Origin of the sequence: Stenotrophomonas sp. NPDC077461 (assembly GCF_049545475.1) — a bacterium.
Taxonomy (GTDB): domain Bacteria; phylum Pseudomonadota; class Gammaproteobacteria; order Xanthomonadales; family Xanthomonadaceae; genus Stenotrophomonas; species Stenotrophomonas nematodicola.
On the sequence record NZ_JBMWDO010000006.1, the window covers coordinates 142780 to 200143 of the forward strand.

Annotated in this window: 44 protein-coding genes and 1 pseudogene (1 of these 45 cut by a window edge); 20 read left to right on the forward strand and 25 right to left on the reverse strand. The window is 68.2% G+C overall.

Annotated features, from left to right (window positions below; translation table 11 throughout):
- Positions 1-393, reverse strand: partial view of a DesA family fatty acid desaturase gene (locus ACPEH8_RS12370; protein WP_136005718.1) — the 5' portion only. It extends 810 nt beyond the left edge of the window; the window shows 393 of its 1203 coding nt (coding positions 1-393); it begins with the start codon at positions 391-393; its stop codon lies beyond the left edge, outside the window.
- Positions 394-541: 148 nt separating this feature from the next.
- Between ACPEH8_RS12370 and ACPEH8_RS12375 the strand changes: the two genes are divergently transcribed.
- On the forward strand, positions 542-1372 hold the full coding sequence (locus tag ACPEH8_RS12375; RefSeq protein ID WP_423666900.1) for an ABC transporter ATP-binding protein: 831 nt from the start codon (positions 542-544) through the stop codon (positions 1370-1372).
- 59 nt (positions 1373-1431) lie between these two features.
- On the opposite strand, the gene ACPEH8_RS12380 is transcribed toward ACPEH8_RS12375, so the two are convergent.
- Positions 1432-2640, reverse strand: a complete 1209-nt coding sequence (locus ACPEH8_RS12380) for a DUF4785 domain-containing protein (protein ID WP_312710781.1) — start codon at positions 2638-2640, stop codon at positions 1432-1434.
- A gap of 10 nt (positions 2641-2650) precedes the next feature.
- Positions 2651-3512 (reverse strand): annotated as a pseudogene (locus ACPEH8_RS12385) (hypothetical protein).
- Between the two features lie 297 nt (positions 3513-3809).
- Here ACPEH8_RS12385 and ACPEH8_RS12390 point away from each other — a divergent pair.
- Complete coding sequence (locus ACPEH8_RS12390; protein WP_423666903.1) at positions 3810-4661, forward strand: acid phosphatase; 852 nt, start codon at positions 3810-3812, stop codon at positions 4659-4661.
- Between the two features lie 80 nt (positions 4662-4741).
- Here the strand turns inward: ACPEH8_RS12390 and ACPEH8_RS12395 are convergent, their stop codons facing one another.
- Positions 4742-7009: a TonB-dependent receptor gene (locus ACPEH8_RS12395; protein ID WP_153165478.1), complete on the reverse strand. Its 2268-nt coding sequence runs from the start codon at positions 7007-7009 to the stop codon at positions 4742-4744.
- Positions 7010-7219: 210 nt separating this feature from the next.
- Between ACPEH8_RS12395 and ACPEH8_RS12400 the strand changes: the two genes are divergently transcribed.
- Positions 7220-8245 carry a TIGR00266 family protein gene (locus ACPEH8_RS12400; protein ID WP_136005733.1) on the forward strand — a complete coding sequence of 342 codons (1026 nt, stop codon included), beginning with the start codon at positions 7220-7222 and terminating at the stop codon, positions 8243-8245.
- 49 nt (positions 8246-8294) lie between these two features.
- Positions 8295-9290, forward strand: coding sequence for a patatin-like phospholipase family protein (locus ACPEH8_RS12405; RefSeq protein WP_423666906.1), 996 nt, complete (start codon positions 8295-8297; stop codon positions 9288-9290).
- Between the two features lie 47 nt (positions 9291-9337).
- Here ACPEH8_RS12405 and ACPEH8_RS12410 read toward each other — a convergent pair whose 3' ends face one another.
- Positions 9338-9820 carry an Lrp/AsnC family transcriptional regulator gene (locus ACPEH8_RS12410; protein WP_017355505.1) on the reverse strand — a complete coding sequence of 161 codons (483 nt, stop codon included), beginning with the start codon at positions 9818-9820 and terminating at the stop codon, positions 9338-9340.
- A gap of 127 nt (positions 9821-9947) precedes the next feature.
- Between ACPEH8_RS12410 and phhA the strand changes: the two genes are divergently transcribed.
- Positions 9948-10844: a phenylalanine 4-monooxygenase gene (gene phhA / locus ACPEH8_RS12415; RefSeq protein ID WP_026070682.1), complete on the forward strand. Its 897-nt coding sequence runs from the start codon at positions 9948-9950 to the stop codon at positions 10842-10844.
- A gap of 104 nt (positions 10845-10948) precedes the next feature.
- Here the strand turns inward: phhA and ACPEH8_RS12420 are convergent, their stop codons facing one another.
- The 10 genes from ACPEH8_RS12420 to ACPEH8_RS12465 form a co-directional block, all read right to left on the reverse strand.
- Complete coding sequence (locus tag ACPEH8_RS12420) at positions 10949-12055, reverse strand: GDSL-type esterase/lipase family protein (RefSeq protein WP_312709702.1); 1107 nt, start codon at positions 12053-12055, stop codon at positions 10949-10951.
- A gap of 133 nt (positions 12056-12188) precedes the next feature.
- Positions 12189-12944 (reverse strand): 2-dehydro-3-deoxy-D-gluconate 5-dehydrogenase KduD, encoded by a 756-nt coding sequence (gene kduD / locus ACPEH8_RS12425; RefSeq protein ID WP_423666909.1) that lies wholly within the window; start codon positions 12942-12944, stop codon positions 12189-12191.
- 66 nt (positions 12945-13010) lie between these two features.
- Positions 13011-13859 (reverse strand): 5-dehydro-4-deoxy-D-glucuronate isomerase, encoded by an 849-nt coding sequence (gene kduI / locus ACPEH8_RS12430; RefSeq protein ID WP_017355509.1) that lies wholly within the window; start codon positions 13857-13859, stop codon positions 13011-13013.
- Between the two features lie 216 nt (positions 13860-14075).
- Positions 14076-15134, reverse strand: a complete 1059-nt coding sequence (locus ACPEH8_RS12435; protein WP_017355510.1) for a LacI family DNA-binding transcriptional regulator — start codon at positions 15132-15134, stop codon at positions 14076-14078.
- 44 nt (positions 15135-15178) lie between these two features.
- Positions 15179-16759: a family 43 glycosylhydrolase gene (locus ACPEH8_RS12440; RefSeq protein WP_423666912.1), complete on the reverse strand. Its 1581-nt coding sequence runs from the start codon at positions 16757-16759 to the stop codon at positions 15179-15181.
- A gap of 38 nt (positions 16760-16797) precedes the next feature.
- On the reverse strand, positions 16798-17958 hold the full coding sequence (gene pelA, locus ACPEH8_RS12445; RefSeq protein ID WP_423666915.1) for a pectate lyase: 1161 nt from the start codon (positions 17956-17958) through the stop codon (positions 16798-16800).
- Positions 17931-19214 (reverse strand): TRAP transporter large permease, encoded by a 1284-nt coding sequence (locus ACPEH8_RS12450; protein ID WP_423666918.1) that lies wholly within the window; start codon positions 19212-19214, stop codon positions 17931-17933. Before ACPEH8_RS12450 ends, pelA begins: the two co-directional genes overlap by 28 nt.
- Before the next feature lie 3 nt (positions 19215-19217).
- Positions 19218-19751: a TRAP transporter small permease gene (locus ACPEH8_RS12455; RefSeq protein ID WP_262071536.1), complete on the reverse strand. Its 534-nt coding sequence runs from the start codon at positions 19749-19751 to the stop codon at positions 19218-19220.
- Between the two features lie 12 nt (positions 19752-19763).
- A complete protein-coding gene (locus ACPEH8_RS12460; RefSeq protein WP_313160338.1) occupies positions 19764-20768 on the reverse strand; it encodes a TRAP transporter substrate-binding protein in 1005 nt (334 codons plus the stop codon).
- Positions 20769-20805: 37 nt separating this feature from the next.
- Positions 20806-21627, reverse strand: a complete 822-nt coding sequence (locus tag ACPEH8_RS12465) for a 2-keto-4-pentenoate hydratase (protein ID WP_423666921.1) — start codon at positions 21625-21627, stop codon at positions 20806-20808.
- Positions 21628-21825: 198 nt separating this feature from the next.
- On the opposite strand from ACPEH8_RS12465, the gene ACPEH8_RS12470 reads away from it, so the two are divergent.
- The 5 genes from ACPEH8_RS12470 to ACPEH8_RS12490 all read left to right on the forward strand — a co-directional run bounded on the left by ACPEH8_RS12470 (position 21826) and on the right by ACPEH8_RS12490 (position 26997).
- Positions 21826-22779 carry an alpha/beta hydrolase gene (locus ACPEH8_RS12470; RefSeq protein WP_423667017.1) on the forward strand — a complete coding sequence of 318 codons (954 nt, stop codon included), beginning with the start codon at positions 21826-21828 and terminating at the stop codon, positions 22777-22779.
- Positions 22772-24394 (forward strand): carboxylesterase/lipase family protein, encoded by a 1623-nt coding sequence (locus tag ACPEH8_RS12475; protein ID WP_423666924.1) that lies wholly within the window; start codon positions 22772-22774, stop codon positions 24392-24394. The genes ACPEH8_RS12470 and ACPEH8_RS12475 overlap by 8 nt, the downstream gene beginning before the upstream one ends.
- On the forward strand, positions 24394-25257 hold the full coding sequence (locus tag ACPEH8_RS12480) for a rhamnogalacturonan acetylesterase (RefSeq protein WP_136005745.1): 864 nt from the start codon (positions 24394-24396) through the stop codon (positions 25255-25257). The genes ACPEH8_RS12475 and ACPEH8_RS12480 overlap by 1 nt, the downstream gene beginning before the upstream one ends.
- 115 nt (positions 25258-25372) lie before the next feature.
- Positions 25373-25966: a cysteine dioxygenase family protein gene (locus ACPEH8_RS12485; RefSeq protein WP_136005747.1), complete on the forward strand. Its 594-nt coding sequence runs from the start codon at positions 25373-25375 to the stop codon at positions 25964-25966.
- Positions 25967-26157: 191 nt separating this feature from the next.
- The gene (locus ACPEH8_RS12490) at positions 26158-26997 is read left to right on the forward strand and encodes a PhzF family phenazine biosynthesis protein (protein ID WP_423666927.1); all 840 of its coding nucleotides are present in this window, start codon (positions 26158-26160) and stop codon (positions 26995-26997) included.
- A 32-nt stretch (positions 26998-27029) separates the two neighbouring features.
- Here ACPEH8_RS12490 and ACPEH8_RS12495 read toward each other — a convergent pair whose 3' ends face one another.
- From ACPEH8_RS12495 to ACPEH8_RS12505, 3 genes are all read right to left on the reverse strand, one after another.
- Entirely contained in the window at positions 27030-30842 is a 3813-nt protein-coding gene (locus ACPEH8_RS12495) for a LamG-like jellyroll fold domain-containing protein (protein ID WP_423666930.1), read from the reverse strand.
- A 152-nt stretch (positions 30843-30994) separates the two neighbouring features.
- The gene (locus ACPEH8_RS12500) at positions 30995-34165 is read right to left on the reverse strand and encodes a TonB-dependent receptor (RefSeq protein WP_017355561.1); all 3171 of its coding nucleotides are present in this window, start codon (positions 34163-34165) and stop codon (positions 30995-30997) included.
- Positions 34166-34393: 228 nt separating this feature from the next.
- Positions 34394-37126, reverse strand: coding sequence for a TonB-dependent receptor (locus ACPEH8_RS12505; RefSeq protein ID WP_423666933.1), 2733 nt, complete (start codon positions 37124-37126; stop codon positions 34394-34396).
- 272 nt (positions 37127-37398) lie between these two features.
- Between ACPEH8_RS12505 and ACPEH8_RS12510 the strand changes: the two genes are divergently transcribed.
- The gene (locus tag ACPEH8_RS12510) at positions 37399-38415 is read left to right on the forward strand and encodes a sugar kinase (RefSeq protein WP_082316368.1); all 1017 of its coding nucleotides are present in this window, start codon (positions 37399-37401) and stop codon (positions 38413-38415) included.
- Positions 38402-39040, forward strand: a complete 639-nt coding sequence (gene eda, locus ACPEH8_RS12515; RefSeq protein ID WP_313218328.1) for a bifunctional 4-hydroxy-2-oxoglutarate aldolase/2-dehydro-3-deoxy-phosphogluconate aldolase — start codon at positions 38402-38404, stop codon at positions 39038-39040. The genes ACPEH8_RS12510 and eda overlap by 14 nt, the downstream gene beginning before the upstream one ends.
- Before the next feature lie 15 nt (positions 39041-39055).
- Here eda and ACPEH8_RS12520 read toward each other — a convergent pair whose 3' ends face one another.
- Positions 39056-40951, reverse strand: a complete 1896-nt coding sequence (locus ACPEH8_RS12520; RefSeq protein WP_423666936.1) for a sigma-54-dependent Fis family transcriptional regulator — start codon at positions 40949-40951, stop codon at positions 39056-39058.
- A 240-nt stretch (positions 40952-41191) separates the two neighbouring features.
- On the opposite strand from ACPEH8_RS12520, the gene adh reads away from it, so the two are divergent.
- The 4 genes from adh to ACPEH8_RS12540 all read left to right on the forward strand — a co-directional run bounded on the left by adh (position 41192) and on the right by ACPEH8_RS12540 (position 44762).
- Positions 41192-42721, forward strand: coding sequence for an aldehyde dehydrogenase (gene adh, locus ACPEH8_RS12525; protein WP_313242818.1), 1530 nt, complete (start codon positions 41192-41194; stop codon positions 42719-42721).
- Between the two features lie 85 nt (positions 42722-42806).
- Positions 42807-43835, forward strand: a complete 1029-nt coding sequence (gene adhP / locus ACPEH8_RS12530; protein WP_017356805.1) for an alcohol dehydrogenase AdhP — start codon at positions 42807-42809, stop codon at positions 43833-43835.
- 111 nt (positions 43836-43946) lie between these two features.
- Entirely contained in the window at positions 43947-44324 is a 378-nt protein-coding gene (locus ACPEH8_RS12535) for a DUF779 domain-containing protein (RefSeq protein ID WP_017356804.1), read from the forward strand.
- A gap of 51 nt (positions 44325-44375) precedes the next feature.
- A complete protein-coding gene (locus ACPEH8_RS12540; protein ID WP_017356803.1) occupies positions 44376-44762 on the forward strand; it encodes a hypothetical protein in 387 nt (128 codons plus the stop codon).
- Positions 44763-44778: 16 nt separating this feature from the next.
- Here the strand turns inward: ACPEH8_RS12540 and ligD are convergent, their stop codons facing one another.
- From ligD to ACPEH8_RS12555, 3 genes are all read right to left on the reverse strand, one after another.
- Positions 44779-47229: a DNA ligase D gene (gene ligD / locus ACPEH8_RS12545; RefSeq protein WP_423666939.1), complete on the reverse strand. Its 2451-nt coding sequence runs from the start codon at positions 47227-47229 to the stop codon at positions 44779-44781.
- A gap of 6 nt (positions 47230-47235) precedes the next feature.
- Positions 47236-48189, reverse strand: a complete 954-nt coding sequence (locus tag ACPEH8_RS12550; protein ID WP_313218334.1) for a Ku protein — start codon at positions 48187-48189, stop codon at positions 47236-47238.
- A 97-nt stretch (positions 48190-48286) separates the two neighbouring features.
- Positions 48287-48685, reverse strand: coding sequence for a hypothetical protein (locus ACPEH8_RS12555; RefSeq protein ID WP_136005764.1), 399 nt, complete (start codon positions 48683-48685; stop codon positions 48287-48289).
- Between the two features lie 284 nt (positions 48686-48969).
- On the opposite strand from ACPEH8_RS12555, the gene ACPEH8_RS12560 reads away from it, so the two are divergent.
- Entirely contained in the window at positions 48970-49173 is a 204-nt protein-coding gene (locus ACPEH8_RS12560; RefSeq protein ID WP_312709682.1) for a hypothetical protein, read from the forward strand.
- 7 nt (positions 49174-49180) lie between these two features.
- Here the strand turns inward: ACPEH8_RS12560 and ACPEH8_RS12565 are convergent, their stop codons facing one another.
- Positions 49181-51295 (reverse strand): TonB-dependent receptor family protein, encoded by a 2115-nt coding sequence (locus ACPEH8_RS12565; protein WP_423666942.1) that lies wholly within the window; start codon positions 51293-51295, stop codon positions 49181-49183.
- Positions 51296-51470: 175 nt separating this feature from the next.
- On the opposite strand from ACPEH8_RS12565, the gene ACPEH8_RS12570 reads away from it, so the two are divergent.
- From ACPEH8_RS12570 to ACPEH8_RS12580, 3 genes are all read left to right on the forward strand, one after another.
- Complete coding sequence (locus ACPEH8_RS12570; RefSeq protein ID WP_136005770.1) at positions 51471-52673, forward strand: aromatic amino acid transaminase; 1203 nt, start codon at positions 51471-51473, stop codon at positions 52671-52673.
- A gap of 159 nt (positions 52674-52832) precedes the next feature.
- Positions 52833-53849: a class 1 fructose-bisphosphatase gene (locus ACPEH8_RS12575; protein ID WP_287253352.1), complete on the forward strand. Its 1017-nt coding sequence runs from the start codon at positions 52833-52835 to the stop codon at positions 53847-53849.
- Between the two features lie 121 nt (positions 53850-53970).
- Entirely contained in the window at positions 53971-54681 is a 711-nt protein-coding gene (locus ACPEH8_RS12580) for a 2OG-Fe(II) oxygenase (protein ID WP_136005774.1), read from the forward strand.
- A gap of 22 nt (positions 54682-54703) precedes the next feature.
- On the opposite strand, the gene ACPEH8_RS12585 is transcribed toward ACPEH8_RS12580, so the two are convergent.
- Together ACPEH8_RS12585 and ACPEH8_RS12590 are read right to left on the reverse strand one after the other, a co-directional pair.
- Positions 54704-55861 (reverse strand): hypothetical protein, encoded by a 1158-nt coding sequence (locus ACPEH8_RS12585; protein ID WP_423666945.1) that lies wholly within the window; start codon positions 55859-55861, stop codon positions 54704-54706.
- A 10-nt stretch (positions 55862-55871) separates the two neighbouring features.
- On the reverse strand, positions 55872-57014 hold the full coding sequence (locus ACPEH8_RS12590) for an FtsX-like permease family protein (RefSeq protein WP_423666948.1): 1143 nt from the start codon (positions 57012-57014) through the stop codon (positions 55872-55874).
- Positions 57015-57364 lie beyond the last annotated feature (350 nt).

The window sequence follows — 57364 nt, forward strand, 5'->3', positions numbered from 1 at the left end:
CCAGTCGTCGGGCGCGCCGCGACCGTACTGCTCGATGTCCGCGCGCATGCCGCGGGCCTCGCGGTACAGCTCCACGCCGCGCCAGAACACCTTGCCGATGCCCTTGGTCACCGGGCTGTGCGGGTCTTCATCGGTTTCCACCTTGGCGTGGTGCTTGCGATGGATCGCCACCCACTCCTTGGTGATCATCGAGGTGGTCAGCCAGGTCCAGAAACGGAAGAAGTGGGCGATGACCGGATGGAAGTCCACGCCGCGGTGGGCCTGGCTGCGATGCAGGTACAAGGTGACGGCGAAGATGGTCAGCTGGGTGAACACCAGCAGCACCAGCGCCATGCCCCACCAGCCAAGGCCGACAACACCGCCGGTCAGGAAGTTGAGGAGCGTATCGAACATCGCAGGACTCCGGGCCGCAGCGGCCAGCAAGGAAACGGGTACACCTCCGGACATGATGGGGCCTGACGTTGCAAACTTCATCCATCCGGTGCGATTTTTACGGCGTCATTCAGTTCAAACCCTCCTTCGTGAGCATGCCCCCGCATTCATGACAGTTGCCGCCTCTTCCCCCTCCCCGTTGTCCACCACCCCGCTGATCGAACTGGACCGCGCCTGCGTGATCCGGGGCCAGGTGCGGGTGCTGCACGAGCTCAGCCTTCGCATTGCCCAAGGCCAGCACACCGCGCTGCTCGGCCCCAATGGCTGCGGCAAGTCGTCCTTCATCAAGCTGATCACCCGCGAGCTGTACCCGCTGGCCCACGGCGACGGGACGGTGGCCGTACGCGTGCTGGGGCAGAACCGCTGGCAGGTGGACCGGCTGCGCTCACAGCTGGGCATCGTTACCGGCGACCTCAGCAGCTCGCTGGCCGACATGCCCGGGCTGACCGTCGAAGAGGCCGTGCTGTCGGGGTTTTTCGCCAGCTTCGTGGTGCCGGCCTTCCGTGAAATCACCGAGGACATGCGCGCGCGGGTGCGTGAAACGCTGACCATGACCGTCGCCCTGCCCCTGCTGCAGCGCCGCTATGCCGAGCTGTCCGCCGGCGAGACGCGGCGGGTGCTGATCGCCCGTGCGCTGGTCAACCGCCCGCAGGCGCTGCTGCTGGACGAACCGTCCACCGGCCTGGACCTGGTGGCGCGCCAGCACCTGATCGCCACCATGCGGGCGCTGGCTGCCCAGGGCATCACCCTGGTGCTGGTCACCCACCACATCGAAGAGGTGATTCCGGAGATCGAGCGGGTGGTACTGCTGCGCGCCGGCAGGATCGTCGCCGACGGCAGCCGCGCCGCGCTGCTGCGCGATGCACCGCTGTCGGAGGTGTTCGGCGGCCCGATCCAGGTAGTGGAGCAGGACGGGCGGTTGAGCGCGTTCGCCGGCTGACCCGGCACCCGCAGGAGGCGCCCACAAGGGGGCGGGGCCCTTGCCCCGCCCCGCCGTCCTCAGAACGTCAACGCCCGCGCCCGCGATTCGATCGGGGCCATGCGGCTCTGGTCCTGCAGCTGCAGATCACGCAGCTCGAACGGCGCCGCATAGCCACGCGGCAGGGCCACACTGGCGAACGGCAACCGCAGCTCGGCAGTGCCCGGTGCGTCGAACCAGGCCGCGCTGTGCGCCTGCGCCACCGGCCGCAGCTGCCCATCCGGGCCGGTGGCATACAGCGTCCCGCGCGCCTCATAGCGCCCCGGCGCGCCGATCTGCAGCGGCAGGCGCACGGCGCGGGCCGTCGGGTCCGCCTCGGCCTGGCCGCTGAAACGCGCGGTCGGCTGCGCGACGGCGAAGGCGACCTTGGCATCGCGCTGCACGCCCCTGGCGCCGACGAAGGCCTGCAGCTCCCACAGGCCCTGGACCGTGCCGACGTCCTGCGGGATCGTCACCTGCGCCTGCAGGCCGTCCCTGCCGGCCACCAGCGGTACCGGCCAGCTGCGTCCATCCGGTGCCACCAGCAGCGCCTCGCCCGCAGCCGGCAGGGCCCGCGTGGTGGAGCGCCCCGCCGCCAGCGCGGTGCTGCCGCCGTCGTCCTGCAGGCGTGCGCTGACCACCACGCGGCCACCGGCCAGCACCTGCTGGCGGTCGGCCTGCAGGCGCAGTGCAATCGCGCTGTTGGGTTCCAGCACCTGCACCACGTAGCGCCCCTGCGCCTGCGTGCTCTGCAGTCGGTAGCTGCCCACTGCGGCGCTGCCGCCGGTACGCACCATCGCCGTGCCGGTGCCGGCGGGCATGCCGGTGGCGCGCAGCTGCCCGGCATCCACGATACGGTCCACGGCCAGCGCACCGGTCGGGTCACGCACCTCCCACTGCTCGGGTCGCAAGACCCGTGCGCCCTGCACCGGACTCACCTGGATCACCGCATCCGGTGCGGTCAACGGCAGCGCCACGCCCCGCTGCAACGCGGCGGCGTCAACGGTTTCCCAGTAGCTGCGGCTGAGCGCGGCCTGCGGCGCCGGCGCTGTGAGCGGCTGGGTCGGGTCCAGTGCCCAGGCGAAGCTCAGCGGTGCGCGTTCACCCGCCTCGTCAGGCAGCGCGGCGCGTTCCACGCGCGGGGCCACCTGGTCGCTGCTGCGCGCCGGCAGCAGCGGTTGTGCAGCCTGAAGCGGCGCGGCCAGTACGGCGGCGGCCACGGCCACCACGATCGTCAGTCTTGCAGTCATGGTGTGCTCCTCACAGGGTCAGGTCATTGCGCAGGATCGTGCCCAGGCCGAAGCACTCGCGGCGGCTCTGGTTGTGGCTCAACGGCTCGGCGCCGTTGGTGCGCTGCTTGTCGGTGAACCAGGTGGTGCCGGCAGCCTTCTGGCTGCTGCACTCCAGGAAGCCGTCCGAGCAGCTGTTCAACCAGTTCTGGGTGAACTCCAGCCCCACGTTCTGCGCGTAGCCTCCGCAGTAGCTGTTGCTGTCCCATACCGCCGACTCCACATCCGAGCCGACCACCGCGCGGAACGGCCTTGGGCAGCGCCGGGCGCCCGGCCGTGCCGTACAGGTTCTGTGCGTTGTAGGTGGCCATGTGGCCCACCTGCTGCTGGCGGACCGCGTCGTTGGTGTACCCGAGCAGCCAGCCCACCGAGGTTTCAAAGGTGTTGCCGTTGAGGACCGCATCGGCCAGCGGCGTGCCCGCCGAGGAGGGCGCCAGCGCGGTGACCTTGCTGACCGTCTGGATGATCTTCGGATAGCGGCTGTCATAGGTGGGGTTGGACAGGATCCAGCGCACCACGTTGCCGCCGTTGGAATGGGTGATCACCACCAGCCTGGTGATGCCTTTGCCGTTGATGAAGGTGGTCAACTGCCCGGCCAGGCAGCCGGCGGCCTCGGGCTTCCACATGTACTGGGTGAAGTCGCAATTGATGACGGTGTAGTTGGCGCTGTTCGGCAATCCCAGCCGTACCGTGTCGATGATGCCGGGCTGCCAGTAGTCGGCTCGCGCATCGGTCTGCGCGCCCGTGCCGTGCACGAACGCCACCCCCACCACATCCGCTGCCTGCGCACCGCCGCACGCCAGCATCAGGCCCACGGCCAGGCCGACGCCCATCCTTCCTGCGTTGCTTCGCATCCGTTGTCTCCCATGTCAGGTGATCCCCCTGGTTCCAGCAGCGGTTCACTATCGAATGCAATGATCGACATTCGCATGACAAGTGGCCGTGCCTTCGGCGGAAGCTATGCCGTAAGCGCATCGAATTCCGTGCGCCAGTAGATGTTTCCTATCTTCTGAGCCGATTCGCCGGTCGATCAGGGTGGTTTGTGCCGGGTCTGGCCGCATGACGGCCGGCGCTGCCAGCGGGCGGGCAAGCTGCGATCATGCGCGTCCGACTGTTTCCGAGACCTGCCGATGTCGTCGACCTTCACGCCCTTCCCCGCCCTGCGCCCCCTGCTCGGCACCGCCCTGCTCGCAGCGCTGGCCGGCTGCGCGACGACGGCCGCCCCGCCAGCCACGCCCGTGGAAGCCTCGGTGACGACCAAGGCGGTGGGCTATCTGTCCGCCGATGCGGTGCCGGCCAGCCTGGCGCTGGTGCCTGCACCGCCGGCCGCCGGCTCGGCCGGTTTCGCCCTGGATGAGCAGGTCAGCCGCGAGGCACGGGCGCTGCGCGACAGTCCGCGCTTCGCGCAGGCCCACCGCGATGCCGAACTGGGCTTCCCGGCCGGCGCCAACCAGTTCTCCTGCGCCATCGACGTGGAGGTGGACGCGGTGAAGACGCCGGCGCTGTACCGTCTGCTGGAACGCAGCCGCATCGATGCCAGCGCGGCCACGCGCACCGCGAAGAAGCACTACCAGCGCCCACGGCCGTTCATGGTCAACAACGAACCCACCTGCAGTCCGGAAGACGAGCAGGACCTGCGCGGCAATGGCTCCTACCCGTCAGGCCACACCTCGATCGGCTGGGCCTGGGCGTTGATCCTGTCCGAAATCGCGCCGGACCGCGCCGACGCGATCCAGGCCCGTGGCCGCAACTACGGCGAAAGCCGGCTGGTATGCAACGTGCACTGGCAGAGCGACATCCTCGAAGGGCGTTTCATGGGCGCCGCCGCCGTGGCGCGCCTGCACGGCAACGCCGCGTTCAACAAGGACCTGATGGCCGCACGAAAGGAGATCGTCGCCGCGCGCAAGGCGGGCCTGCATTCCAGCCGCGACTGCGCGGCCGAGGAAGCGGTGCTGAAGGTGCGGCCGGCAAGCGCGCTGTAGGAGACCTTGCGTGTAACAGCCGACCAACGGTCGGCGCTACGGAAGCGGGTGCCGACGCGTGGTCGGCACCCGCCCGGCCATCAGAACTTCGCGGTGAACTCCACGCCGAACGTACGCGGCTCGTTGAGGAAGCCGGTCAGGTTGTTGAAGTCGATCGCACCGACCACACGCACCTGGTCGGTCAGGTTGCGACCGTACACGGCAACGTCGTACTGGCCGTAATCCCAGTTGTAGCCCAGGCGCAGGCCGCCTTCCAGCGACGAACGGCTGCGGAACTCCGGGGACTCGTACAGGAAGAAGTTCACTTCGCTGCGGTAAGCCCAGTCGGTGTACACGTACAGCTCGCTGGCGTCAGTGATCGGGAAGCCCGCACGCAGGGTCAGGTTGTGGATCCACTTCGGCGCCTGCGGCAGCGGATTGCCGTTGACCAGCGCGTAGGTGCCGCCGTTGATCACGGTGGTCGGGTCGGTGATGGTGCAGCCGCCACCGCAGATCGCCACCGCCAGGTCGCGGTCCTTGATCTCGGTGTCGTTGTAGCTGCTGCCCAGGGTGAGCAGCACGTGGTCGGTCAGGTAGGCTTCGAAGTCCAGCTCGGCGCCCTGGCCGATGGTCCTGTCGGCGTTGAGCAGGGTGGCGGTGTTGTTGCTGCCGCCCACGGCGATCAACTGCTGGCCGTCCACGTTGTAGCGGAACACGTTGAAGCCCAGGCGGGCACGACGGTCGAACAGGTCGGCCTTGATGCCGGCCTCGTAGGAGATCACCTTCTCCGAATCGGCCTGCGACACGCCGCCGAAGGCCAGGCGGCCCTGGATCGACGGGGCGCGGAAGCCCTTGGCCACGCGCGCGTAGGCATTGAGGTTGTCGGTGATCTGGTACACACCGCTCAGATCCCAGCTGACGTCGTCGACATCGCTCTTGGCGATGTACGGGCCGCTGACCGGCGTCCCCCCCTGCACGGCCTGCAGCACGCTGGCGCTGAAGTCCTTCTTGTCCTGCGTGTAGCGCACGCCACCGCGCAGCTTGAAGCGCTCGGTCACGTCGACATCGCCGGAAGCGAACGCGGCCCACGCCTTGTTGCGCTGGGTCTGCACGGCATGGCCGGTCTGCGGATTGCCCGGAGTAAGCGAGTCGTAGTTGAAGCTGTCGATGGTGACGTCTTCATCGAAGTAGAACACGCCGGCCTGCCAGTCGAAGCGGCCCCACTCGTTGGATTCCACGCGGAATTCCTGCGTCCACTGACGATGGTGCGGCAGGCCGTCGGCCGACTCGGACGGGAACGGGATGAAGCCCGGGCCATAATTGCCCGCGCCCAGGAAGGCCGCGCCGTAGCCACCGTCGATGTCGCCGTGGTTGAGCGACTCGGCGGTCTCGTAACCGGTGATCGAGTGCAGCGTCACGCGGCCCAGGTTCCACTGCAGGCGCGCGCTGCCGCCCCAGGTTTCCAGGTCCGAGAAGTTCTCGCCGTCGGTGGACACGTCGTCGCGGTCGAAGTTCTCGACCAGCTGGTTGGTGCCCGGCTTGATGATGTTGGCGCGGAACAGGCGCGCGGTGCCGTTGAGCTTGCGCTTGTGCAGGTTGAACAGCGCTTCGACATCATCGCCTTCGTACAGGAACTGCACGCGCGCGGCGGCTTCGTCATAGCCTTCGAAGCCCTGCGCCGGCGCGTTCTGGCGGGTGTTGGTCACCCAGTCGTCGCGGCGCTGGTACAGCGCCGACACGCGCGCCGACCAGCGGTCGGTCAGCGGGCCGCCGTAGGCGCCCTGCGTGTTCCAGGTGTTGTAGCTGCCGTAGGCAACCTTGATGTAGCCATCGGCATCCTGCGACGGACGCGCCGAATCGAACTTCACCACGCCGGCGGGGGTATTGCGGCCGAACAGCGTGCCCTGCGGGCCGCGCAGCACTTCCACACCGGCCAGGTCGAACAGCGGGAAGCCCTTCAGCAGCGGGCTTTCCTGCACCACGTCGTCGTACACCAGCGAGACCGGCTGCGAGGCATTGAGATCGAAGTCGGTATTGCCCAGGCCGCGGATGTAGAAGCGCGGGAAGGCACGGCCGTAGGACGATTCAATGTTCAGGCTGGGCACGCGTGCCGACAGAAAGCGGATGTCGTCGCCGGCCGAACCGAGCACGTCCAGCTTTTCGCCCTGGATGGCCGAGATCGAGACCGGCACGTCCTTGGCGTTTTCCACACGGCGCTGCGCCGTCACCTGCAGGGTATCGAGGGCGACCGGGTCCTTGGCGGCGGGCGCGTCCTGGGCTGCGGCCGTCAATGGCAGCAGGGCGGCGAGGGCGATGACGAGCGGGTGCACGGACGGAAACCGGCCGTGGGCAGTGCGGTTCGGGAACATGGCGTTTAGGCTGTGTTGGGAGGGGTGGTGGACCGGCGCTACCAGACAATTGTTGCAGTACAGCAACAGCGTCGCAAATTCCGGTCATTCATTACCAAGATCCGGCCACGCGGGTGTGAAGGCGCCGGGCGGACGTCGCCCGGATTTGGCAGGATGGCGGGGTTGCCGGCCAGCGGCCGGCGCTGCTCCCTTCCAGCCAGGTACATCGTCATGACCCAGTGGTACTTCCACAGCACCGCCCAGCCCGACCGCGTTGGACCGCTCGACGACGAGGCCGCCCGCCAGTACGCCCGCAGCAACCCGCGCGCGCTGGTCTGGTGCGAAGGCATGAGCGGCTGGATGGCGATCGGCGAGGTGCCCGAGCTGCTGGCCAGCACGGCCGTCCCGACCGGCGCGCCGCCGCCGCTGCCGGGAGCGGGCGGCCGCAGCCAGCGCGCCGACGATATCGAGTTCCGCATCGTCGGGCATGAAATGCAGTTCGTGGAGATCGAGCTGGACCCGGGCGAGAGCGCCATCGCCGAAGCCGGCGCGCTGATGTTCAAGGACGCCTCGGTCCAGATGGACACGGTGTTCGGCGACGGCTCGCACAGCGGCCAGGGCGGTGGCTTGATGGACAAGCTGATGTCGGCCGGCAAGCGCGTGCTGACCGGCGAAAGCCTGTTCGCCACGCTCTACACGCACACCGGCCAGGGCAAGGCCAAGGTTGCCTTCGCCGCGCCCTACCCCGGCACCGTGCTGCCCATGAAGCTGGACCAGCATGGCGGCCGTCTGGTCTGCCAGAAGGACAGCTTCCTGGCCGGCGCGCGCGGCGTGCAGATCGGCGTGCAGTTCCAGCGCAAGATCATGACCGGCCTGTTCGGCGGCGAGGGCTTCATCATGCAGAAGCTCGAGGGCGACGGCTGGGTGTTCATCCATGCCGGCGGTTGCGTGGTGGAGCGCGAGCTGGCAGCCGGCGAACGCCTGGACGTGGACACCGGCTGCGTGGTGGCCTACCACGCCAGCGTGGACATGGACGTGCGCCGCGTGGCCGGGATCAAGAGCATGGTGTTCGGCGGCGAAGGCGTGTTCCTGGCCACGCTGACCGGCCCCGGCAAGGTATGGCTGCAGTCGCTGCCGTTCTCGCGCCTGGCCGGTCGGATGTGGATGGCCGCGCCGCAGGCCGGTGGCCAGAGCCGCGGCGAAGGCTCGGTGCTGGGCGGGATCGGCCGCATCCTCGACGGCGACAACCGCTTCTGAGGCCGGTACGACCCGGTATGCTATCGCCCATTCACTTTACGCCGATGCCATGACCGCCTTCCGCCACACCCGTCTCGTGCTGTCCGTTGCCCTGCTCGGCCTGCTGGCCGGGTGCGGCGGCGATCCCGTCCGCCCGACCCCGCCCCCGGCGGCGGTGCCGGTCGCGCAGGCCAAGCCGGTGAAGATCGGCGTGGCACTCGGTGGCGGTGCGGCCAAGGGCTTTGCCCATATCGGCGTGATCAAGATGCTCGAAGCCAACGGTTTCGAGCCGGTGGTGGTATCGGGCACCAGCGCCGGCAGCGTGGTCGGTGCGTTGTATGCCAGCGGCATGGACGCCTTCCAGATGCAGTCCAAGGCGGTGGCCCTGGATGAAGCCAGCATCCGCGACGTGCGCCTGTTCTCCGGTGGTCTGGTGCAAGGCCAGAAGCTGCAGGACTACGTCAACGCGCAGGTCGACAACCGTCCCGCGGAGAAGCTGAAAAAGCCCTTCGCTGCGGTGGCCACCAATCTGGATACCGGCGAGCGCGCGGTGTTCGTGCGCGGCAACGTCGGCCAGGCCGTGCGCGCATCCAGCAGCATCCCCGGGGTGTTCGAACCGGTGAAGATCGGCAGGAACAGCTTCGTCGATGGCGGTGTGGTCAGTCCGGTGCCGGTGGACGCGGCACGCCAGCTTGGCGCGGACATCGTCATCGCCGTGGACATCTCCAGCAAGGCCAGCGGCAAGTCGCCGACCGGCATGCTCGGCATCGTCAACCAGTCCATTTCGATCATGGGCCAGCGTTTGGGCGAGCAGGAGCTGGCCCGTGCGGACATCATCATCCGCCCGAAGGTGCTGGATATCGGCGCGGCCGATTTCAGCCAGCGCAACAACGCGATCCTCGAAGGCGAGAAGGCCGCGATGGCGGTCATGCCGCAGATCCGCGCCAAGGTGCAGCAGCTGCAGCGCGCGCGCGCCGCAGCCCTGGCCCCGCCGCCCAAGCCGACGTGCGATGAACCTTCGCGCATGGGCAGGCTGATGGGCCGCAAGGAAAAGTGCGACGGCTGAGGCGCCGACCAACGGTCGGCTCTACCCGCTGGAACAAGGGCTCGCCCTTATTCCAGCTGCGAGAGCGGCAGCGCCCGGAAGTCCTTCACGGTACGCAGCACGAAGCTCGAATTCACGTCGGCCACGCCGGCCGCGTTGAGCAGCTTGTCGAGCAGGAAACTGGAGAAATGCTCCAGGTCGCGCACGTAGATGTGCAGCAGATAGTCCATGTCGCCGGTCAGTGCGTGGCAGGCCACCACTTCATCCCACTCCACCACGCTGTCGGCGAACACGCCGATGGCATGCTGGTCGTGCTTCTCCAGCTGCACGCGCACGAACGCCTGCAGGCCCAGGCCGATCCGGCGCGGCTCCAGGCGCGCACCGTAGCCGGCAATCACACCCTCGCTCTCCAGGCGCTGCACGCGGCGCAGGCAGGCAGACGGGGACAGGTTCACACGCGCCGCCAGTTCGGCGTTGGTGGCGCGGCCATGTTGCTGGATCTCCGCCAGGAGACGCAGATCCGTGCGGTCGAACTGGGCATCCCCGGACATTGCTGCTCCGCAACATTGAATGGACGCAATGATATTGCGCCAACACGTCATATCTGTGCAACTTTGCAATCCTCTTGCGCGCACCCTGCCCTAGCATCGACAGATGACTTCGCAGGAGACCACCACGATGGACACCGCCACCGCCCCGCGCCGCGTCGAACACCAGCAGACCGACAAGGGATACGTGCCGGTCTATACCACCGCCATCGTGGAACAGCCCTGGGACAGCTACACCGCCGACGACCACGCCACCTGGAGCACGCTGTACCAGCGCCAGCGTGAGCTGCTGGAAGGCCGTGCCAGCCGGGAGTTCCTGCAGGCGCAGGACGAGATGGGCATGAGCGCGCACATGATCCCGCGCTTCGACCAGCTCAACGAGGTACTCGGCGCGGCCACCGGCTGGACCCTGGTCGGTGTGGAGGGGCTGCTGCCCGAACTGGACTTCTTCGACCACCTGGCCAACCGCCGCTTCCCGGTCACCTGGTGGATCCGCCGCCCCGACCAGATCGACTACATCGCCGAGCCGGACATGTTCCACGACCTGTTCGGGCACGTACCGCTGCTGATGAACCCGGTGTTCGCCGACTACATGGCGGCCTACGGACGCGGCGGCGTCAAGGCGCACGCGATCGGCCCGGAAGCGCTGCAGCACCTCACCCGCCTGTACTGGTACACGGTGGAATTCGGCCTGATCAACACGCCCGAAGGGCTGCGCATCTACGGCGCCGGCATCGTCTCGTCCAAGGGCGAGTCGCTGTACTCGCTGGAATCGGACGCGCCCAACCGCATCGGTTTCGACCTGGAGCGGATCATGCGCACCCGCTACCGCATCGACACCTTCCAGAAGACCTACTTCGTCATCGACAGCTTCGAACAGCTGATGCAGGCCACGGCACCGGACTTCACCCCGATCTATGCCGCACTGGAAGCGCAGCCGCATCTGCCGGCCGGTGACGTACAGGACGGCGACACGGTCTTCCATGCCGGCACCGGCGAAGGCTGGGCGGACGGCGGCGACGTATGACCGCCGCGTAGAGCCGGGCTCTGCCCGGCTGCCCCGCACCGTAGAGCCGGGCTCTGCCCGGCTGAGCCGCACCGTAGAGCCGGGCTCTGCCCGGCTGCCCCGCGCTAGCGCGGATACGCCAGCAGTACCACCAGATCCTGCTCCCCACGCTGCTGCAGCGCATGCAGGCTGCCCACCCGGGTCAGCAACGCGTCGCCTGCTGCCACGTCGTACTGCCTGCCGTCCAGCACATAGCTGCCCTGCCCACTGACGATGTAATAGATCTCGTCCTTGTGCTGGGGGTGCAGGCCAATGCCGGCGCCCTTGTGCAGCACGCGCTTGCGCAGCACGAACGGCAGGTCCGTGTCGTCGGCAAAGAACGGGTAGGCGGTCGTGGGGCCGGCACCACCATGCGGGCCGGGCTGGGCGATGGCGATGTCGCGCTCGTGCACCACCCGCGAAGGCTTTCCCGGATCGGCGCCCTGCCCTGCGGGCTGGCTCACGTCGCAGTCGATGTCGCGCTTCAACGCAGGCGTCAGCTCCGGCTGCAACGCCACCCAGTCGCGCATCACCAGGCACGCCACTGCCGTCGCACCGGCCTGGCTGAAGTGCGTGCCGTCGGCCTTGTTCTGTTCGGGCACGAACATGAAGTACGGTTTTGCGCCCTGCTCGCCCAGCGCACGGATCCAGTGCGTGGAACGGGCGTTGAGGTCGATCAGCGCCACCTGTTCGCGCACGGCCAGCTGCTTCATCGCCTGGGTGTACAGCCCATGCGTATCCAGCAGCGACCCGAAGTCGTACAGCAGCCGCGCCACCGGGGTGATCAGCACCGGCGTGGCGCCCTTGTCGCGCGCCAGCTGCACGTAGCGCATCAGGTACTGCGGATACGCGCCGGCCGGATCGGTGTAGCGGGTGGGGTCTTCCACCTTCGCATCGTTGTGGCCGAACTGGATCAGCAGCACATCGCCGCGCTGCAGCTCGGCGGCGATCGCCTCCAGGCGTTTCTCATCGATGAAACTGCGCGAGCTGCGGCCGCCCTTGGCGTGGTTGCGCACCTCCCACCCCGCCGGATCGAGATAGCTCTGCAGGGCCTGGCCCCAGCCGGCCTGTGGCGCGCGCTCCGGGCCGTACGCGGCGGCGGTGGAGTCACCGGCAATGAAGACGCGGTGCGGGGCGCACAGCGCGCTGGAGGCTGCGAGCAGCAGCGACAGGGACAGCAGCAAACGCAGCATGGTCATGCTCCTGGAGGGAGAGTGGCCGGCCATCGGCCGGCACTGCCGGGCAAAGGGAAAAACCCGGATGACAGATGGGCGCCCGAGGGCGCCCATCGTCTGCCCGCGTGGGCGCATCGTTCGAGCGTGGGGCTTACCGGGCCAGCCAGCCGCCGTCGACCGGCAGCACCGCACCGTTGACGTAGTCCGAGGCGCTGGAGGCCAGGAACACCGCCGTGCCCCCCAGGTCTTCCGGGGTGCCCCAGCGGCCGGCCGGGATGCGGTCGAGGATGGACTTGTTGCGGTCCTCGTCGGCCCGCAGCGCGGCGGTGTTGTCGGTGGCCATGTAGCCGGGCGCGATCGCGTTGACGTTGATGCCCTTGCCGGCCCATTCGTTGGCCAGCAGACGGGTGATGCCGGCGATGCCGCTCTTGCTGGCGGTGTACGACGGCACGCGGATGCCGCCCTGGAAGGACAGCATCGAGGCGATGTTGATGATCTTGCCGCGGCCCTGCGCGATCAAGTGCCGGCCAGCCGCCTGCGAGATGAAGAACGCGGACTTGATGTTGACGTTCATCACGTCGTCCCAGTCCTTCTCGCTGAAGTCCACGGCATCGGCGCGACGGATCAGGCCGGCGTTGTTGACCAGGATGTCCAGGCCACCCAGGCCCTCGACGGTTTCGCGGATGACGCGCTCGACCGGTTCGATGCTGATCAGGTTGGCTTCGATCGCCAGGCAGCGGCGGCCCAGCGCGGTGATTTTGGCGATGGTCTCGGTGGGCGGCGCGATGCCGGCCACGGCGACGTCGGCACCGGCCTGCGCCAATGCCACCGCGATGCCCTGCCCCAGGCCGGTATTGCCACCGGTGACCAGAGCGACCTTGCCTTCCAGACTGAACGGATTAGCCATTGCGTATGCGGTCCTTTTCAATGCGTAACAGGCGCCGCCCGCGCGCTGCGGGCGGCGCGCGAGGGGTCACTTGAGCTGGCAGATGTCCAGCACGTGCATGTCGGTGTAGTCCAGGTTTTCGCCGCCCATCGCCCAGATGAAGGCGTAGTTGCTGGTGCCGGCGCCCATGTGGATCGACCACGGCGGGGACACCACCGCTTCGTTGTTCTGGATGACGATATGGCGCTGCGCGTCCGGCTCGCCCATGAAGTGGTACACGCGGTCGTTCTGGCCCAGATCGAAGTAGAAATACACTTCGCTGCGGCGGTCGTGCAGATGCGGCGGCATCGTGTTCCAGACGCTGCCCGGCTTGAGCACGGTCAGGCCCAGCAGCAGCTGCGAGGACTGGCAGGTGGCCGGCACGATGTACTGGTAAATGGTGCGTTCGTTGCTGGTTTCCAGCGCACCGCGGTCCAGGGCCACCGCGTCCTTGATCGACAGCGCCTTGGTCTCGAAGCGCGCATGCGCCGGGGTCGAGGCCAGGTAGAACTGCGCCGGGTTGGCGGCATCGTCGGACGCGAACACCACCTCTTCGCTGCCCATCGCCACGTACAGGCCGTCCTTCGGCCCGAGGGTGTAGACGGTACCGTCCACGGTGACGGTGCCGCTGCCGCTGCCGACATTGATCACGCCCAGCTCGCGGCGCTCCAGGAAGGCATGGCCGGCGGCCGAGGCCGGTTCGGTCTGCCGCGGCAGCGAGACCGGGCCGGTGACCGGGGCGGCACCGCCGAGCACGAAGCGCTCGTAGTGGGTGTACTTCAGCGTCACCGCATCGGCATTGAACAGGCCGTCGAGCAGGTACAGCTCGCGCAGGTCGTCGTTGCTGGCGCCCTTGATGGCGTCGGGATGGGTGGCGTAGTGGGTCTTGCAGTACATGGCGTCTCCAGAGCAGGGGTGGGCCGACGGGTCGGCCCCGGCGCGGTTTCCGATCATTCTAGCCAGATAGGAAACCGGTGTCATTTTGCGGTGCAAGGTGGGGTGGGCGGGCCGCCCCATGCACAGGTGGGAAAGGCGGTGCGATCGGCAACCGGTTGACCCGGCGTGTGGCGACGCGTTGATGATGACGACGCGTCGTTGCCATCGCGGCGCGGGTCAATCCTCCGGCGGTTGGCAGGAATCGCGGACGATCAGGTGCGGGCGCACGCTGGCAATCTGCAGCGCGGCCTGGCCATCGGGCTGGATCAGCATCGCCGCCGCCGTGCGCCCGGTGTCACGGGTGTGACGGCGCACCGAGGTCAGCGACGGCCACAGGCGCGAGGCCAGCGGGCTGTCGTCGTAGCCGATGATCGAGAGCTGGCGCGGGATGTTGATGCCCGCGCGCAGGGCGACCTTGTACACACCGGCCGCCATTTCATCGTTTCCGGTGAAGATCGCGGTCGGGCGCTGCTTGCCCAGCAGCAGCTTCTCGGCGGCAGCCACGCCCGATTCGAAGGTATAGCCGGCCTCCACGATGCGCGCCGGCGGCAGCTCGATGCCGCGCTGGGCGAGGGCATCGATGAAGCCGGCGGTGCGTTCGTGCGCCGAGCGGTAGGCGCTCGGGCCGGTGACCAGCGCGATGTCGCGATGGCCCAGCGACAGCAGGTAATCGGCCGCCTCGGCCGCACCGTCGCGGTCGTGGGTGACCACCATCTGCGAGGTGTCGTCCAGCGGCAGCGAGGCGATGCGGGTGAAGCGGCAGCCGATCTCGTCGAGCATGTCCACCAGCGCCTGGTCTTCCGACGCACGCGGCACCAGGATCACGCCGTGCAGCTTCTGCTGCTGCACGAAACGGCGCACGCCTTCGATATAGCCGGGGCTGCGCGAATCGCACGGGTGCACCACCAGCTCGAAACTGGAGCCGCGCAGCGCATCGAGCGCGCCGTACTGCATGTCCACGATGTACTGGGCGGTGGGGTTGTCGTACACCATGCCGATCAGGAAGGAGCGGCGGAACGCCAGCCCGCGGGCCAGCGGATCGGGGGCGTAGCCCACTTCACGCATCAGCGCCTCGACCTTCTCGCGCGTGTCCTTACGCACCAGCGGGGAGTTGTTGATGATGCGCGAGACGGTCTTCTTGGATACCCCGGACAGACGCGCGATGTCGTTGATCGTGGCGGCCTTGCCCTTGGTCAATCCGTGCGGGGACGGATCGGTTTTGCTGCGCAATGACATGTCGTTTCGAACCGGGGATGAGTCAGGGGATTCTAGCGGCCCTCTCAATCGAGGGCGCGGTAGCGGAAGTTGCGGAAGCGGACCTTGCCGTCGCCGGCGGCGTACAGCGCCGGTTTCAGGGCCAGGAACTTCCCGGCCACATTGTGATGGTAGCCGGAGACTTCCATCTGAACCGGGTACTTCTGCCAGGTTTTGCCGTCGGCACTGGAGTGGATGGTGACGATATGGCGGTTGTTGGTCACCCGCAGCCACAGCCGGCCGCCGGTGGCGCTGGGGGCCAGCCGGGTGGGGCGCTCCTCGCCGTAGCGGTGCATGATGAACTTCTCGCCGTTGCTGCCCACGCCCACGTACAGGCGGTCGCTGTAGAAGAGCAGGGCGCCGCCGACCGCGCCGGGGGCGATCTCCATCTCCACCTCGAACTGGTAGGCCTTGTCGCCGGCAATGGCGGTCAGCGGCGAGCTGTCGCGCGGGGTTTGGCCCTTGCCCTGCAGCAGCAGGCCCTCGCCACTGAAGTCCAGGCGGCGGTATTCATCCTGCGCCGGGTTGAAGAAGGACCACTGCGCGCCGAGCGCCGGGCCGGCGAAATCATCCGAGAGCGCCATGCCATGCGCGCCCACCGAGGTCCCGGAGGGCTTGGCCAGCGGCTGGCCGAGGTCGCCGCCCTTGGCCACGAACCAGCCGTCGTCGGTCCACTCGATCGGCTCCAGCAGCGCCTGGCGGCCCAGCGTCCAGTACCCGTTCTCGTAGCCGTGGTACATCATCCACCAGCGCCCGTCGGTGCCCTCGATCACGGTGGCATGGCCACGCGACCACCACGGCTCGGCGGCCGAGCGGGTGCGCATGATCGGGTTGTTTGGCGCATTCACCCACGGCCCGTGGATCGAGCGCGAGCGCGCGGTGATCACCATATGGCCGGTCGGCGGGCCGGCGGTGCCGCCCACGGCGGTGGTCATGTAGTACCAGCCATCGCGGAAATTGATCTTCGGCCCTTCCTGCGCGTACGCCTCCACATCCCAGCTTTCCGGGTATTTCCAGCCGTCGTAGACGTGTCTGGGCGTGCCGGCCACGCTGAGGCCGTCGTCGGCCAGCTGCACGTAGTCGCCGCCACTCAGGAACAGATAGCGTTTGCCGTCTTCACCCACGGCATGGCCCGGATCGATGTAGCCGCCCAGGCCGATGTCGATCGGCTCGCTCCACGGGCCCTTGATGCTGTCCGCCCAGACCACGAAGTTGCTGCGGTGCTCACCGGTGCGGGCGGGGAAATAGATGTAGTAGCGGCTGCCGTGCTTGACGATGTCTGGCGCCCAGATCGCCCCCACGTTCTTTGTGATGGCATGGCCCAGCGGCTGCCAGTTGACCAGGTCGCGCGAGTGCCAGATCGGCAACCCGGGATAGGCGTCGAAGGACGACAGCGTCAGGTAGTAGTCCTCGCCGTCCTTGAGCACCGACGGGTCGGGGCGGTCGCCGGCGAACACCGGGTTGAGGAACGTGCCGTTGCCCAGGTCGGCCTGACGCTGGTTCTCGATGCCGCGCGTCCAGGCGGTGGACGGCTCGGCGGCATGGCCGGCCCCGGCCAGCAGCAGGCAGGCGGTGGCGAAGCTCGCCAGGGTCTTGCGCAGATGCATCCGTTCTCTCCTGTTGGTGGATCGTGGTCCGGCCGCGCTCAGCGCGTACCGGCCCGGGCAAGGCGCTGCTGCCAGCGCGGGTAGTCGGTGGCGATCAGCGCCTGTGGCCAGGTGCCGTACCAGTGGTAACCGGTGCGGCGCTCGCGCGGCACCTGGTCGAAGCGCGCCACGCGCTCGCCCTCGCGGTTGGCCAGCACCACGGTGCTGTCGCGCAGGTCGTGGAAGCGGCCCCAGAGCGGCGGTGCGCCGGGATCGTCCACCAGGCGGCGGTCGATCGTGCTGCGGTGATGCTGGAACTGCGCCGGCTCGGCGTCGAAGGTCTCCAGGCGCACGCCCTGCAGCGCATGGGCCTGGAACCAGGCCATCGCCCCGTCCACCGCCGCGATCACCTCGGGCGACGGGTCGGGAATGGACATCAGGTAGCGCACCACGCCCACGCTTTCGTCGACGACCAGCGCCGGCAGCTCGAAGCGGCGTCCCTGCGCGGGCTGCAGCGTGGCCGGGTCGTACTGCCCGGCCCAGATCGTCAACGCGTCGCCCTGGCGCACCTGCAGGCGCAGCACGCAGGCATCGCCCTGGCGCACGGCGCGGTCGACGCGGGCGCGCTGGTCGGCGTCGATGAAGGCGAAGACCGGGTCCTGCTGCACCCGCCTCAGCGTGGTCAGCACGCCGCTGGTGACATCGTCGGCGAAGGTGACGTGGCCGTGGTACGCGGTACGCGACGGCACCGAGTGCGGCCAGCCGCCGCACGCCGGCATCTGCTCGGCGAGGATGAAATCCAGCCCGCGGACGGCGGCCTGGCGATAGCGCGGATCGCCACTGCGATCGAAGGCCTGCGCCAGGTAGGCCACCTGCGTATGGATGTTGCGGTTGTCGAAGCTGCCGCCGGCGGTGGCCTGCGCGGCCACCACCTCGGCACGCGCGCGGTCATCGAGGATCCGCTGCGGATCCTGGTTGACCGCCCAGCCGCCCCCACGGTGCTGCAGCAGCACCAGGTTGTCGGCGATCTCCCGGTACTGGTCGGGGCGGTAGCGCGGGTAGTCCGTGCCGTGCCCGCTCTGCCAGTGGTTGATCGCGTCCTGGAACGCCCGCAGCGGAATCTCCTGCCCCGGCGCCGCAGGCGCGGCGCAGGGCAGGGCGATCAGCAGCAGGGCGGCGGCGCGATGCATCGTCAGGCGCGCAGCAGGGCGGGCAGCCACAGCGACAGCTCCGGGAAGAAGGTGACGATCAGCAGCACGCCCAGCGCGGCGAACCAGAACGGCCAGATCGAGCGCATGCTCTCGCCGACGGTGATCTTGCCGATCGAGGTGCCGATGAACAGCACCGAGCCCACCGGCGGCGTCACCAGCCCCAGGCCACCGGTCAGTACCAGCACCAGGCCGAAGTGGATCGGGTCGATGCCGTAGGCCTTGGCCACCGGCAGGAAGATCGGCGTGCAGATCAGGATCATCGGCGCCAGATCCATGAAGGTGCCCAGCAGCAGCAGCATCACCACGATCATCAGCAGCACCATGAACTTGCTGTGCGCGAAGGACTGCAGGAACTCCACTGCCGCCGCCGGCACTTCCAGGTAGGCCAGCAGCCAGCCGAACACCGCGGCGGTGGCAATCACGAACAGGATCACGCCGGTGCTGCGGGCGGCATGGGTGACCGTGCCGAGGAACTCGCGCCAGTTGAGCTGGCGGTACAGCACCGTTGTGACCAGCAGCGCGTAGACCACGGCGATTGCCGCGCTCTCCACCGCAGTGAAGATGCCGGCGCGGATGCCGACGAAGATCAGCGCGACCAGGCCCAGGCCGGGCAGGGCGGAGAACAGCCGCAGGGCCACTGCACGCCAGCCGGGGAACACTTCCACACCGTAGCCGCGACGCCGTGCGACCACGTAGCCGGTGACCATCAGGGCCAGGGTCATCAGCAGCGCCGGGGCGATGCCGGCGGCGAACAGATCGGCGATCGACAACCCGCCACCGGCCGCGGCCGAGAACAGGATGAGGTTGTGCGACGGCGGCACCAGCAACGCCACCAGCGCAGCGGTGATGCTCACGTTGACGGCGAAATCGCGGTCGTAACCGCGCTTGACCATCTGCGGAATCATCGTGCCGCCCACCGCCGAGACATCGGCGATGGCCGAGCCGGACACACCACCGAAGAACAGCGAGGACAGGATCGACACCTGGCCCAGGCCACCGCGCAGGCGTCCGACCAGCGAGGAGGCCAGCGAGATCAGGCGCTCGGAGATGCCGCCGCGCATCATGATTTCACCGGCGAAGATGAACAGTGGAATGGCGATCAGCGAGGCCGACCCGGTGCCGGCGGAGATCTGCTGGACCAGCACCAGCGTGGGCAGGTCCAGGTACCACAGCGTTGCCAGCGCGGCCGCGGCCAGCGCATAGGCCACCGGCACACCGAGCAGCAGCAGCACCGCGAAGACGGTGAAAAGAATCGTAATACCCATGACTCAGCGGTCTCCTTCTGCATCGGCAACCGGCGGTTGCGCGGCCTGCACCATCTGGTTGAGCGCGAACACCGCCATCAGCGCGCCGCCGATCGACAGCGGCAGGTAGTTGATGCTCTGTGGCAGGTTGGCGCCGGCGGTCTTGATGTCCAGCCCGTCAAGCAGCAGCACGGCTGCCCACCAGGCGATCACCGCGCCCAGCACCACCACCACCAGCGCGGCGAACATGTCCACCGCACGCCGCAGGCCAGGGCCCATGTGCGCGGCGAGCAGGAAGAAGCCGAAGTGGCGGCGCGTGTGCACGCCGGTGGCCGCGCCCAGGCTCATGGCCGTGGCCAGCAGCAGCAGGGTCACCGGCTCGGTCCAGCTCGGCGAATCGTTGATCACGTAGCGGGCGAACACCTGCCAGCCCTGCACCACTACCAGCCCGAGCAGGGCGATGACGGCGATGTGGATGGCCACGTCGGCAATGCGGTCCAGCACGCGCTGCGGTGCCGAACGCAGGTCGGCAGAGGTTTCGGAAATCGGGTCGGACATCGCGGCAGGGCCTCAGGCGAAGTCGCGGATGCGACGGGTGAGGGCGGCCAGCTCCGGCTGCTGCAGGTACTGCTGCAGCAACGGGTCGGCGGCCTTGCGGAAGGCCGGCATGTCGACCTCGTTGAAGCGGATGCCGAAATCGGCAACGGCCTGGCGGGCGGTGTTTTCCGAGGCGTCCCACTGTTCGCGCATCACCTGCACCGACTCGCGCGCGGTCTCGATCACCAGGGTACGGTCGGCCGGGCTCAGCGCATCGAAGCTCTGCCGCGACATCAGCAGCACGTCCGGCGCATACGAGTGGTCGCTCTGCGACCAGTAGTGCGCGGCCTCGAAATGGCGGCTGGAGTGGAAGCTGCGCATGTTGTTTTCCGCACCGTCGATCATGTGCGTTTCCATGCCGGAGAAGGTGTCGCCCAGCGACATCGGCGTCGGGTTGGCACCGAGCAGGCGCATCAGCTGGATGAAGATGTCCGAGGACGCCACGCGCAGCTTGAGGCCATGCAGATCCTTCGGTTCCACGATCGGATGCTTGGTGTTGTAGAAGCAGCGCGCGCCGGAATCGTAGATCGCCAGACCGACCAGATCGCGGTGCTCGAAGCCCTGCAGCACCGTGTCGGCCACGCCGCCGTCGAGGGCGCGGCGCATGTGCGCCACCGACTCGAACACATACGGCAGGCACAGCCCCTGGGTCAGCGGGAAGGCGTTGTTGAGCGCGCCGGAATATACGCGGGTGATGTCGATGGCACCGAAACGGGCCATGTCGATCGCTTCGGATTCGCGACCGAGCTGGCCGGAGTGGTACTGGCGCAGGCGCAGCCGGCCGCCGGTCTTTTCCTCGAGCGTCCTGCCGATCCACTTCACCGCGGTCACGGTCGGGTAGTCGGCGACGTGGACGTCGGTGGCGGTCAACAGCTGCGCACCAGCCGGTGCGGCATTGGACGACCGTGAGCAGGCCGTCAGCGCGGGCACGGCAAGCGCGCCCAGACCGGTGGCCATGAAACTTCTGCGAGTGAACATCTGCGCCCTCCCAAGCGTGCTCGCCATGTCCGCGCGGTTACCCGGCGGCGATGGCCTTGCAGGTAATGTCGCCGTAGCCGGCGAAACGGATCAATGCCTGTTGGCCCACCGCAATGTCATGGATGCCGGTGGCATTGCCGCTGGCGATCAGGTCGCCGGCCTTGAGCGGGCGGCCGCGTTGGGCCGAGCGCGCCAGCGCGAACGCGTAGGCGGTGCGCAGGCCGCCTGGCAGCAGGGTCGCACCGCCGGTGCCGACCACCTCGCCCTCGATACGTGTTTCCGCACGCAGGTCGGCGTCGTCCAGCGCGGTCCAGTCCGGGATCTCCGCACCCAGCACCAGACCGTTGTTGTTGCCGAAGTCGGACACCACCACACGCGGGCCGAGCTTGTTGATGGTGGCGAGCGGGCTGCTGGCCACTTCCACACCGATGAACAGCCGGGCGGGCAACGCCTCGGCTTCTTCGGGCGTCCAGTGCAGCTTGTCGGCCGGGGCATCCTTCTGGAGCTGGATCACGAACTCCGCTTCGACCGCGCCGAAGCCACCGACGAACACCGGAATGTCCACTGTTCCACCGGTAGCATTCCAGAGCCGACGCGAGAAAATCGGGCCCAGCAGCCGGTCGTCGCCGGACGAATCGCGGCGCTCGGCGGCGATGTAACCCACTTTCCATCCCACCACGCGGTCATCCCAAAGGTCGATGGCCTGGTCCTGCACACGGTAGGCCGTGAGCAGATCATCGGGGATATTCCCCGGAAAATCGGCCAACGCCTGCCCTTGCTGGCGGGCACTGACGAACGCGCGGGCGATCTCGCCCAACCCCTGGTCTGGCAGGTCCTGTTTGCCCTGGTCGTTGCTCAAGCGGGTCTCCCGATGATTTGTTGCACTGCCAATCGACAGCGCTTGGATGTGCTGTATATGGTAAACCGGTGTCATTGGCAATGTGCAGCGCGTCAGAATTGCGCCGGCAGTCACCATGACCGTTTCCTACCCCCTGCAGAAGGACGTTTGCGGATGCCACGCGCTGTAGTGATGCCGTTGCTGGCCGGCTGGTTGCTGATGGCCGGGCTGTGCTTTCCCCTCCACGCCGCCGGGCGCGCGGCCGGTACCGAGCCGGCCCCGGGCAGCCCGGACCGCCTCGCGCTGTGGCCGACCGGCCAGGTGCCCGGCGAGCAGGGTCCGCCGCGCGTGCCCAACGTGGTCGAGCGCAGCACCGATCCGGCGTTTCCCGACCGCTACATCGACAATGTCGATGCGCCCTACTTGGTCGTGTACCGGCCCGCACGCCCCAACGGCACCGGCCTGCTGGTCATTCCCGGCGGCGGCTACCAGCGCATCGTGCTGGACAAGGAAGGCACCGCACTGGCGCCGCCGTTCGTCGCGCAGGGCGGGGTCACGCTGTTCGTGCTGCGCTACCGGCTGCCGGCCGGGCGCAGCGATCGGCAGGCGGCGCTGGCCGACGCGCAGCGCGCGATGCGGGTGATCCGGGCCGGGGCAGCGCGCTGGCAGCTCGATCCGGCACGCCTCGGCGTCATGGGCTTTTCTGCCGGCGGCCATGTCGCCGCACGGCTGAGCACCGGCTTCGACGCGCCGGTCTATCCCCATCGCGATGCCATCGATGCGGTCAGCGCACGGCCCGATGTCGCACTGCTGATCTACCCGGTGATCGACATGGGTCCGCACGCCCACACCGGCTCGCGCGAGCGGCTGCTCGGACCGCATCCGGACGCCGCACTGGCCACCCGGTTCTCGATGCAGGAGCAGGTGCGCGCGGACACCCCGCCCACTTTCCTGGTGCACGCGCAGGACGACACCGTGGTGTCCGTGCACAACAGCCTGGTCTATTACCAGGCGCTGCTGCGCGCCGGCGTGTCCACCGAGATGCATCTGTTCCCGTCCGGCGGCCACGGCTTCGGCGTGCGCATTCCCGCCGGCTCCACCGTTGCGCAGTGGCCCGACCTGGCCCTGCGCTGGATATCTTCGCGCCCCCCGGAGCCCACGCGCCATGACTGAGTCCCCCACCGATCTGCACCGGCGCCGTTTCCTGCGCGACAGCGCGCGCTACGCACTGATGCTGGGCGCCACCAGTCTGCCGCTGCTGCCGGCCTTCGCCGGCGTGCCGGGCCCGCGCCACGATGCCGCACCGCTGGCACGGGTGCGCGGTGGCCGCCTGCGGGGGCAGCTGGAGCAGGGCGTGAACGTGTTCCGCGGCATTCCCTACGGCGCCGATACCGCATCCAGGCGTTTCCAGCCGGCGGTGCAGGAAGCGGCGTGGCGCGGCGTGCGCGACGCGCTCGCCTACGGCAATGCGGCGCCGCAGGGTGGCAGCGAAGGACCAGGCAGCGAAGACTGCCTGTTCCTCAACGTGTGGACGCCCGCGCTGCGCGATGGCGGCAAGCGGCCGATCCTGTTCTACATCCACGGCGGCGCCTACAACAACGGCTCGGGCAGCGATCCGCTCTACGACGGCAGCGCGCTGTGCCGGCGCGGCGACGTGGTGGTGGTGACCGTCAACCACCGGCTCAACGTGTTCGGCTACCTGTACCTGGCGCAGTTGGGCGATGCGCGCTTTGCCGCCTCCGGCAACGTCGGGCAGCTCGACCTGGTGCAGGCGCTGCAGTGGGTGCGCCAGCACGCGGCGGAGTTCGGCGGCGATGCAGGCAACATCACCGTGTTCGGCCAGTCCGGCGGGGGCGCCAAGATCGCCACGCTGATGGCGATGCCGGCCGCGCGCGGGCTGTTCCAGCGCGCATGGACGATGAGCGGCCAGCAGGTCACGGCAGCGGGCCCGCGTGCGGCCACCCAGCGCGCCCAGATCGCGATGCAGGCCGTGGGCGCGGCCGATGCCGAGGCGCTGCGCACGATGCCGATGGAGGCGCTGCTGGCCGCCACCCGCGCGCGCGATCCGTCGCGGGTGGAGAACAGCAGCCTCTATGTGGGGCCCGTACTGGACGGACACGTGCTGCCGGCGCATCCGTTCTGGCCGGACGCGCCGGCGCAGTCGGCCGGCATTCCGATGGTGATCGGCAACACCCACGATGAAACCCGCGCCTTCCTCGGCAACGACCCGGCCAACTTCGCGCTCACCTGGGACACCTTGCCGGCCAGGTTGGAGAAGGAGCAGTACGTCGACCTGCTGCCGGCGGTGGTGATCGCCGAATACCGCCGCCTGTATCCGCACTACACGCCCTCGGACGTGTTCTTCGCCGCCACCACCGCCGGGCGCTCGTGGCGGGGTGCGGTGGAGGAGCTGGAGGCACGTGCGCGGCAGGGCGCGCCGACCTGGGCCTACCAGCTGGACTGGGGCTCACCGCTGGACGGCGGCAGGCTCGGCGCCTTCCACACGCTCGACATCCCGCTGGTATTCGACACCACCGGCCAGCCCGGCTCCCGCACCGGCGATGGCGAAGAGGCCACGCGCGTGGCGGCCACAATGAGCACGGCGCTGATCGCCTTTGCCCGCCACGGCGACCCCAACCATGCCGCGTTGCCGCAGTGGCAGACCTATTCGCTCGAGCGCCGCCAGACCATGCTGTTCGACGCCACCTCGCAGCAGGCCGACGATCCGCGCGGCGGCGAGCGCCGCCTCTACCAGCAGGTTCCCTTCATCCAACGAGGTACGTTCTGATGCGGCATGCATCCTGGCTGCTGGGCAGCCTGCTGTGGTTCACGACGGGCGCGGCCCACGCCGCCACCGATCCGGCGATCGGCGACCGCCCGGCCCCGACCCCGATCCGTGCCGGCAAGATCGTGCTCGTCGGCGATTCCACCACGGCGGTGCAGGGCGGCTGGGGGCCGGCGTTCTGCGCCCGCCATGTCACTTCGTTCCTGACCTGCACCAACCTGGCGCGCGGTGGCCGCAGCACCTACAACTACCGCGCCGAGGGCTCGTGGGCGCTGGCCGAGGCGGAAATGCGCACGCCGGGCTATGCGACCACCTGGGTGCTGGTGCAGTTCGGCCACAATGACCAGCCGGGCAAGCCGGGCCGCTCGACCGACCTGCAGCGCGAGTTCCCGGACAACCTGCGCCGCTACGTGCGCGAGATCCGCGCGGCAGGCGCACAGCCGGTGCTGCTGACGCCGTTGACCCGCCGGCAGTTCGCCCAGGGCGTGTTGATTGACGATCTGGCGCCGTGGGCCGACGTCGTGCGTGCGGTGGCACGCGAGCTGGACGTGCCGCTGGTCGACCTGCACGCGCGCAGCCGCGCGGTGGTACAGGCGCTTGGCCCGGTCGGTGCGATGCCGCTGGCACAGGCCGCCCCCAGCGCAGCACAGGTCAGCGCCGCGCTGGGCGGCACCACTGTCGGCGCCGCGCCCGTCGCGGGTGCGCCGGCGGTGCAGAACAACGCCGTGGCCGAGCCGATGGGCCAGGCCAAGGTGGCCTTCGACTACACCCACCTCGGGCCGGACGGTGCGGCGGTGTTCGCCACGCTGGTCACCACCGAACTGGCGCGCGAAGTGCCGGCGCTGCGCTCCATGCTGATTCCCTGATCGATAGGTGCGCTAAACCAAAATCGGCGAATTGATCGCTAGTTCGCGCAACGTAGCGCAATGGCCGTGATTTGGGTCAAACACGCCGTTGACGCGGATCGCCTAGACTGGGGATATGCAAGAGCATCTCAATCCGTTTCCGCCGTTTCATGGTCGTGATCGACTGATCGCGGCCATCGACCACGCGGTGCAGCACGACGATGCCCATCGGATCGCCGCCACCCTGCGTGGCGCGTTGCGTGATGCCATCGCCGACAGCCGCATCCAGTTGCCTGCGTGTGTACATCGCCCGATCGCCGACCACTACGCGCGGCGCGAGCTGTACCGCAGCAGTGCGCACGGCTACAGCATCGTGGCGATGAGCTGGGGGCCGGGCCAGGGCACGCCGCTGCACGACCACAGCGGTCTGTGGTGCGTGGAAGGCGTGTGGCTGGGGCAGCTGGAGATCACCCAGTACCAGCTGCTGGAACGCGAGGGCGAGCGCTTCCGGTTCCGCGCCGAGCCCGCGATCCTTGGCGACTGCGGCAGCGCCGGCAGCCTGATTCCGCCGCACGAGTACCACACCATCCGCAACACCAGCGACGACGAGCTGGCCATCTCGGTGCATGTCTACGAGGGCGAGATGACCCGCAGCGCGGTCTTCGAGCCCGATGGCACGCAGGGCTGGTACCAGCGGCGGCTGCAGGTCATGGAAACCGACGCCGCCTAGGCGCACGCACCGCGCGCATTGCTGCCCTCGCAACGCCGACTCTGGTCGCCCCTTTCGTAGAGCCGACCTCTGGTCGGCTTCGCGCAGCGCGCAGCAGTCCGATGCCGGAGCCAGGAGCAGCCGACCCACCGTCGATGCCTTCCACCGCGCGGCCAGGCGAGAATGACCCACCCCACGCGCAGGAGCGTCCCATGTCCATCCACCCCTTCTTGCAGATCAACGTCTTCAGTACCGACCCGCTGCTGGGCAACCCGTTGGCTGTGGTGCTGCAGGCCGATGGGCTGAGTGAGGCGCGCATGGCGGCCTTTGCGCGCTGGACCAACCTGAGCGAGACCACCTTCGTCTCGACGCCAACCGACCCACGCGCCGACTACCGGGTGCGCATCTTCACCACCCTGGGTGAACTGCCGTTCGCCGGGCATCCCACCCTGGGCAGCTGCCATGCGTGGCTGGCCAATGGCGGCGTGCCGCACGGGGGGGAGATCGTGCAGGAGTGCGGGATCGGGTTGGTGCGGATTCGCCGGGATGCGTCCGGGGTGGCGTTTGAAGCGCCCCCGTTGCGGCGCGAGGGGCCCCTGGAGCCCGCGCTGCGCGCGCGCGTGCGGGCAGGACTGGGCGTTGCCGCCGATGACCTGATGGATGCGCAATGGGTCGACAACGGCCCTCCCTGGTTGGCGGTGCGTCTGCGCAGTCGTGCGGCAGTGCTGGCCGTGCGGCCCGACTACGTCGCGCTGGAGGGACTGATGGTGGGCGTGTTCGCGGCGTGCGATGCAAACGACGGTGTGGACGCGCAGTTCGAGTCGCGCGCCTTCATTGCCGGTGAGGCCGCGCCGGAGGACCCGGTGACCGGCAGCCTCAATGCGGGGATTGCACGGTGGCTGCTGCGGGAAGGCAGCTCGCCCGACCGGTATGTGATCAGCCAGGGCACGGTACTGGGCCGGGCCGGGCGGGTACAGGTGGAGCGGGTGGGGGAAACCGTATGGATCGGCGGTGCGTGCGTGACCTGCATTGAAGGGTCGGTGACGTTGTAGGCGGCATGGGGTTGAGACCATGCCGCTCGCGGTTACTCCACCGGTACCACGTTGTTGAGCTGTGTGACTTCAGCCCCGCCATCGGGCAGCATCACCCGCACCCGCAGGCCCGCGCGCTTGGCGGCTGGCAAGGGCAGCGCCACGGTGGTGGTCTTGGGCACCAGGTCGAGGGGGGCGTCCATCGCCGGGATCCCGACGCGGGCCACTTCACGCCCGTTGGCGTCTTCAAGGACCGCCGTTCCCGCCGGCGTTGCCACGTGGCCCAAGCTGTGCACGGTGACGTGCACCTGGCCCCCGTCCACGCGCACGTCGCCACGACCGACGCCGAGGTCGGGGCGCTGCTCGACCGGCGTACCGGCCTGCACCAGCGCGAACTCGAACACCTGGCTCTGGCCGGGTGCGAAGCGCAGCGTGGTCGAGGCACTGCGCTCCAGGGTGAGCTCGCGGACCGTTGCCTTGCCGTCAATCCGGTCGTCGCCATCGCGATCCACGCCGCTGGTCATCCGCCATTGCCCGGCGGTGACGTTCCAGGTGGTCATGTCCGCCTCCACGGCCCGCTTGCCCAGGTTGTAGGCAATCACCTTGAACCGGTCCGGTGACGGCGCGTGCACCAGCAGCGCCACCTGTTCGGCCGCATCCGGCTGGGCAAAGCGCCAGCTGACGGTATGCCCCGGCCAGCTCTGGTTGCGCTTGAGCGCGATGCCGCCCAGGCGCGCGCGCTGCAGGAACTCGCTGGGCGCTTCGACGCGGTCGGACCACCAGTGGCCCTCGGTGTTCATGTACTCGCGCTGCGCCTTGGCCTGGATGCCATCGGCGTGCAGGGCCTCCAGGTACCTCTTGTCGCCGGTGGCCTGCCAGGCCATCAGGCTGGAGAAGCCGGTGCTGCCACCGTCGGCGTCGGCGATGAAGCGCGGATTCCACTGCGCGCCGCGCCCCAGCACCTCGACGTAGTTCTCGCCCAGGTTGGAGAGGGCCCCCGGACCGCCGCGCTCCACGCGGTAGTCCAGCGCCTTGAGGTACTTGTCGTCGCCGCTCCAGCGCCATGCCGCCCAGAAGGTGTGCATGACATCGCCGCCGCCGGAGCCGTTGTTGAGCTCGCCGCCGCGGGTCTTGCCGGTGGCCCAGTGGATCTCGTTGGGCAGCGCCCAGCGGCCCTTGTCGTCGGTGTAGGCATGCGCCAGGTAGCTGTCGGCCAGCCCGGTGACCAGCGTGCGGCTGGTTGGATCGGCGTTGTACTGGCCGATCAGGAACGCCGGATGCAGCACCGGGAACGAGTAGGGCTTCTGCCACTGCCAGTTCGGGTCGCGGTACACCTTGTTGCCGCCGAACCAGTTGCTGGAGAACAGCCGTTGGCCCTGCGGATTGGGCAGGATGATGCGCTCGTCGAAGGCCTTCACCGTCTCCATCAGGCGCTCCACGGTGAGCGGATCGCCCCAGTTGAGGTACAGCATGGCGCTGTTGGTGTTGATGCCCTCTTCGTAGGCGTGCAGCTCATCGGTCTCGATGGTGCTCAGGCCGTTGCTGAACATCCCGTTGCGGTACACCGCATCGGACAACGCGGTGAGCGAGGCGTTGAGCCTGTCCGGCTGCACGCCCATCAGCGCCAGGCCCGGCCACTGCTGGGTCAGGTCGGAATCGTCGGAAATGCCACCGCCGAAGTCGCCGTAGGCGATCTGGCGATGGTCGATCCACCAGTCGATGAAGCGGCGCACGTAGCGCAGGTCTTCGGTCTGCCGGAACGCCCACAGCGGCACGCCCTTGGGCGCCTCGGGCTGGACGAACGGCGGTTTGCCCTGGCTGTTGTAGCTGATGTAGTTCCAGTACAGGCGGCCGAGCGCATGGTCCGGGTCGACCCGCAGCAGGTCGCTCAGATCGGCGTACACGCGCGCGTACAGGCGCTGGCGCTTGGAGGTGGTGTGTTCTTCGACCAGGAAGCCCCAGTTGTCGCGGACCTGATTGAAGCGGTCAGCGAGGTGCTCCTTCTTAGCCTCCTCGCGGTCCTTGTAGACCATGCGGATCTCGGCACCGTCGAGCGCGCCGGCGTTGAAGCCAGGGGCGGCCGAGGCGATCGAGATCCACAGGCTGTCGGCGGTGAGGATGCGGTCGCGCAGGTCCAGCCACAGCGTGCGCTTCTGGCCCGGCTTCACTGACACCGATACGTCGATCATGTCGCGCGCCGGCCAGATCGGATCCTTGATGCGGATGTTGAGCGGAATCAGCCCGTCGCGCGTGGCCGGCAGGTCGAGCGCCGGCAGGTCGATGGCAACCCCGTCCAGGCCGTCGTGCATGTTCTCCCAGCTGTGCGCCCAACTGCGGATCAACGGCTGCGCGGCCGGCGCATCGCTGACCCCGGAAGGAATCAGCACGTGCACGATCGGCAGCGGCTGCGCGGGCAACGTGTCGGCGCCGCGCCGGCGCGAGCCGGCGCCCTTGGGCAGGGCCATCACCGTGCTGCGCTCGGCGGGCGGGTAGCGGCCGTCGATGTAGGCGCGCAGGTCGGCGATGTTGGTGTAGTCCGGGAGCGCCTGGCTGTCGATCAGGTAGCGCTGCTTGACCGTGCCGTCCGGTTCGGCGGCATCGCTGACCTGGTAGGCCCAGATCTCCTGGATCGGCGTTTCCTGTTCGGTGTTGCGGAAGTGCAGCACGCCGCCGGTCTGCGCGGGAATGTCGTTGACGCTGCGCACCACGCCCTGCGGCCGCTGGAACAGCGGCTGGGCCGGTGGGTCGCCCGCACTGTGGCCGAGCTCGCCGAAGGCGGCGCCGCGCATTTCGATGCGGTTGACGGTTTCACCGGCCGGCAGGGTCAGGTCGAGCTGCTGGCCGCCCTCGACGTAGGTGTTCCAGTCCGGCAGCTGGAAATAGTCGTTGCGGCCGGGCAGACGCGAGCGGTTGTACACGCCCGGCCAGGTGGTTTCGGCGATGCCGTCGGTGGCTTTCCACATCCACTGCTTGTGGTCCTTGGCATCGGCGAACTCGACCTTGCGGATCGTCGTGGTCGCGCTGGCCAGTGCGGGCGGGGGCGCGCCGTCCCAGCCATGCCGGTGGTTCCAGGCGCGCATCGGATCGACCGGCGCAACGGCCGTGGCAGGCGCGGCATTGCGGGCCAGCGCGGCCATGCCGGCTGGATCGAGCAGGCGGTCGTAGACGCGGATCTCGTCGAGGTCGCTGCCACGCAGGAAGTTGTAGCGGCTCTGCACCTGGTAGGGCGCCATCACCCGGCCGGCCAGGCCGAGCTGGTCCAGCGCCGCGTCGTAGTCGGCGGTGGTGTCCTGGCGGGCGACCTCCCTGCCATCCACGTACAGGCGCACGCCGTGGTTTTCATCCCAGCCGAAGGCAATGTGCTGCCACTGCTGCGGCGATGGCATCCGGTCCAGCCGGAAGGAGACGCGGGTACGCGCCAGGTTGGCGTCGGTGACAAAGGCATCGAACCCGTGGCCGTTCCAGTCGATACGCAGCCAGGCCATGTCCCAGCTGCTGTGGTCGGCGTAGCCGACCCGGAAGATGACGAACGGCGCCTCCCCCACTGCGTAGCGCGGGCGCCAGAAGAAGCCCAGCGTGCCGCGCTGGGCCTGGATGTTGCCAGGCGCGTTCCACGACAGCACACCATCATCGGCCCACTGGATGGCGCGGCCGTGCGCGCCATCGGCCACCGGCGTCACCTTGTCCTGGAAGTTCGGCACCGGATCGCCGGCGGCCGTGTCCGCGTCCGGGCCATGCTCGGCCGACACGTGGAACAGCAGCGTCGGCGCGGTCTGCGCCCAGGCGGGGCCACTGGCAAGCAGCAGCGCCAGCAGGCTGGCGGAGAGGCGGGACGGACGGAGCAGGGCAGGAGCAACGCGGTGCATGGGGCCTTCCTTTCGACAACGGTGACGGTACAGCGGAACCAGGCGGGGCCGTCACCCCGTCAGGGCGGTCGTCCGCCGCGGCAGCGCGCCCGCCAGCCCGGAGAGACGGACGGGAGCGGACGCGATACCCGGGGCGGACGCCGAAGCACGGGTCAGAACTTGTAACGCAGGCCGACGTAGTACTGGCGGCCGGTGTGGGTGTAACGATCGGGCAGCGACAGCGCCGAATCGACGTAGCGCTCGTCGGCGGTGTCGAGCAGGTTGATCGCCTCGAAGGTCAGCGAGAGCTTCTTGTTGACCTTCCAGGACATGTTGAAGTCCACGTTCTCCACGCTGTACTTGCCCTGCACATCGGCGGTGGCGTACTGGTTGTTGTCCAGGTCCCAGACATTCTCCTGCGACAGGATGGTGCTGATGTAGGCGTCGCGGTAACTGGTGGAGACGCGGGCGCTGAAACGGCCATCGTCGTAGTACAGGGTGGCGTTGTACGAGTTCGGCGACAGGTTGAGCAGGTCGTTCTCGGTGTACGTGGTGACGATGGTGTTGCCGGTGCCGGAGCTGAAGATGTACTTGATCTTCGAATCGACGTGGGTGTAGTTGAGCTGCACGCCGAAGTTGCGCCAGAAGCCGGGCAGGAAGCTGAAGGGCTGCTGGTAGGTCAGCTCGTAGCCCTTGAGCGGGCCGCCCGGGGTGTTGAAGTAGCTCTGCACGTTGAACACCGTGCTTGGGCTGAAGCCGGCGGGCAGCAGGTCCAGCGAGTAGCCCATGTCTTCCCAGGTGGTCAGCAGGCGCGTGCGCTGCACGTAGCTTTCGATGTCCTTGTAGAACACCGCGGCCGAGAGCAGCGCGCCCTCCTGGAAGTACCACTCCGCGCTCAGGTCGTAGTTGGTGGAGCGGAACGGGTCCAGCTTCGGGTTGCCCAGGTTGATCGAGTAGCTGCGGTCGTCGTCGAAGTACGCGGTCGGGCCGCCGCTGACGCTGGGCGACAGGTTGGACAGGGTCGGGCGGGCCATCGTCTTGGCCGCGCCGAAGCGCAGCACCACGGTGTCGGTGAGGTCCCACGCCAGGTTCAGCGAGGGCAGCCAGTCGTCGTACGAATGGCCGACCTGGGTGCCTACCAGCAGGCGTTCGCCGGCGTCGGCGGTGGCGCTGGCCACGCCCAGGAACGGTTCGCACGCGGCGGACAGATCGTTGGCATTGGCTGCCGTGCAGGGTGCATAGCCGGACGCGGTGATATCGGTGCGCACGTAGCGCACGCCGACATTGCCGCGGAACGCGCGGCCGAGCAGGTCGGTGTTGAAGTCCAGCTGCAGGTAGCTGCCGTAGCTCTTTTCGTTGACGTCGAAGTTGTTGTTGGACGCACCGAAGTGGCCGACGCTGGCCAGCCGGTAGTCGCCGCCGAGCGTGCCGGTGTTGCAGTTGCAGTAGATGTCCAGCAGCTTGGCGATCTTGTTGAAGTCCGGCACCAGCCAGCCATTGGGGAGGTTGCCGTCCAGGCCCTTGCCGAACCCGTCCAGGGTGGTGCTCAGGTCGCCCACGCCCACACCGCCCGGCAGCGCCTGCGACAGGCGGCCGTAGCTGATGTTGCGGAACTCCTGGGTGCGCATGTCGTAGTCCTTGTAGGCAAGGCCGCCGCGCAGGGTGAAGGTGGGGTTGATGGCGAAGGTCAGGTCGACCTTGGCGGTGTCGAAGCTGTTGTCCACATACTGCGGGTTGAGCCGCACTTCGCTGATGTTGCCGCCGCGTGCGGTGCCGTTGGCGTTCACCGGCGTGCTGCCGTAACCGAGCCACTGCCAGTTGTTCGCGCTGCCGAGGTCGAACGGGAAGGTCATGGTCGGCACTTTGCCGCCATTGCGCATGTCCAGCACGAAGCCGTCGAGGTTGCTGTTGTCGAAACTGACCATCGAGAAGATGGGGCGTTCGTAGTTCGATTCGGAATGGCCGACCAGGGCATCCAGGCGCACCGCATCGTTGAAGCGGTGTTCCAGGTTCAGGCTGAACTGCTTGAACTCGGTGCTTTCCTCGATCGCGGTGGACTCGGTGCGGAAGTCCACGTTGTCGAACACGCCATACACCAGCCTGTTCTGTTCGTCGGCCTGCGCCTCGCGCACCACGATCTGGGTCTTGCCGCCGTACTGCGCGGTGCGGTGCAGGTTGGCGCCGATGGAATCTTCGCGCACGTTCTTGTCGAGCTTGGAGTACAGCATGTCCAGGTTAAGCTGGGTGTCGTCGCCGAGCTTGAACTGCAACGCGCCGGTGATGCCCAGGCGCTCGATCTCGTGGTCGGTGCGCACGTAGCGCGGGTAGCGCGGAATCCAGGCGTTGGTGGCGGTCTCATATGCGGCGATGTTCTCGGCCGTCGCCGCCGGGCGATCCAGGCCGGTACCGCAGTGGGTGGCGTCGATGCCGTAGCTGCCCCAGCCGTTGTTGCGTCCCTGGTTGGCAGCGCTGCCCACACCGGCGGCGGTTTCATTGGCCAGCGGGTTGCGCGGGGTCTGCGGGTCGTAGCCGGCCGGGCTGCAGAAGCCGTAGGTGCCGTTGTTGGTGGCCGTGCTCTGGTTGGAGTTGCGGTAGTTGCCGTGCTCCCAGCGGACCGGGTTGTAGCCTTCCTCGTAGATGGTGCGCTTGCTGTAGGCCACCGACATCAGCGCGCCGACCCGGCCATCGGCCCAGGTGTTGCTGATCAGGCCGGAGATGCGCGGGTCTTTGTTGCGCGACAGTTCGTTGAAACCGTACTGGCCGCCCAGCGACGCCTGGAAGCCCTCGAAATCGAACGGGCGCGAGCCACGCAGATCGACGGTGGCGCCCAGCGAGCCCTCGTCGGTCTGTGCCGACTGGGTCTTGTTGATCTTGACCCGGCTGAACAGCTCGGAAGCGAAGGTGTTGAAGTCGAAGCCGCGGCTGCGGTTGACGCCGGTGGTGCCGCTGCCCGCCGTGGACAGCGCTTCCAGGCCGTTGATGCGCACGCGGGTGAAGTCCGAGCCCAGTCCACGCACCGAGATTTGCTGGCCCTCGCCGCCCTCGCGGTCGATGGAGACGCCGGCGATGCGCTGCATCGACTCGGCCAGGTTGAGATCGGGGAACTTGCCGATGTCTTCGGCGTAGATCGCATCGACCTGCTCGACGCTGTAGCGCTTTTCATCCAGCGACTGCTGCAGGCTTTCGCGGTACGTCGCCTTGACCTCGACCTTGTCCAGGTCCACTGCATCCACCGCCGGTGCCTGCTGCGCCGAGGCGATGCCGGCCATGCCCTGCAGGGCCAGCGCGATCGAGACCGCGAGATAGGTAACCGGTGTCTTTTTCCGTGGGTACTGTCGTTCCATCGTCTGTTCCCCTCCCAGGGTGCGCCGCCATGCGAGCGTGAATGATGTGGTGCGCACGGGCCGCGTCTGACACCGATGGTCAGCCGAAACGTAACAAACCCTTCACGCGCGGGCATCTTGCGCCGCAGCAGCGTGATCGCGATGGCGTGGGTAGGACGAACGGTGGAAGCCGGCACGCGCGCGGCCGGCGGCGTGATCGCTCACGCCGCCGGATGCTTCGCGGTTGAATCAGAATTTGTAGCGCAGGCCGAGCAGGTACTGGCGGCCGGTTTCGGTGTACTGCAGCGGCAGCTTCCACTGCGAGCCCACCCATTCGTCGGAGGCTTCGTTGGTCAGATTGACCGCTTCCAGGCTCAGTTCGAGCTGGTCGCTGATCTTGTAGCGCACCGAGGCGTCGATGACCGTGGTGCCGGTCATGCCATGCACGTCGAAACCGGCTTCGGTGGCGGGCACCTGGGTCAGGTAGTCGTCGCGGTTGGTGGCCGACACGCGCGCGGCGAACACCGGGCCTTCGTAGAACAGCGTGGCGTTCCACGAGTTCTTGGACAGGCCGGTCAGGTCGGTGTTGAGCGAGTTGGCGCCGGTCGCGGTGAGGTACTGGATCTGCGAATCGACGTAGGTGTAGTTCAACTGCAGGCCGAGGTTGGACCAGCGTCCGGGCAGGAAGGTGAAGGGCTGGATGTAGTTCGCTTCCAGGCCCTTGAGCTTGCCGCCGGGAGTGTTGAGCGGAACGCTGAACACGAAGTCGTCGTCCGGGCCGGCACCGGTGCCCTCCAGCAGGCTCAGCGGCAGGCCGCTGGACGAGTACGGACGCACTTCGCGCGCGGTCTGCACGGCGCTTTCGATGTCCTTGTAGAACAGCGCCAGGCCCAGCATCGCGCCTTCGCTGAAGTACCACTCGACGCCGAGGTCGGCGGTGTTGGCGCGGATCGGATCGAGGTTCGGATTGCCGCCGCTGACGGTACGCGCACCACCGCTGACGTTGACGGTCACGCCGGGAGTCAGGCTGCCCAGGCCCGGGCGCGCCATCACCTTGGCCGCGCCGAAGCGCAGCAGGAAGTCCGGGGTCAGTTCAGCCACCAGGTTCAGCGAGGGCAGGGTGTCGCTGTACTCGCGGTCCACGGTGCTCTGCACCGGTGCGCCGCTGACGGTGGCATAGCCGGTGGAGCTCTGCTTGGTCTTGACGTAGCGCACGCCGAAGTTGCCCGAGAGCGGGATCGAGCCCAGCTCGGTGGAGAACTCGCCCATCAGGTAGCCGCCACGATCCTTCTCTTCCACGCTGCGTGCGTTGACCACGCGCTCGGTGAGGGCAAACGTGCCGGTGTTGCTGTAGATGTCAAACAGCTGGTTGAAGGCGTCGATGCTGGGCACCACCCAGTTCGACGGCGACCCGGTGATGCCTCCCAGGCCGGCCTGTTCGGTCATGTCCGCCGGTACCCGCTTGTTGCCGGTGGCGAAGTTGGGGACGGCGGTTTCAGAGCCGCGCCGCCATTCACGCGTGGCGAAGCTGTAGTCCTTGCCGAGGAAGCCACCCTTCAGGCGGAAGCCGGGGCTGATGTTCCAGTTGAAGTCGACCTGGGCAGTATCGAAGTCGTTCTTCACCCACTGCGGACGCAGGCGGATTTCAGCCAGGGTCCAGCCGTTCGGATCGGTGGGATCGATGCCGTAGTTCAGCACCGGGAAGCGGCTGTTGCCGCGGTAGTCGTAGCTGTAGCCCTTGACGTTGAGCTTGTCCATGATGACCGTGGTCTGGATCGGGTTCTCGTGCTCCGAGCGCGAAGTGCCGATCTTGCCGCTGACCTTGAAGTCGTCGGTGAACTGGTGCTGCGCATTCAACGCGAGCTGCTTGAACACCGTGTTCCACTCGTCATGACGGTTTTCCGAGCGCACATCGACGTTGTCGAATACACCGTAGACCAGTGCATTGTCGCGGATCTCGCCATCGCGCACGATGGTTTCCGGCTTGCCCTGCTGCGAGGCGCCGCGGCTGAACGAGATCGCTTCGATGTAGTGCTCATCGCGCGTGGCGTCGATCTTGGAGTACAGCGCATCGAGCGACAGCTCGGTGCGGTCGGTCGGCTTCCACTGCAGCGACCCGGTCACGCCCAGGCGCTTCTGCTGGTGCTCCATCTGCACATAGCGCGGGAAGCGCGGGTGGTTGACGTTGGCGGCCAGCGCCGGCTTGTAGGTCGAGGCCGGGTTGAACCCGCCATTGCTGGTCCCACCTGCCCAGCGGCCGGTGTTGGAGCCTTCTTCGAGCAGTTGGCGCTCGGAGTAGGCCACCGACAGCAGCGCGCCGAAGGTGCCGTCGGCGAAGGTGTTGGAGATCAACGCGGCCATGCGCGGATCGGCCTTCTGGGCCATGTCGTTGTAGCTGGCCTGGCCGCTGGCGGCAAAGGTGAAGCCGTCGTAGTCGAACGGCTTGGCGGTATTGAGATCCACCGTGGCGCCCAGCGAGCCTTCCTCGACGTCGGCCTGCGCGGTCTTGCGCACGATCAGCTGCGAGAACAGGTCAGAGGCGAACACATTGAAGTCGAAGCCACGGCCACGGTTGGTGCCGCCGGACTGGTCGCCGCTGCCGACGGTGGTCAGCGCTTCCATGCCGTTGATGCGCACGCGGGTGAAGTCCGGGCCGAGGCCACGCACGGAGATGTTGCGGCCTTCGCCGGCATCGCGGGTGATGACCACGCCGGGGATGCGCTGCAGCGACTCGGCCAGGTTCAGATCGGGGAACTTGCCGATATCTTCGGCGACGATCGCGTCGACCATGCCCGACTCACCGCGCTTGATGTCCAGCGCTTTTTCGACGCTGGCGCGGTAGCCGGTGACGGTGACGGTGTCCAGATCGGTCGGGTTGGTGGTGCCGGCCTCCTGGGCCCATGCACCGCCGCTCAGCGCCAGTCCGATCGACAGCGCGAGCAAGGTAACCGGTGTCTTTTTTTCAGTGTTTCGAGATTGCATGCCTTCCCTCTCCCAAAGGTGCTACATGAAACAGCTATCCGGCGACATGTCAGTGCAATGACACCGCTGGTCAGGGCGGACGTTAACAGTCCGTTCCGGACAGGGCATCTTGCAGCGCAACAGACTTTTGATGTCCCGCAGAGGCTTGCGGGACAATGCTTCCGACATTCAGGACAGGTGGACGAGGGGCGTCGCACCGCTAGAATGACACCGCTAGCCATTGCCGCACCTGCCGTTCCGGCCGGCGCGGCCTTCACAAGGACCCGGTAACCATGAGTCGTGTCGTCTGTTTTGGAGAGTTGTTGCTGCGCATGAGCGCACCCGGCCGGGAGCTGCTGCTGCAGACCCCGCACTTGGTGGTGCACACCGGGGGCGCCGAAGCCAACGTGGGCGTCAGCCTGGCCCACCTCGGGCATGACGTGGCAATGGTCGGCACCGTGGCCGCCAATCCGCTGGGTGACTTCGCGCTCGGCGAACTGCGCCGGCACGGGGTGGATACCCGCGCGGTGCAGGTGCGCGATGGCCGCATGGGCCTGTATTTCCTCACCACCGGCGCGGTGCAGCGCGCCAGCGAAGTGGTCTATGACCGCGCCGACTCGGCCTTCGCGCTCAGCCGTGCCACCGATTACGACTGGGATGCCGCGCTGGACGGTGCGCAGTGGCTGCACCTGTCCGGGGTGAGCCCGGCGCTCAACCCGACGATGGCCCAGGCCACCCTGGCCGCGGCGCGTGCGGCGTGCGAGCGCGGCGTGGCGGTGTCCTTCGATGGCAACTTCCGGCCCTCGCTGTGGGCGCGCTGGCAGGGCGATGCCGCAGGCATCCTGCGTGAGCTGTTCGCCTGTGCGCAGGTGCTGTTCGCCGATTACCGCGATATCGGCGTGGTGCTCGGCGGCGAGTTCGCACAGGCGCAGCCGCAGGAGCGCGTGGACGCAGCGGCGGCGATGGCCTTTGCCGCGTTCCCCCGGCTGCAGTGGATGGCCTGCACGCAGCGCACGCCGCACAGCGTGGACAACCATGCGCTTGGCGCCATGCTGCTCGGTCGCGACGGCACCCGCGCGGTGGCGCCCACCCGCGAGATGGTCGGGATCGTCGACCGCATCGGCGGCGGCGATGCCTTCGCCGCCGGCATCCTGCATGGCATGATGCGCGGCTTCGCGCCGGAGGCGATCGTGCGCTTCGGCCTGGCCGCCGGATGTCTCAAGCATTCGATTCCCGGCGACTTCAACCCTGTCAGCGAGGCTGACATCATGGCCCTGACGGGCGAGGAGCGATTCGATGTCCGGCGCTGATCCGCGCGTACGCGCAGTCCTGAAGCTGGCCCCGGTGATTCCGGTGTTCACCCCCGAGGGCGTCGAGGACGCGGTCGAGGTGGCCCGCGCGCTGTTCAATGGCGGCCTGCCGGTGATCGAAGTCACGCTGCGCACCCCGGTGGCGATGGACGCCATCCAGGCGATGGTGGAAGCGGTACCCGATGCCGTGGTCGGCGCCGGTACTGTGCTGACCGCCGCGCAGATGGAGCGGGTCAAGGCCGTCGGCGGCCGCTTTGCGGTCTCGCCTGGTGCCACAGACCGGCTGTATGCCGCCGCGCGCGATACCGATCTGCCGTTCCTGCCCGGCGTGGCGACCTCCTCCGAGCTGATGCGCGGCCTGGAGAACGGGCTGGATACGTTCAAGTTCTTCCCGGCCGTCCAGGCCGGCGGCGCAGCGATGCTGTCGGCCTGGAACGGCCCGTTCGGCGATGTGCGGTTCTGCCCCACTGGCGGGATCAGCGCGCAGACCGCGCGCGAGTTCCTGCACCTGCCCAACGTGCTGTGCGTGGGCGGCTCCTGGTTGACCACCCGTACGCTGCTGCAGGCGCGCGACTGGGCCGGCATCGAGCAGTTGGCGCGCGAATCGGCCGCACTGGTTGGCTGACCGCCACGCCCGCCGTCAGTGACGGCGGCGGGCGCTGTTGCCGACCCGGCGGTACAGCGTGCTGCGGCTGATGCCAAGCAGACGCGCCGCCTGGGCCACGTTGCCCCCGCACCGCGCCAGTGCGTCGCGCATGGCGTCGGTTTCAATCGCGTCCAGGCCCCTGTCGGACGCGCCGGCCTGCTCTGCCCGCAGCTCGCGCGGGGCATCGCGCAGGTAGCTGGGCAGGTCGTCATGGCCAAGGACCTGGCCGGGATCGCTGAGCGCCACCAGCGTGCGCAGGCAGGCGCTCAGCTGGCGCACGTTGCCCGGCCAGGCATAGGCTGCCAGCGCGTCGAAGGCGACCGCTTCCAGCTGGCGTCCCTCTCCCAGTCGCTCCCACAGGCCCCGTACCAGCGCGGCGCGGTCGGGATGCGCACGCAGCGGCGGCAGGGCCACGCAGTGGTCGGCGATGCGGTAGTACAGGTCGCTGCGGAAGGTGCCGGCCGCCATCGCCTCGTCGAGGTCACGATGCGTGGCGCAGATCAGCGCGAAATCCAGCTGCACCGGCTTGCCGCCGCCCAGTGGCGACAGCGTGCGCTCCTGCAGCACCCGCAGCAGTCGCGGCTGCAGGGCAAGGGGCATGTCGCCAATCTCGTCCAGGAACAGCACACCGCCCTGCGCCTGCCGCAGCAGACCGGTGTTGCCGGTCTTGCGCGCGCCGGTGAACGCGCCTTCTTCATAGCCGAACAGCTCCGCTTCGATCAGTCCTTCCGGCAGCGCCGCGCAGTTCACCGCCACGAACGGCTTGTCGGCGCGTGTGCTGCGCCGATGCAGCGCGCGCGCGAACACCTCCTTGCCGGTGCCGGTCTCGCCCTGCAGCAGCACCGGCAACTGCGCATCGAGCACCCGGCATGCACGCGCCAGCGCCTGCTGCTGGGCGGCATCGAACAGCGGTGAGGGGTCCAGGCGGGGTGCCGATGCGCTGACCCGCGCGGGGGCCGCCACGGGCATGCGCGTCGCCGCCGCCGGCGAGCGCCGTGCCGGGGGCTGGCCAAGGTGGCCATACAGCGCGCGGCCCTGGCGGTCGATCAGCGCGCCGTCATCGTGCAGGCGCGACAGGGGCACATCGAACAGCGCCTCATAGGACGCACGCCCGAGGTCGCCGTGTTCCAGGCCGAACAGCGCCAGCCCGGCGCGGTTGGCCGCCACCAGCCGCCCGCCGCGGAAGCCGAGCACCCCTTCGCGGGCGGTGCCCAGCAGCGCGGCATCGTGATGCAGGCGGACCACCTCGCAGTCGCCCAGTCCGGCATCGAAGTAACGGTGTTCGATATGTGCCACCGCCTGGCGCGCCAGCACCCGGGCGTGCAGATGTTGCAGGCGTGCATCGCCGGAGATGTCGAGCACGCCCACGCGCTGGCCGTATGGGTCGAAGATCGGCGTGGCCGAGCAGGTCAGGATGCCGTGCGGAGCGAAGTAGTGTTCGCCACCGCGGACTTCCACCGACCGCCCTTCGACGATCGCGGTGCCGATGGCGTTGGTACCCACCGAGGTCTCATCCCAGCGCACGCCGGGCATCAGTGCCACACGGCCGGCCTTGTCGAGGAAGTCCGGGCTGCCTTCGGCGTCGAGGATCCAGCCGGCCTCGTCGGTGAGCAGCACGATGCTGCCGGCCACCGCGATGTCGGCCGCCAGGCCGTCCAGTTCCGGGCGGGCCAGCCGCCACAGCGTCTCCTGGCGCTGCCGCAGCTCGCGCAGACGCGCATCGGGCAGCGGTGCCACATCCGGCTGCGCATGCACCGACAGGCCGCCGCGCAGGCAGCGCTGCCAGGACTGCAGGATGGTATCGGGCACGATCCCGATGGGCGCGGCACCCCGTTCAAAGAACGAACGCCGCGCATTGCCGACGCGGTGCTGGTGCGGAAGCTGGGACACCTGGATTCTCCAGTGTCGCAATCTGCGACAGTTGTAGCGGGGCCTGTACCGATAAACACCACAGCCGGCGTTACCGTGCAATGACCAGTCGTGGTGCGGCGCAACATACCGGCTGCCGCGCACCAGCATCGGCGTGGCCCGCACCCGTGCGGCAGCGCACCACCCCGAACCTGGCATCGTCCTTGCGGCAGGGAAAGGACCCGAATGGGCCGTTCCCACCTGCACCCGGAGATCCACCCGATGAATGCCGTCACGTCCGCCAAGCCGCACGCCACCGACCCGCAGTCCATCTTCAAGCCGCGCTACGGCAACTACATCGGCGGGGAATGGGTCGCTCCGCGCAGCGGCCAGTACTTCGAGAACACGACCCCGGTCACCGGCAAGGTATTCACCGAAGTGGCCCGCTCCAATGCCGAGGACATCGAGGCCGCCCTCGACGCCGCCCATGCCGCCAAACGCGCCTGGGCCGAAACCTCCACCACCGCGCGCGCCAACATCCTCAACAGAATCGCCGACCGCATCGAGGAGAACCTGGAGTTGCTTGCCCACGCCGAGACCTGGGACAACGGCAAGCCGATCCGCGAAACCCTCAACGCGGACATCCCGCTGATGGCCGACCACTTCCGCTACTTCGCCGGCGCGGTGCGTGCACAGGAAGGCAGCCTGTCGGAGATCGACAAGGACACCATCGCCTACCACTTCCACGAGCCGCTGGGCGTGGTCGGGCAGATCATCCCGTGGAACTTCCCGATGCTGATGGCCGCCTGGAAGCTGGCCCCGGCCCTGGCGGCCGGCAACTGCGTGGTGCTCAAGCCCGCCGAGCAGACCCCGGCGTCGATCCTGGTCCTGATGGAGGTGATCGGCGACCTGCTGCCCAAGGGCGTGCTCAACGTGGTCAACGGCTTCGGTGTGGAAGCCGGCAAGCCGCTGGCGTCCAACCCGCGCATCGCCAAGATCGCCTTCACCGGTGAAACCACCACCGGCCGGCTGATCATGCAGTACGCCAGCCAGAACCTGATTCCGGTGACGCTGGAGCTGGGTGGCAAATCGCCCAATATCTTCTTCGCCGACGTGATGGCCGAGGACGACGACTTCCTCGACAAGGCGGTCGAAGGCTTCGTGCTGTTCGCCTTCAATCAGGGCGAGGTGTGTACCTGTCCGTCGCGCGCGCTGATCCACGAATCGATCTACGAGGAGTTCATGGCGCGCGCCCTCAAGCGCGTGGCCGCGATCAAACAGGGCAACCCGCTGGACCCCAACACGATGGTCGGCGCGCAGGCCTCGTCCGAGCAATTGGAGAAGATCCTGTCCTACTTCGACATCGGCCGCCAGGAGGGCGCCGAGGTGCTGATCGGCGGCGAACAGGCGCACCTCGACGGCGATCTCGCCGGCGGCTTCTATGTGACGCCCACCGTGTTCAAGGGCCACAACAGGATGCGCGTGTTCCAGGAGGAGATCTTCGGACCGGTGGTGTCGGTGACCACCTTCAAGACCGAGGAAGAAGCGCTGGAGATCGCCAACGACACCCTGTACGGCCTCGGTGCCGGCGTGTGGAGCCGCGATGCGTCGCGTCTGTACCGGATGGGGCGCGGCATCCAGGCAGGCCGGGTGTGGACCAACTGCTACCACGCCTATCCGGCACACGCCGCGTTTGGGGGTTACAAGCAGTCGGGCATCGGCCGCGAGAACCACAAGATGATGCTCGACCACTACCAGCAGACCAAGAACCTGCTGGTCAGCTACTCGCCGAAGAAGCTCGGCTTCTTCTGAGCCTGCGCAGGCTTGATCCCGATCAAGGCGCCGGCACGAGGCCGGCGCCACAGTGCAGTTCCTGGCAATCCACGGAGATCCACCCATGAACAAGACCATGAAGGCCGCGGTCGTCCGCGAGTTCGGCAAACCGTTGCGCATCGAGGAGGTCCAGGTACCGCGTCCCGGCGCGGGCGACATCCTGGTGAAGATCGAGGCGTGTGGCGTCTGCCATACCGACCTGCACGCGGTGGATGGCGACTGGCCGGTGAAGCCCAATCCGCCGTTCATTCCCGGCCATGAGGGCGTGGGCCACGTGGTCGCCGTCGGTGCCGGCGTCAGCCACGTCAAGGAAGGCGATCGCGTCGGCATCCCCTGGCTGTACTCGGCATGCGGCTACTGCGAGCACTGCCTGGGCGGGTGGGAAACCCTGTGCGAAAGCCAGCAGAACACCGGCTATTCGGTCAACGGCGGGTTCGCCGAGTACGCGCTGGCCAACGCCGGCTATGTCGGCCATCTGCCGAAGAACGTCGGCTTCATCGAGGTGGCGCCGATCCTGTGCGCCGGCGTCACCGTCTACAAGGGCTTGAAAGTCACCGACACCAAGCCGGGGCAGTGGGTGGTGATCTCGGGTGTGGGCGGGCTGGGCCACATGGCCGTGCAGTACGCCAAGGCGATGGGGTTGAACGTGGCCGCCGTGGATATCGACGATGACAAGCTTGCCTTGGCCGAACGCCTGGGCGCGACGATCACGGTCAACGCGCGCACCACCGATCCGGCCGCGTTCCTGAAGAAGGAAATCGGTGGCGCGCATGGCGCCTTGGTCACCGCCGTATCGCCGATCGCGTTCGAGCAGGCGCTGGGCATGGTCCGCCGCGGCGGCACGGTGTCGCTCAACGGCCTGCCGCCGGGCAACTTCCCGCTGGACATCTTCGGCATGGTGCTCAACGGCATCACCGTGCGCGGCTCGATCGTGGGCACCCGCCTGGACCTGCAGGAATCGCTGGAGTTCGCCGAGCAGGGCAAGGTGGCCGCCACGGTCACCAGCGATTCGCTGGAGAACATCAACGACATCTTCGCGCGCATGCACGCCGGCAAGATCGAAGGCCGCGTGGTGCTGGACATGAGCGCGTAACCGGACGGCGCGCTGCCGTTCCATCGACCGTTTTCCTCTCCCGACGGCGATGGCGCGGCAGCGCCTGTGTTCGCGTAGTGCCGGCCACTGGCCGGCTCCCAGGACCCCTCCATGCCCGACCTCCCGCTCCAGGTCATCGCCACCCTCCCGGCCCTGCAGCTGATCGACACATTGCGCGCGCGCCACGGCGAACTGCTGTTCCATCAATCCGGCGGCTGCTGCGACGGTTCCTCGCCGATGTGTTTCGCCCAGGGCGACTTCATCGTCGGCGACCGCGATGTGCAGCTGGGCGAGATCGGCGGCGCACCGTTCTACATCAGTCCGTCGCAGTTCGCGTACTGGAAGCACACCCAGCTGATCATTGACGTGGTGCCCGGTCGCGGTGGCATGTTCTCGCTGGAGAATGGCGAGGGCGTTCGCTTCCTGGTGCGCTCGCGGCTGTTCAGCGATGCCGAGTTCGCCCTGCTGCAGGCCGCCGGCAAGGCCTGAGCCCGCCGCGCGGGCCATAATGGCCGCATCCTTCTCTGCCGTTGAATGCCCATGTCTGCGCTGTCGCTCGCCAAAACCGGGGTGTTGTCCGTACTGTCGGTGGTGGTGGCGCTGTTCGTGCTGGGCATGGTCGCCGGTGCCGGCGGCTGGGTGGCGCCGTGGCTCGGCCTGTCCGACGGTGGGTCGCTGCGTCTGGGCTGGGATCTGGGCTGGACCGTTCTCGGCGGCGTGGCGGCCACCGCCTTCGCCAGCCGCTATGCGCCGGCCTGGCCCTGCGTGCATGGCGGGGTGGTGTGGGCGGTGATCGCAGCCGCCTCGGTCTACGCCGTCTGGAGCCTGGGCAGCGACTATCCCTTCTGGTTCGTGCTGACGCTGCTGGTCTCGCTGCCGTTCCAGGCCATCGGCGTCTGGCTGGGCGCGCGCTGCCGCCCGCGTTGAGCCGCGCCGGTCCGGCTCACGTGCCGGGCAGCACCTGCTTGACCTTGTCGATCCCTTCCCACGGGTCCTGCTTCAAGCGCTGTGCGCGCTGCAGGGCCTTGGCCAGCGGGAAGGCATCCGGCGCGCTGACGCGCCCCAGCTCCTCCCAGCGCAGCGGCACTGCCACGCCTGCGCCGGGCCGCGCCCGCAGCGACCACGAGCACACGCTGGTGGCACCGCGCGCGTTGCGCAGCCAGTCGATGAAAATCACCCCGCCGCGCTTGGCCTTGCTCATGGTGGCCACGTAGCGCGCCGGCGCGTGCTCGGCCATCGCCTGCGCGAACGCCTCGCAGAAGTCCTTGGCCTGCGCCCAGTCCGCGGTGGGCTGCAGCGGCACCACGACGTGCACCCCTTTGCCACCGGACAGCCGCACGAAGCTCTGCAGGCCGGTTTCCTGCAGCCGGTCGCGCACCTCGCGCGCGGCCGCCTTCACCTGCGGCCAGCCCACGCCCTCGCCCGGGTCCAGGTCGAACACCAGCCGGTCCGGGTGTTCCGGGTCGGCCACCGTGGCGCCCCACGGGTGCAGCTCCAGGGTGTTCATCTGCACCAGCTGCAACAGCCCCTGCACGTCGTCGATGTACAGGTAGTCCTCGCGTCCGCTCTTCTGCTCCAGCGGGATCGCCTTCACCGCATCACCCAGGCCGGTGCCGTGGTGCTTCTGGAAGAAGCACGGTTTGTCCACGCCGTCCGGACAGCGCAGCAGCGACAGCGGCCGGCGCGCGACCTCCGGCAGGATCCAGTGCGCCATCCGCCGGTAGTAGTCGGCCACATCGCCCTTGGTGAGCTTCGCCTTGGCAAACACCACCCGCTCGGGATGGCTGATGGTGACGTCGGTATCGTCGGCGGTCACGGCCGTCTCCTTCACGCGCAGGTCAGTGGCCGGCTTGTCCTCGCGCAGCCGCTTGAAGCTGGCCTGCCGCAGCAGACCTTCCTTTGCCCAGCCGCGGAACGCCACTTCCGCCACCAGCGTCGGCTTGACCCAGTGCACGCTGCGCGCCGTGAACGGCACATGCGACGGCAGTTCGACCGCGGCGGCATCGGTGGCCAATGCCTTGAGCTGTCGATGCAGCGCGGCCAACCCGGCATCGTCAAAGCCTGTTCCCACACGCCCCACATAACGCAGCCCGCCCTTGTCAGGCGTTGCCATCAACAGCGAGCCGAAGCCACTGCGCGCGCCCTTCGGGTCGGTGTAGCCCACCACCAGGAACTCGTCGGTGTTCTCGTGCTTCACCTTCACCCAGCTGGGCGAACGCGCGTTGACGTAGGGCGCATCCACACGTTTGCTGACGATGCCCTCGAAGCCGGCCTCACCGCTGGCCTCGAACACCGCCGGGCCGTGGTCGCGCACATGGTCGCTGTAGGCCAGGGTACCGGGCGTCTCACCGATCAGGTCCTTCAGCAGCGCCTTGCGCGCGAGCAGCGGCGCACGGCTGATGTCCGCGCCAGCCACGCCGGGCATATCGAACAGCACGTAGCGCAGCGGCTGCTTTGCGGTGCCGTCGATGACCTTCTGCAGCGCGGTGAAATCGCTGCGCCCCTGCGCGTCCAGCACCACCAGCTCGCCGTCCAGGCGCAGGTCGCGCACCGGCAGCCGTTGGATCGCCTGCACCACCTCGGGAAAATCATCGGTCCAGTTCAGGCCGCCGCGCGAACGCAGCGTCACTACGCCGTCGCGCACGTCGGCCAGCAACCGGTAACCATCCCATTTGATCTCATGCAGCCAACCGTCGCCGTCGGGCGCAGTGGCACGATGGTCGGTCAACTGCGGCTTGAACCCTGCGGGATAGGGGCTATCCCGTGCACCGGACAACGCCAGCGCCCGGCGATGCCAGCGCGCATCCGCCTTGCGCGCGGCCGGAGCCGGGGCTGCCTTCGTGGAGGCCGGGCGTTTGCCCGGCCCACGCGGTGGGGTTGCGTTTCCGAGCATGTCGTCGGCCTCCATGTCGCGCGCCTCGTCGTCATCGCGCTTGATCAACAGCCACTGGTGCTGCTTGCCTTTCATCGCGGTCCGCACCAGTTTCCAGCCGCCTTTGAGCCGTTCGCCGTGCAGCACGAAGTCCACCTTGCCGGCGGCGATCGCTTCCAGCGGATCGCCATCGCAGGCCCAGGTGCCGTGGTCGTATACGTCCACATGGCCCGCGCCGTAATGCCCCTCGGGAATATCGCCTTCGAACGTGGCATACGACAGCGGGTGGTCTTCGACCTCCACGGCCAAGCGCTTCTCGCCCACGCGCAGCGAGGGGCCTTTGGGCACGGCCCAGCTCTTGAGCACACCATCGGCCTCCAGGCGGAAATCGTAGTGGCGCGAACTGGCGTGATGCAGCTGCACCACGAAGATCGGCCGCCGCGCCGCCGCACCGTGCCGCGTGTCATCGGGCTCGGGGGTTTGGCCGAAGCGGCGTTTGCGCCGGTATTCCTGCAGCGACATGGCCGCTTACCCGGCCTTGCGTGTCGTGGTGCGCTTGGCGGTTTTGCTGGTGGCCTTGGCTGTCCTGGTCGTCGCCTTGGCTGCCTTGGCCGCCTTCTTGGCGGGTTTTCCGCTCTTTTTCACCACCTTCGATACGGCTGCGCTCTTCTTTGCCGGTGTTCGTTTTTTCGCATCCAGGCTTTTCTGCAGCAGCGACATGAAGTCCACCACATTGGTCGTATCGTCCTCGCGCGGCGCCGGTTCCTCTTCCACGCGGGTGGTGCCGCCCTTGGCCTTGATGCGCTTCTTCAGCAGCGTGTGCAGGCGCTCGCGGAATTCATCGTGGTACTCCTCCGGCTGCCAGTCGCCGGACATCGAGGCGATGAGCTGCTCGGCCATCGCGGTTTCCTTGCTGTTGATGCGGTAGTCGGCCAGGCTGCCGGTCGGCAGCGTGTAGTCCTCCGGGTCCACCAGCTCCTGCGGGTAGCGCAGGATCATCAGCACCAGCGCATCGCCATGCGGCATCACCGCGCACAGGTATTCGCGGGTGCGTACCACCACCCGCGCGATGCCCACCTTGCCGGTGCTGCGCAGGGTCTCGCGCAGCAGCACGTAGCCTTTTTCGGCTTTCTTGGCCGGCACCAGCAGATAGGGCTTCTCGTAGAAGCGCGGATCGATGCTGGCCGCATCGACGAAGGTCTCCACTTCAACGGCCTCGTGGCTCTCCGGCGCGGCCGAGCGGATGTCGTCCTCTTCGAGCACCACATAGCTGCCCTTGTCGTACTCGTAAGCCTTGACGATGTCCTTCCACGGCACTTCCTCGCCGGTATCGGCATTCACGCGCTCGAAGCGGATCGGCTTGCGGTCGCGCGAATCCAGCATGCGGAACTGCAGGTCGACCTTGCGCTCGCCGGACATCAGCGACACCGGGACGTTGAGCAATCCGAATGACAGCGTGCCGGTCCAGATCGGTCGGGCCATGACGGCGCCACTCCAGCGGTAGGGGGAGGGCAGCTGTACCGCGCGCGACGTGAAACGCCTGTGTCCGCGCCGTGCAGGCCGCCTGTACGCAACCGCGCTACTGCAGCAGGCCGTGCACGGCCGCCGCCGGCATGTGGTCCAGCGCCAGCCAGGCGTCCTCGACGATCGCGCGCGCCTGCGGCCAGCCCAGCCGCGATTGCCCGCGCATCTGTTCCCAGTGCTCGGCAAGCTCGCCATCGGTGTCGTCGTCGTCGCCACGCGGCCAGTCGGCGTAGTGTGTGGTCAACGCGAAGGCATAGGCCGGGTACAGATCGCGCCAACTGCGGCGGCCCTGTGCACGGCGCTGTTCGTAGTCGTTGCGCATGTACTGCAGGTAATCCTGCGCGACGGCCTGCGGCTCCTCCATGCGTTCGCGCCGGCTGCGGCGCCCGCTGCGTTCGGGCTGCAGATAGGCGTTGTACAGCGCGGGGACGGCTCGACGGTCCAGGCGGGGCATGGCACGACTCCGGCAGCGGCAGGGGGAGGCAGGAATAGCCCCGCCGCCGTTATCCAGCCGTGACAGATCCGTTGCGGGTCGGCCATTCAGCGCCGGCTTCACGGCAGGTACCCACCACAGGTGCGTACGCTGCAGGCACCTCTCCCTGGAGACATCCCATGCCACGCGATCCCCTGCGCGACGCCGCCCCCCCGGTCCCCGGCGAACAGCGCGCCAAGCACGACCTGCAGGACGCCGAAGACCGCGGCGCCGGCATGTCCACCCCCAACGAGGAACCGGACCACCTGCCGGTCCCGGCCAGCTCATCCCACGCCTACCGCGACCGCAAGGACCCCACCGGCGCACCGGCGCCGGGCCGCCGCGAGAACGAGGACCAGCGCCGCGAGCGCAAGGAACATGCCAGCGACAACCAGGACGAGGCGCTGGAAGAGACATTCCCGGCCAGCGACCCGACCTCGCCGTTCGTGCCGGCCAAGGTGCCGCGCTAGGCGCCGCTCACGGCGCCCACTGCCACTGCAGCCCCACGCTGTAGCGGCGGTCCGGCCCGGGCTCGAAGAAGCGCTGGTTGCCGTCGTTGACGATCACCGAGCCGATGTAGCGCTGGTCCAGCACGTTGTCGATCCGCGCGAAGGCGCGCAGCGTGCCCTGCGCGCGCTGCCAGCGGCGCGACGCCTCCAGGTTGAGCAGGGCATGGCCGGGCGCGCGCTCGGTGGCCAGGTCGTTGACCACGGTATCGCTGGAGGCCACCACCTCGGCCGTCCACTGCCACGGGCCAGGGCGGTACTGCAGGCGCGCGTTCCACTGCTGCTGCGGCACGCCGGGCAGGCGCGAACCCGCCGCCACGGTGCCGGCAGCCAACGCGTAGGGATCGCGCACGGTCGCATCGATCCAGGTGTAGGCCAGCGCCAGGTCGGCCCGAGCCCCCAGCGGCTGCAGATAGCTGGCTTCCAGCCCCTGGCGGCGGGTGCGCCCGATGTTGCGGTAGGTGGCCCGTCCGCCGGTGTTGCTGGCCACCGCCAGCTCGTCGTCGGTGTCGGCGCGGAACAGCGCCGTTTCCAGCTGCGCGCCGCCCTGCGGGTGCCACTTGGCGCCTACCTCCAGATTCCGGCTGCGCGCCGCCGACAGATCCAGCGCCAGCCCGGCCTGGCCGTCGGCGCGATAGCCCAGCTCGTTGAACGTCGGGGTTTCGAAGCCGCGCCCGGCCGAGGCGTACAGCCGCCATGCTTCGCTGGCGCGGAACACCACGCCGGCCACCGGCGTCGTGGCGTTGTAGCGGCGCGATCCGCTGTCGTCGGGGTTGGCGGCGGTGATGTAGTGGTCGTTGGAGCGGAACCGCACCGTGCTGTGCCGCACGCCCAGCAGCAGCGACCAGCGCGGCGCCCACTGCCACCAGGCCTGGGCGAACTGGTCCACGTTCTCCACCCGGTCGGCCTGGTCGCGCCGCAGGCGGCCCTTGATGCCCAGCGTATCGCCGACGAAATTCTCGTAACCGCGCCGATTCTGGCGCTGACGGTCGGCATTGGCGCCGATCACCACATCCAGCGGCCGTCCGGCCCAGTCGCCGTGCCAGGCCCAGCGCGCGTCCACGCCGCCGTAGCCGCCGTCCAGATCGATCACCCCGCCCGCATGCAGCGGGTTGGCCTGCGGCCCCGGCGGAATGGCCAGGTACTGCGCCACGCTGCGCTGCCCGGCATAGCCCATCGCCCGCCAGGTGTGGGCGCCCTCCGTGCGGCTGAACACCAGCCCGGCCTGCGCCTGCCGCACCGATTTGCGGGTGTTGTACTGGGTGGCCACCGCCGTGGCCTGGCGCGGGTCCGCACGCACCTGGGCGCGGGTCAGGCCAAGCGGGTCCTGCGCGTCGGGCGCATCAAGGTAGTTCAGCACCAGGGCCAGTTCGCCGCCGCCCAGCCCGGTGCCCAGGCGGGCGTTCACCGAGTCGCGGCGGGCGCGGCTGTGGTCGCGCCAGCCGTCGGTGCGGAAGTGGTTGGCCGCCACGTTGTAGTGGACCGCGCCCTGCTGCCCGCGCAACTGCGCACCGGCGCTTACTGTGGCGTCGCTGCCGGCATCCAGACGCACCCGCCAGGGGTCACCCGCCGCGCCGTCGGCGCTCCACACCTGCACCACGCCGCCGGACGAGTTGCCGTACAGCGCCGAGAACGGCCCGCGCAGCACCTCCACCCGCTGCGCGCCGAGCAGGCTGGCGTGCGAGAGCTGGCCCTGGCCGTCGGGCATGGTGGCCGGCACGCCGTCCACCAGCACCCGTACCCCGCGCACGCCGAAGGTGGAGCGCGCGCCGAAGCCGCGGATCGACAGCTGGGTGTCCTGCGCGTAGTTCTGGCGGTCGCGGGCCACCAGCCCGGGAATGCCGCCCAGCGCATCGGCGATCTGCACCTGGGGGCCGGCCGCCGCGTCATCGATCCACACCGTGCTGATCGACGCCGGCAGGTCCACATCGGCCACCTCCTGTACCCGCGCGGCCTGCACCTGCACCGCGGGCAACCGTTGCGCCTGGACCGGGTCCGGCGAGGTGTTCTGGGCCTGTGCCAGGTTCGGCAGCAGCGCGGCCGAAAACAGCGCCAACCGGCGGGCAGACGGGGTGAAACGACGCATGCGGGTAGGTGTCCTCGGGATTCGGGCGTGCCACACGCAATGGTACGGAAACGAACGTGACGGCGGCCGCCGCGCCCTCGGCGCGGCTTTGTTACGATGGGTCGGTTTTGGCTGATTCTGCCGCAACCTGCGTCGCGCCATCCTCCCCCCTTCCGTCATCCGAATGAGTACCGCCGTGTCCTTCTTTGCAAATGTGGAACTGGTCCCAGGCGACCCGATCCTGGGCCTGACCGAGGCGTACAACGCCGACAGCCGCCCAACCAAGGTCAACCTGGGTGTGGGCATCTACTACGACGAGAGCGGCCGCATTCCGCTGCTCCGCGCCGTCAAGCAGATCGAGCAGCAGCTCGCCGCCGAGGCCAAACCGCGCGGCTATCTGCCCATTGATGGCCTGCCCGCCTACAACCAGGCCACCCGCGAACTGGTGTTCGGCAAGGATTCGCCGCTGCTGGCCGCCGGCCGCGTGGCCACCTCGCAGACCATCGGCGGCAGCGGTGCGCTGCGCGTCGGCGCCGACCTGCTGCACCGCCTGCTGCCGCACGCCACCATCGCCATCAGCAACCCGAGCTGGGAAAACCACCGCGCGGTGTTCGGGGCGGCCGGCTTCGAGGTCGTGGAATACAGCTACTTCGACCCGGCTACCCACGGCGTGGACTTCGACGCCATGCTGGCCGACCTGGCCAAGCTGCAGCCGGGCACCGTGGTGCTGCTGCATGCCTGCTGCCACAACCCCACCGGTGCCGACCTCACCGTCGCGCAGTGGAAGCAGGTGGCCGAGCTGCTGAAGGACCGCCAGCTGTTCCCGTTCATCGACATGGCCTACCAGGGCTTCGACAAGGGCATCAGCGACGACGGCGCCGCCGTGCGCATCATCGCCGAGGCCGGCATCGACAGCTTCGTGGTCGCCAACTCGTACTCCAAGTCGTTCTCGCTGTACGGCGAGCGCATCGGCGCGCTGTCGGTGGTGGCACCGGATGCCAACGCCGCCAAGGCCGTGCAGTCGCAGGTCAAGCGCATCATCCGCACCATCTACTCCAGCCCGTCCAACCACGGCGCGGCCCTGGTGTCCGGCGTGCTCAACAGCGTCGAACTGCGCCAGGTGTGGGAAGCGGAACTGACCGAGATGCGCGAGCGTATCCACGCCCTGCGCCACGGCCTGGTGGAACACCTGGTGGCCGCTGGTGCGCCGGAGTTCGCCTTCATCAATGACCAGGCGGGCATGTTCTCCTACTCCGGCCTGAGCCGCCCGCAGGTGGACCGCCTGCGCGACGAGTTCGGCATCTACGCCGTCGGCACCGGCCGCATCTGCGTGGCCGCGCTGAACCAGGGCAACCTGGCGTACGTAGCCAAGGCCGTGGCGACCGTCGCCAAGGGCTGAAGCAACCCGCCGTGCATGAAACAACGGCCGCCCAGTGCGGCCGTTGTTTTTGGTGGCACCGGCCGGCACGACATGTAACCGCTTACGTTCTTCCCAACCTCGTAATGCCGCCAACAACGGGCCACAATATGGCCCCCAAATGTCTGTGGCAGCCATTCCATGTCCCGTACGTCGCTTACCCGGTACCTGATCGAAGAGCAGCATGCCGGCCGCATCAACGCCGACCTGCGCCAGCTGATCGCCGTCGTCGCCCGCGCCTGCACCAGCATCTCCATCGCGGTCAGCAAGGGCGCCCTGGGCGGCGTGCTTGGCGAAGCCGGCACCGGCAACGTGCAGGGCGAAGCGCAGAAGAAACTGGACGTGATCAGCAACGAGATCCTGCTCGAAGCCAACGCCTGGGGCGGCCACCTCGCCGCATGCGCGTCCGAGGAAATGGACCACTGCCAGCCGGTGCCGGATACCTACCCGCGCGGCGACTTCCTGCTGCTGTTCGATCCCCTCGATGGCAGCTCCAACATCGACGTCAACGTGTCGGTCGGCACCATCTTCTCGGTGCTGCGCTGCCCGCCGGGCACCGAGCAGCCCGACGATGCCAGTTTCCTGCAGCCGGGCACCGCGCAGGTCGCGGCCGGCTACTGCATCTACGGGCCGAGCACGCAGATGGTGCTCACCGTCGGCCACGGCACGCATGCCTTCACCCTGGACCGCGAGAAGGGCGAGTTCGTGCTGACCACGCCGGACATGCAGATCCCGGCGGACACCCAGGAGTTCGCCATCAACATGTCCAACCAGCGCCATTGGGAAACCCCGATGCAGGCCTACGTGCAGGACCTGCTGGCGGGCAAAGAAGGCGCGCGCGGCAAGAACTTCAACATGCGCTGGATCGCCAGCATGGTCGCCGACGTCCACCGCATCCTGACCCGCGGCGGCATCTTCATCTACCCGTGGGACAGGAAGGACCCGTCCAAGGCCGGCAAGCTGCGCCTGATGTACGAAGCCAACCCGATGGGCCTGCTGGTTGAACAGGCCGGCGGCGCCGCCACCACCGGCCGCGAGCGCATCCTCGACATCCAGCCCGACCAGCTGCACCAGCGCGTGCCGGTGTTCCTCGGCTCGCGCAACGAAGTGGCCGAAGCCACCCGTTACCACCGCGAGCACGACGCCGCGCACGGCTGAGCCGTCGCCTGGGACCGGCCCATCGCCGGTCCCGTGGCACAACAGAAAACCAACGTGGCAACGGCGTGACATCGGCCATCGCAGCGGTCACCATCGGGGCATCGCGCCCACGGAAGACCCCATGACCGCCGATTCGCCGCTGGACTTCATCGAAGTAATCCACAACGCCATCCCCGCCGAATCCTGCGCGGCAATCCTGGCCCGGATGCGAACCAGTGCGCAGTTGAAGCCCGGTGAAGTGGGCAGCGGAATCTACCCGGAACTCAAGCACAGCAAGGATCTTCGGATCAGCGGCGATCCGGCGTGGGCGCAGGTTGAAATGCAGCTGCAACAAGCCGTTTTTGTCGGCGTGATGAGTTATCTACGCCGTTATCCACAGGCCCTGATCTCGCCGCTGATGTTGCAGGTCCACGACAGCGCCGGCCAGCCGCGCCGTCTGGCCGCCGAGGATTTCGCCACGATGGACGCCGACACGCTGTCCAACCTGGCCCGCACCTGCCTGCGCCCCGGTGCCATCAACCTGCAATGGTATGCGGCAGGCGAGGGCGGCTACCCCTATTGGCACTGCGAGCTGTACCCGCGCGACCCCGCAGCCGAAACGCTGCACCGCCACCTGCTGTGGACGCTGTATCTCAACGACGACTTCGAGCAGGGCGAAACCGAGTTCCTGTTCCAGGGCCGCAAGATCGCGCCGCGTACCGGCAGCCTGCTGATCGCGCCGACGGCATTCACCCACACCCATCGAGGCAACCGGCCGCAGGGGGGCGACAAGTTCATCGCCACCAGCTGGATCCTCTTCCAGAGCGCAGAGAAGCTGTACGGCGGCGGGTGAGGGCGCACCCTGCCGTGATCCATCATCGGTCAGCGCCAAGTGCGTCCACGAGGATGCCGAAAGACAGCGTCCAGATCGGCACTACCGACGCCGCCGTTGCCAGCAGCAGGGTGTAGACCAGCGACACCGCCGCGGCCCCAACGCCAACATCCAGCTGTGCGAGCACCTGATGACCCTCGCTTGCGGCAGCGAAGGTATGGCCATCCAGCGTCACCCGCACCAGCAGAAGAACAGCGCAGCATGTAAGCGCACCGATGATCTGCACTTCCATCCACGCTGCCAGGGCAAGGGTGCGGCTGCTGAACCCCATCGCGCGCAACGTTGCCGCGTACCTGCGGCGGCCCAGGAACGACGTGCTCAGTGCATTGCCGATGGTCAGCGCGGCCGCAGCGCCCAGAGTGGCCGCGATCACCAGCGACACGCTGCGGATCAGCTCTGCCAACCACTGCGTGTGGAGCTGATAGTAGTCCGATTGCCGCACTATCCTGATACCGCTCAGACGGGGATCCTCACGCACCGCCTCCCGCAGCGCCGGCAGATCGGTAGCCGCGTTGAGTCTGATCAACGCGACCGAGAACTGCGACGGTGACTGGTAGTCCGCCTGAAGCGTGGACAGATCTGCCCAATACTCCGAGTCCCAAAGGCTCCCGTCGTGGTCGGCACGGCCTGCTACGTGCCATTGGCCCGCGCGCACCCGTACGGGGTGGCTCGACGGTGGAGTCACCGCCCATGATCCGATCAGAAGCCCTCGCGAGCCCGTCACCAGCCGGGCGAGGCGCTCACCCTCGAGTTCCATCACCTTCCAGGTCATGGGGTCCACACCGCGCACCTGGATGGGCCGGTTTCGGCCGTTCACCGTTATCGTCGTCCGCCCGATCAGGTGTGGCGCGATGAGCGGCGCTCCGTGCTCATCGCGTGCCACAGCGGGCAGGCTGCCAAGCGGCTGAAGGTGCTGCGCGCTCAGCGTGCTGGTCGCCTCATCGAACGCGCCCGCACTCAGTGCCAACGCCACGTCCGGCCTGCCGGTGGAGGCCGCGGCTTTTTCCAGACCGGACGGTATGGCCAGAAGCAGCGTCAGCACCAACGACGCCAGGGCGAATCCCGCGACCGCCATCAAAACGTCGCGAGGGCTCGCCCAATGCATGCGCGCCGCCAAGGCCAGAAGATGAAGGATGCGCATGCGTCGTCCCCTACGCGGCGTTCATGTCTGTTGGCTGGACGCCGCCTACCGCCAGGAGGGGGGCAAGCGCCGACAGCAACCACAACACCCCGCCTCCCGCCGCGATGGCGATACAGGGGCCTGCGGTGATGCGGGTTCCCCCCAGGTGGAGCGAGGTAAGCGGCGCGATGGCGTGCAGCACGGCGTATCCGGCGGCAGCGCCAACGGCCGTTCCTGCCACGACGACGGCCGCAATCTCCAGGGCACTCCCATAGCGGATCTGCCTGTGCCTGAATCCGAGCGCGAGCAGCACCGCGATGGATGCCCTGCGCTTGGCCGCCGCATGGGCGAAAGCGCTGGCGAAAAGGAGCAGGGTGGATGTGCCCATCGCGGCCGCAACGCCCCACAGGAGCACGCCCACGCTCTCGAAGCGGGCCATCAGGCTCTCGGCCTCTGCAGACGGCGTGGCCTCCACGGGCTCGGTCCCGTGCGCCAACGCGGTCTCCACCGTGGCGGCCAGCGCGGCAGCGCTCACGCCCTTGCGGGGATACACGCGCGCGACCCGAAAGGTTCCGCCGTCCTGCGGCGGACTCATGCGATCGATGTAGCGGTAGTGCGCGTAGGCGATCTGATCACCGCTGCCGCCAAGGCCAGGCGGAAGGACGCTGGTGATCGTCACGCGCACGCGGCTGCCGTTGAAGGCGTTGATCGGCTCGATGGTCACACCGGCCGTCCATCCGCACTCTCGCGCAAGCCGCGATCCAACCAGCAGGTTTCCATCTGCTGCCTGCCAGGAGCGGATGGCATCTACCGGGGTGTTCTCGCCCAGCACCGCGCGCAGCCTGTCTGTTGGAATGTGCCAGGCGTTGAGCGTGGCAATCGTGGATGGCTCCCGACACATCACCGGCAGGAAGGTCATGTACGCAACGTCGGCCACGCCGTGCAGCGCCTCCATCGTGGCGATATGGCCCAATGGCAACGGTCGGCCCTTGCGCTCTGCCATCACCACGATGGCCTCGCTCTGGCCGTGGGCGGCACGCTCGGAGATGGTCGAGGCGATGGTCGAGAGCACCAGCCATGAGCACGTCGCTATGGCGAGTGATGCAACAAGGTGGATGAGCCTCGACGGATGGCCGCGTAACCAGAGCAGTGCGATCTCAACGGATGCGTACACGCTGATCTAGTCCGGTTTGCGTAGCTGGAAGGGCGCACCCTGCTCGCGTTTGGTGCGCGGCGTGGTGGACCAGTACGTCTCCGAGCAGACCTGCGGCTTTGCACCTGCTGCAGGTGTGCACTCCCTGTCCCATCCGCGCAGGAACGCCGCATCCTCTGCGGCATTGTCCAGGGAGTAGGTGCTGCAGGAACAGAGCAACACCACCAGGGGGAGTAGCAGGTACCGGCATGTTCCTGTGTTCATGAACGTGTTCCTCGCGCGCTGGGCACCCAGCGCCGCGGACGCCAGATGCGTGTGGATGGACCTGTGGCGTCACCACTTGATGACGTACTCGCAGTACCAGGTGCCAT

Excerpts from the sequence above, each read along its gene's own strand:
- ACPEH8_RS12470 (WP_423667017.1), top strand. The coding sequence starts at position 21,826 with ATGGCCGGGCTGTGCTTTCCCCTCCACGCCGCCGGGCGCGCGGCCGGT.
- ACPEH8_RS12460 (WP_313160338.1), bottom strand. The coding sequence starts at position 20,768 with ATGTTCACTCGCAGAAGTTTCATGGCCACCGGTCTGGGCGCGCTTGCC.
- kduD (WP_423666909.1), bottom strand. The coding sequence starts at position 12,944 with ATGGCTAATCCGTTCAGTCTGGAAGGCAAGGTCGCTCTGGTCACCGGT.
- ACPEH8_RS12585 (WP_423666945.1), bottom strand. The coding sequence starts at position 55,861 with ATGCGCATCCTTCATCTTCTGGCCTTGGCGGCGCGCATGCATTGGGCG.
- adhP (WP_017356805.1), top strand. The coding sequence starts at position 42,807 with ATGAACAAGACCATGAAGGCCGCGGTCGTCCGCGAGTTCGGCAAACCG.
- ACPEH8_RS12455 (WP_262071536.1), bottom strand. The coding sequence starts at position 19,751 with ATGTCCGACCCGATTTCCGAAACCTCTGCCGACCTGCGTTCGGCACCG.
- ACPEH8_RS12480 (WP_136005745.1), top strand. The coding sequence starts at position 24,394 with ATGCGGCATGCATCCTGGCTGCTGGGCAGCCTGCTGTGGTTCACGACG.
- ACPEH8_RS12375 (WP_423666900.1), top strand. The coding sequence starts at position 542 with ATGACAGTTGCCGCCTCTTCCCCCTCCCCGTTGTCCACCACCCCGCTG.
- ACPEH8_RS12500 (WP_017355561.1), bottom strand. The coding sequence starts at position 34,165 with ATGGAACGACAGTACCCACGGAAAAAGACACCGGTTACCTATCTCGCG.
- ACPEH8_RS12395 (WP_153165478.1), bottom strand. The coding sequence starts at position 7,009 with ATGTTCCCGAACCGCACTGCCCACGGCCGGTTTCCGTCCGTGCACCCG.
- ACPEH8_RS12555 (WP_136005764.1), bottom strand. The coding sequence starts at position 48,685 with ATGCCCCGCCTGGACCGTCGAGCCGTCCCCGCGCTGTACAACGCCTAT.
- ACPEH8_RS12485 (WP_136005747.1), top strand. The coding sequence starts at position 25,373 with ATGCAAGAGCATCTCAATCCGTTTCCGCCGTTTCATGGTCGTGATCGA.
- ACPEH8_RS12540 (WP_017356803.1), top strand. The coding sequence starts at position 44,376 with ATGTCTGCGCTGTCGCTCGCCAAAACCGGGGTGTTGTCCGTACTGTCG.
- ACPEH8_RS12580 (WP_136005774.1), top strand. The coding sequence starts at position 53,971 with ATGACCGCCGATTCGCCGCTGGACTTCATCGAAGTAATCCACAACGCC.
- ACPEH8_RS12505 (WP_423666933.1), bottom strand. The coding sequence starts at position 37,126 with ATGCAATCTCGAAACACTGAAAAAAAGACACCGGTTACCTTGCTCGCG.
- ACPEH8_RS12575 (WP_287253352.1), top strand. The coding sequence starts at position 52,833 with ATGTCCCGTACGTCGCTTACCCGGTACCTGATCGAAGAGCAGCATGCC.
- ACPEH8_RS12440 (WP_423666912.1), bottom strand. The coding sequence starts at position 16,759 with ATGCATCTGCGCAAGACCCTGGCGAGCTTCGCCACCGCCTGCCTGCTG.
- eda (WP_313218328.1), top strand. The coding sequence starts at position 38,402 with ATGTCCGGCGCTGATCCGCGCGTACGCGCAGTCCTGAAGCTGGCCCCG.
- ACPEH8_RS12495 (WP_423666930.1), bottom strand. The coding sequence starts at position 30,842 with ATGCACCGCGTTGCTCCTGCCCTGCTCCGTCCGTCCCGCCTCTCCGCC.
- ACPEH8_RS12420 (WP_312709702.1), bottom strand. The coding sequence starts at position 12,055 with ATGCTGCGTTTGCTGCTGTCCCTGTCGCTGCTGCTCGCAGCCTCCAGC.
- ACPEH8_RS12390 (WP_423666903.1), top strand. The coding sequence starts at position 3,810 with ATGTCGTCGACCTTCACGCCCTTCCCCGCCCTGCGCCCCCTGCTCGGC.
- ACPEH8_RS12510 (WP_082316368.1), top strand. The coding sequence starts at position 37,399 with ATGAGTCGTGTCGTCTGTTTTGGAGAGTTGTTGCTGCGCATGAGCGCA.
- ligD (WP_423666939.1), bottom strand. The coding sequence starts at position 47,229 with ATGTCGCTGCAGGAATACCGGCGCAAACGCCGCTTCGGCCAAACCCCC.
- ACPEH8_RS12380 (WP_312710781.1), bottom strand. The coding sequence starts at position 2,640 with ATGACTGCAAGACTGACGATCGTGGTGGCCGTGGCCGCCGCCGTACTG.
- ACPEH8_RS12475 (WP_423666924.1), top strand. The coding sequence starts at position 22,772 with ATGACTGAGTCCCCCACCGATCTGCACCGGCGCCGTTTCCTGCGCGAC.
- ACPEH8_RS12565 (WP_423666942.1), bottom strand. The coding sequence starts at position 51,295 with ATGCGTCGTTTCACCCCGTCTGCCCGCCGGTTGGCGCTGTTTTCGGCC.
- adh (WP_313242818.1), top strand. The coding sequence starts at position 41,192 with ATGAATGCCGTCACGTCCGCCAAGCCGCACGCCACCGACCCGCAGTCC.
- ACPEH8_RS12535 (WP_017356804.1), top strand. The coding sequence starts at position 43,947 with ATGCCCGACCTCCCGCTCCAGGTCATCGCCACCCTCCCGGCCCTGCAG.
- ACPEH8_RS12400 (WP_136005733.1), top strand. The coding sequence starts at position 7,220 with ATGACCCAGTGGTACTTCCACAGCACCGCCCAGCCCGACCGCGTTGGA.
- kduI (WP_017355509.1), bottom strand. The coding sequence starts at position 13,859 with ATGTACTGCAAGACCCACTACGCCACCCATCCCGACGCCATCAAGGGC.
- ACPEH8_RS12490 (WP_423666927.1), top strand. The coding sequence starts at position 26,158 with ATGTCCATCCACCCCTTCTTGCAGATCAACGTCTTCAGTACCGACCCG.
- ACPEH8_RS12435 (WP_017355510.1), bottom strand. The coding sequence starts at position 15,134 with ATGTCATTGCGCAGCAAAACCGATCCGTCCCCGCACGGATTGACCAAG.
- phhA (WP_026070682.1), top strand. The coding sequence starts at position 9,948 with ATGGACACCGCCACCGCCCCGCGCCGCGTCGAACACCAGCAGACCGAC.
- ACPEH8_RS12550 (WP_313218334.1), bottom strand. The coding sequence starts at position 48,189 with ATGGCCCGACCGATCTGGACCGGCACGCTGTCATTCGGATTGCTCAAC.
- ACPEH8_RS12410 (WP_017355505.1), bottom strand. The coding sequence starts at position 9,820 with ATGTCCGGGGATGCCCAGTTCGACCGCACGGATCTGCGTCTCCTGGCG.
- ACPEH8_RS12405 (WP_423666906.1), top strand. The coding sequence starts at position 8,295 with ATGACCGCCTTCCGCCACACCCGTCTCGTGCTGTCCGTTGCCCTGCTC.
- ACPEH8_RS12450 (WP_423666918.1), bottom strand. The coding sequence starts at position 19,214 with ATGGGTATTACGATTCTTTTCACCGTCTTCGCGGTGCTGCTGCTGCTC.